The sequence below is a fragment of the Kitasatospora sp. P5_F3 genome (genome assembly GCF_054049135.1).
The window spans coordinates 1-48,055 of record NZ_JBFUMY010000066.1 but is presented as its reverse complement, the minus strand read 5'-3'; the positions used below and the strand labels follow the sequence as shown (position 1 = coordinate 48,055).

The following is a 48,055-nucleotide window of genomic DNA, read 5'->3' as shown; positions in this document are numbered from 1 at the left end:
AGCACGTACACGCCGACCGGGTACTCCTCGGTCTTGGTGAACAGCTCGATCTGCGCGATCGTCTGGTTCGCGAAGGAGTTCGACATCACGAACGACGGGTGACCCGTCGCGTTGCCCAGGTTCAGCAGCCGGCCCTCGGACAGCAGGATGATGGTGTGGCCGTCGGCGAAACGCCACTCGTGGACCTGGGGCTTGATCTCGGTCCGGACGATCCCCGGCAGCTTCGCCAGACCCGCGATGTCGATCTCGTTGTCGAAGTGACCGATGTTGCCGACGATCGCCTGGTGCTTCATCTGCTCCATGTGCCTGGCAAGGATGATGTCCTTGTTGCCCGTGGTGGTGATGAAGATGTCCGCGATCGAGACGACGTCCTCCAGGGTGGTGACCTGGTAGCCGTCCATCGCCGCCTGCAGCGCGCAGATCGGGTCGATCTCGGTGATGATCACGCGGGCGCCCTGGCCGCGCAGCGACTCCGCCGAGCCCTTGCCCACGTCGCCGTAGCCGCAGACCACGGCGACCTTGCCGCCGATCAGCACGTCGGTGGCACGGTTGATGCCGTCGATCAGCGAGTGCCGGCAGCCGTACTTGTTGTCGAACTTCGACTTGGTGACGGCGTCGTTGACGTTGATCGCCGGGAACAGCAGCTTCCCGTCACGGTGCATCTCGTACAGCCGGTGCACACCGGTGGTGGTCTCCTCGGTGACACCCTTGATCGTGGCCGCCATCTCCGACCAGGGGAGGGAGGAACGACCGAGCAGCTCCAGGACGAGTGCGTACTCCTCGTTGTCGGCCGTGGACGGGTCCGGCACCTGGCCGGCCTTCTCGAACTCGACGCCCTTGTGGATCAGGAGGGTCGCGTCGCCGCCGTCGTCCAGGATCATGTTCGGGGTCTGGCCGTTCGGCCAGGTCAGCGCCTGCTCGGTGCACCACCAGTACTCCTCCAGCGTCTCGCCCTTCCAGGCAAACACCGGAACACCGGCCGGGTTCTCCGGCGTTCCCTCCGGACCGACCGCGATGGCGGCGGCGGCGTGGTCCTGGGTGGAGAAGATGTTGCACGAAACCCAGCGGACGTCGGCACCCAGTGCGACCAGGGTCTCGATCAGGACAGCGGTCTGCACGGTCATGTGCAGCGAACCGGTGATCCGCGCACCGGCCAGCGGCTTGGTGGCCGCGAACTCCTTGCGGATCGACATCAGACCGGGCATCTCGTGCTCGGCGAGCTGGATCTCCTTGCGCCCGAAGGCGGCAAGCGAGAGGTCGGCGACCTTGAAGTCGTCGAAGGCGGGGCGCGACATGGGCAGGCTCCAAGCAGGGGTGAAAGGGCAGGACGGATCGACGGAACAGCCCAACGGGGCGTGGGTGATCCGGAGTTGACGGAAGATCGGCCGAGCTGGGCCGGAGCGGTCAGTGCTGCGGGGCGAGGCCGGCGAAGTCCTCGACCGTCAGGACGCCGGGCAGGTCCCGGGCGCGGGCCAGCACGAGGGTGCCGAGTGCGATGTCGAGCGAACCGAGGCCGAAGGGTGCGTAGACCGCGGTCCGTCCGGGGGTGCGCTTCCAGTCGCCGGTGAGCAGGTCGCCGACCGGGCGGACGTCCTCCTCGGCGACCACCCCGGCCTCCACGGCCAGGGCCAGCGAGGTCTTCTCCCGCAGCGAGTGCGAGACCTCGTCCACCACGTGGTCGGCACCGGCGAGCGCCTCGGGCGTCAGGTCGCGGAGCGACATGTGCAGGACGATCGCGTCGGCGGCGAGGCCGTCGAGGCGGTCCAGGTGCGGGGTGATCGCGGTGGTGGCCAGCAGGACCAGGTCGGCGTCCCGCAGGGCGTCGGCCGCCGAGTCGGCCACGGTGACCCGCAGGCCGTCGTGGTCGGCCGTGAGCTCCTGGACGAACTCCCCGGCCCGCTCGGCCGAGAGGTCGAAGACGGCCACCTCGTCCAGGCTCCAGCCGTCGGCGAGGAAGGTCTGCACCGTGGTGGCGGAGATGTATCCGGTGCCGAGCACCGCGAACTTCGTTGCCCGGCGGGCGCCTTCGGTGAGCGCGTCGGCGCCGACCAGGGCGGACAGGGCGGTCCGGAAGCCGCTGATCCTGGCCCCTTCGAGCAGGGCCACCGGGAATCCGGTGGTGGTGTCGTTGAGCACGATGGCGGCCGAGGCGCGGGGGAGGCCGAGCCGCAGGTTCTCCGGGAAGCTGGAGATCCACTTGATGCCCATCGCGGGCACCGGTTCCGGCACGTACGCCGGGAGGGCGATCACCCGCTCGCGCGCCTCGGGGTCGGGGCGCAGGAAGGAGCTGTCGGGGTTGACCAGCCGGCCCTGCGCGCTCTGGATGTAGACCTCCTCGACCAGGCGCTTGGCCTCGGCGTGCGCGCTACGGAGGACCTCGTCGACCAGTCGGCCGGGTACCACGGCCAGGTCGGGTGCGGTGCTGCTCACGGATTCTCATCTCCTGTGATCCTCGGTCTCCCCGGGCTACTTCCACAGGGAGAACTTCTTGGTGAGGGGGTCGAGTTCGTCGCGTCGGCCGAAGGCGGCCACCGCGTAGTACTCGATCTCCTCCTCGGTGGTGCCGGCCATCCTGACCAGCTGTTCGGCGAAGGTGTCCCCGGTCATCGCCGAGGTGAAGTCGTTCACCAGCAGCCCTGCTGCCAGCGCCTCGCCGCGGAACCGCCGCAGGCCGGCGGCCCGGCCCTCCAGCACGATCAGTGAGAGGCCCGAGACCGGTCCGTGCGAACTCCCGTCGGCGTCACGGAAGTCGAGGAACGACATCTTTCCGGCCAGCTCCGGACTGTTCGCCGCAGCGGCGGCCGCCAGGCCGAGCGTGCTGTGCGCGACGGCGTTCAGCGCGACCCCGGTGGGCAGTTTCGCCTTGAGGACCACGGCGAACTTCCAGTCGGTGTCGACGGCGGACGGCTCGGTGAACAGGTCGGACACGGGGACTCCTTCGTGGGCATGGGACTTGGGACGTGGAGCTGGTGCGCGGAGGTGGTGCGTTCAGGGCGCGAGGTAGAACTCGGCCTCGGCGAGCACGGCGGGGTTGAGCCGGTAGCCGGGCCGGCCCTGGAGCAGCCCGTCCGGTTCGATCCCGATCTCGGTCGAGCGGGTGAACTGCTCCTGGCAGGCGATCCGGAACCGCCGGACCACCTGGGCGATCGCGCTGGCGGACCGCCCGGTACGGGCGGCCAGCTCGGCCGCCGGGACGTACGGGACCTCCCGCTCCTCGGCCCGGGCCGCCCGCAGGTCCCCGGCCAGTTCGCGGAAGATGGCCAGCAGGGCGGGCGGGGTGCTCTCGTAGATCATCACGCCGTTGATCCACAGGCTCTCGCCGTAGACGGCGAGGTCGAGCTCGGTCCGCTGCTCCCGCCAACTCCGGTGACCCTGGCGGAAGATGCCGAGAGCCGGCAGAAAGTCGGGTACCCGGTACAGCGATCGGGCCCCGAGGTAGCCGGCCAGCACCGCCTGCAGCCCGGCCTGCGGCGGCACCTGGAGGGCGGCCACCACCGCCTGCAGCGGACGGGCCACCCGCTCGCGCAGCTCCCCGAGGTGCTGGGAGAGCCAGGCAGCGGTGGCGGCCTTGCCGTAGAGGGCGAAGTGCAGCATGCCCCCGTCGAGCAGCGCGATGTCGGCCTCCTGGTCGAGCCCGGCCGCGCGGAGCCGTTCGTGGAGCTCCGTCGCGGACCGGATCAGATCCGGCGACCTGAGCCGGAGCTGACTGGCCAGCAGCATCCCCCGCCAGCGGACGTGTGCGGTCAACAGCACGGCCGAGCCGGGGAGTTCGCCGGTCACCTGGTGGGCGAGCCGGCGGAAGATCTCGGGGTAGGGCGAGGACAGGTACCCCTGCCAGCCGAACGAGAAGAGGTCCACGGCCGCGTTGAGATCCCGCTCGGAGTGGGACCTCGCGTACGACAGCAGGCTCTCGCTCACCCGGACGTACCGGCGCAGCAGCGCGCGGTCGTCCGGGGTGAGCCCCTGCGGGCCCATCGTGGCGGAGTCCACGAAGGAGCTGTAGCCACCGCTTCGGACGTCGCCGAAGTGGAAGGCGAAGGCGGTGTCCGCCAGGACGGGGAGGTCCCCCGCCTCGGCGATCACGCCGTCCACGTACCGGCGCTGGGCGTCGGCCGTCCGGGCGGCGGCCTCGGTGTCACCGGCCGTCAGCCGGGCGATGACGAGGTCCGCGTACAGCCAGGCCGCATCGGCGTAGTAGGAGAATTCGCGGTACTTCTCCAGGCTGGCCTCGAAGGGATTCAGTGCGGCTTCGGGCCGGCCGGATTCGCACTCCGCGAGACCGCGTCGCCAGGTGATGAACGAGGTCTCCAGGAAGAGTCCGCTGCCACCACCGAGGCTGAGTTCGCGGGCCAGCCCGGAGAATGCCTCCGGGAATACCGAGTCGGCATATCCGGGCCAACCCTGACTGATGTGGTCGGCCACTTCAACGAGCTTTTCGAGGGATTTCTCCTCGGCGCCCTCGTAGAGCCGGGCGATCGCTTCCTTGATGCGCGGAAGAACTCGCCCGGTGTAGAGAATGGAGGTATCCGCGTATCGGTCGGCGACCTCTCGCAGGACGGCCGGCGGAAGGCCCGCGCCGGTCCGGACCGAACAGATCCCGGCCAGGCAGAGCAGCATGGCGAGATCGTGCTCGTCGGTCCGGTGCAGGATGCTCTCGGAGAGGTTCTCCAGCTCTGCCAGGGCCGGGACGAGCGTCGAATCGCCCGCCGTGGCGCAGTCCTGGAGATTGCGGCTGATCTCTGAGATCCCCTGCATGTCGGCCCTTCGGTACGCGGATCCGCCGCTTTCGGACTTTTCGCGGATCTCGGACAGTTCTGAAACTATTTCACGCAACTCCTGAGAGGATAGCGCCCGGCAGATGTTCCGGGGTAGCCGGAGCGAGGTCGTCGGCCGGGAGTTCCACGCCGATCGAGCGGAGCCAGGTCTCGCTGTAGATCGTACTGGCGTACTTGTCACCGCTGTCCGCACAGAGACACACCGCGAGCTCGATCTCCGGATGCATTTCCAGATATCGCACACAGGCCGCCACCACCGATCCGGCCGAGGCGCCGATATGCAGCCCGGCCGATCGCTGCACAAGTCGGCAGTAGTGCGCCGATTCGCTGATGCTGGCGATCTCCAGCTGGTCCACCAGGGAGCTGTCGAGGAAGGTGGACGGCCGGCTCGCGCCTATTCCGGAGAGGTGCCGTTTGCCGGGACTGCCGTGGAAGGCGATCGAGCCCTCGATGTCCACCGCGATCATCTTCGTGGCGGGTGAGGCCGAGCGGAAGAACTGGCTGAGTCCGGAGAACGTCCCGCCGGTGGAGATCGCCGCGAACACCGCATCGGGCGCGCGCGGCAGCTGGCGGAACATCTCCGGGCCGGTCATCCCGCGGTGAATCGCCGGATTCTCGGGGTTGTCGTACTGGTTGGTCCAGACATAGGAGCTGTCCTGCTCGCGCAGTTCGGCGATCCGGTCCAGCCGGGAGAGCAGATAGCCCCCGGACTCGTCCCGCTCGGTCACGGTGATGATCTCGGCGCCCAGATCATTGAGGCGTTCCAGGCACTCCGCCGCGATCAGCGGGTCGACCACCGCGGTGAAACTCACCCCGAGATAGCGGGCCAGCATCGCCAGGGCGATCCCCAGATTCCCGGAGGTGGACTCCAGGAGCCGCCCGCCGGGCTGCAGTTCACCCGACTCGACCAGGGCGCGGACCAGCCCGAAGGCGGTCCTGGCCTTGATCGAGCCGGCGACGTTGTGCCCCTCGAGCTTGAGGTGGATGACACGGGGCCGACCGCCGACGGTCAGCGTGACGGGCAGTACGGGCGTCGGTCCGAGAAGCGCCTCGAAGTGTTCGAGCCGCTGTTTCATCGACATCACGCCTGATCCCTTCCGTCCGGTCAGACCGAGGGGGTCGCGTAGACGATCCAGTTGTCGTGGGTGTGCGGGTAGGGGCGGAAGTCGCCGTGCGGCGGGTCGTCCCAGGAGACCCGCTCCAGTGCGAGGATCTCCCAGCCGTCGAAGAGCGCCCGGATCTCCTCCTCGCTGTAGTACTTGAAGAGGGTGTCCTTGTAGGCGAAGGTGTTCGGCGCGATCTCCTCGCCCTCGCCGTAGGTCTGGTCCTCGGGGGTGAAGGCGTTGGTCACGAAGATGCCGCCCTCGACCAGCAGCCGGCGGGCCTCGGTGACCAGCGAGCTCGGGTCCTCGATCTGGCCGAACACGTCGAAGCAGGTGACCGCGTCCACCGAGCCGTCGATGAGCGGGAGTTCGGTGGCGTCGGCGCGGAGCAGGAAGGAGCGCTGACGGATGATCCGCTTGGCGTTCTGCAGACCGGTCGGGGCGATGTCCACACCGAGCGCGGTGAAGCCGGCGTCGACCAGCGCGGCCAGGTTCCGGCCGTCGCCGCAGCCGAGGTCGACCACGGTGCGGACCTCGCGGGCGGAGAGCGCCTTGATGGCCTGGGGGATCACCGGGATCGGGTCCTCCTGCCACAGCGGGGCGTCGTCGGTCTGCTGCTGGTAGGCCGCCTCCCAGCCGTACTGGAGCTCCTTGTAGGAGACATCGGTGGTCATTGTTACCTCCAAGATCGGTGGTGCGCCGGGTGGTTCGCGGGTCGGGCTGCGTTCCCGCCCGCCCTCAGAGCCTGCGGGAGGTCCGCCAAGCGACGACCAGGCGTCGGCCAAGCGGCGGCCAACCGGCCCGGAACGCAACGGGGACCCCGGGCGAGGGGTCCCCTGCTGACGTCCGGTCAGCCGCGCACCAGCGCATCGGCCAGGACGGACCAGAACTGGTCGATCCGGCCCGGCAGTTCGGTCTCCGCTTCGGTGCGGCGGATCAGGTGGATGCCGACCACCATGGCCAGCAGCACCATGGCGACCGTCTCGGCCGGCAGGTCCGTGCCGGGCGCACCGTCAGGCCTGGCCCGCAGCACCGCGCCGGCCAGGTCCCGTTCGACCGTCTCGACCAGGCTCGGCTCCCCAGCGGCGGGCGGACGGTCCACCAGCAGTCGGAAGGCGGCCCGGATCCGGATGTTCCCGTGGTACTGCCGGGACAGCCCGAGCACCAGCTCCCGGAGCACCTCGAAGGCGGGCGCCTCGGATCCGCCGGACCCGTCCATCAGCAGCCGCCAGAACTCCTGGGCCTGACGCACCAGTTCCTCGGCCAGCTGCTCCTTGGTGCCGAAATGCCCGTAGAGTGCGCCCTTGGTCATGCCGGTTCTGGCGGCCACGGCCTGTACGGTCGCGTTGGCATAGCCCTGGAGGGCGAACTCCTCCGCCGCCGCATCCAGGATCAGTTCGCGAGTGCGTCGCGCGCGCTCCTGCTTCATGGCACCGCCTCCCCTCTCGCCGACTTCGGCTCGAAGATACCTTCTCACAGGTATGTTTTGAAATCGCGCGAAACCGGGCATTGGATTACATTCGATCCGTCGGGCCCTGCCGATGGACATCCGAGCTGACGGACAGTCACCACATCAGTCCTGCACAGGGCTTGGGAGGACGGCCGAAGGGCAGCGGCAGCTCAGCCGGCACTCCGGCCCGGGCCCGCCAGTTCGACGGCCGAGTAGGCGGCAGCCGCCGTCTCGAAGCGCAGCGCGGCGTGCCCGGCGGCGGCCGTGACGTCGCGCCAGTGGCGCTGGACCGGGTGCCCGTCGGCCTGCCCGGCCGCGCCGCAGGACCGGAACAGCCGGTCCACCGCGGCCACCGCCAGCTCGGCGGCGAGCGCGCAGTCCCGCTGGTTCTCGGCGATCGACAGCGGGGTCACCACGCCGTCGTCGGCCCGCGCGGCGGCGCCCTCCAGCAGCAGCCGGGCCGCCTGGATCTCGCCCGCCGAACGGGCCAGTACCTGCTGCCCGGCGACCGCCTGGCCGGTGGCCTGGCCGTCCACCCTGACCCGGCGGGCCGCCGTCTGCTCCCAGGCCCGCCGGGCCCCCTGAGCGGCGCCCAGGATCGGTGCGGCGAACTGGAGTTGGGCCACCAGGGGGAACGGCACCCGGTGGCAACGGGCCGCGTCGGGACGCGCTGCGCCGAGGTCGCTCTGGGTGAGCGTCAGCCGGTCCGGTACGAAGGCGTCCCGGACCACCACGGTGTGGGAGCCCGTCCCGCGCAGGCCCAGGGTGCGCCAGGTGTCCCGGATCCCGAACTGCTCCCGGGGCAGTGCGAAGATCCGGATCTCAGGACCCTCCACCCGGCTTGCCAGCAGCACCCACTGCGCGTGGTCGATGCCGCTCGCGTACGCCCACTCGCCGGAGAGCCGCCAGCCCCCGCCCACCCGCACCGCGGTGCCGGACGGCGGCACCACGGCGGCGGCGATCCGTACGTCGGGGGAGGCGCCCCACAGCTCACGCTGCCCGGCCTCCGGGAGGTAGGCGGCGAGCCGGCCGTGCGCGGCGTAGAGCGCGCCGCACCAGGCGGTGGCCGCGCAGCTCTCGGCCACGGTCGCGGTCTCGGTGACCAGGGCGCGGAAGGTGCCTGCGGTGCCGCCCCAGCGGCGGGGTACGAAGTGCCGGGCGAAGCCGGCCTCCGACAGCGCCGCGGCGAGCTCGGGGGTGAGCCGGCGGGCGTCCTCCACGGCGTGTCCCGAGCGGTGCGCCAGTGCGGCGACACCGGCCGGGGTGCCGGTCGGTGCGACGGGCGGAAGCGTGCTGACGGTCATGCGCGTGGTCCCCTCCTCGCGGGCCCTCCCCAGGCCCCGGCGGCCCCGCCGGATGTCACGCGGCGGGGTGAGCTAGAAAATATACCGGCCGGAAGGTATTCGGCAAGGGATTCCCGACGCAGCGGGGAGGCCCACGCAGAACGGCCCGCCCCCGTGGCAGGGGGCGGGCCGTTCCGGTACGGCGAGGATCAGTTCTCGTCGGTGGGGGCGGCGTCGCCCTCCCCGTTCTCGCCCTCGATCTCCTTCTGGAGGCCGAGGCGCTCGACGATCCACTGCTCGAACCCGACCGCGGCCTGGGTCCAGTTGGCGGTGGTCGTGACGAAGTACTCCAGGTTGACGCCGGTGCCGACGATCATCTGGGACTCACCGATGAGACGGACCACGCCGTCCTCGTGCGTGTGGGTGTAGACCTTCGGCCAGAGGGTCTCGCGGTTCCACTCGTCGATCAGGTCGAGGATCTCGGCCTTGTCCTCGAGCGGGTAGGACCGGTCGTAGAAGGCGCGGACCGCGAAGAGCTCCTTCTGCTCGCCACGGAACATGTAGTAGACGCGGAAGCCGTCCCACGGCGCGGTGAGGTCACCCTCGTCGTCCACGACGTGCTTGAGCTGCATCTGGTCCAGCAACTGGGTGACCAGCGCCTGGTCCGGCACCACGATCGGCGGCGGGCCGGAGGGGCCCGGCTGGCCGCCCTGCGGGGCGCCGAACGAGGGGATGGACGACGGGTCGATGCTCATCAGGGGGTCCTCTTCTCAGTGCACAAGGGTGGCTGGCAATGAGGGGCCGCCCTTCCAGGCTCCATCCTGCCTCATTCGCGGCCCGGGACACAGGGGTACCCGGGCCGCGGCGGCCGGGTCAGCGCTTGGTCAGCGAGGCGGCCGGCTGCTCGGCCCGGACGGTCAGCCGGTCGGCGTCCTCGTCCCGCTCCACCAGCACGGTGTCACCGTCGTGGACCTGCCCGGACAGGATCGCCCGGGCCAGCTGGTCGCCGATCGCGGACTGCACCAGCCGCCGCAGCGGCCGGGCCCCGTACGCCGGGTCGTACCCGGTCAGCGCGAGCCAGTCCCGGGCCGCCGGAGTGACGTCCAGGGTGAGCCGGCGGTCCTGCAGGCGGCCGGCCAGCAGGCCGATCTGGAGGTCGACGATCCGGCTCAGCTCGGCAGTGCCGAGCGGCTCGAAGACCACGATGTCGTCCAGCCGGTTCAGGAACTCGGGCTTGAAGGCGGAGCGGACGGTGTCCAGCACCAGCTTCTTCTTGGTCTCCTCCGGAGTGTTCGGGTCGACCAGGTACTGCGAGCCCAGGTTGGAGGTGAGGATCAGGATCGCGTTCCGGAAATCCACCGTGCGGCCCTGACCGTCCGTCAGGCGGCCGTCGTCCAGCACCTGGAGCAGCACGTCGAAGACCTCGGGGTGGGCCTTCTCCACCTCGTCCAGCAGCACCACGCTGTACGGCCGGCGGCGGACCGCCTCGGTGAGCTGGCCGCCCTCCTCGTAGCCGACGTAGCCGGGCGGGGCGCCGACCAGCCGGGAGACCGAGTGCTTCTCGCCGTACTCGCTCATGTCGATCCGGACCATGGCCCGCTCGTCGTCGAAGAGGAAGTCGGCCAGCGCCTTGGCGAGTTCGGTCTTGCCGACACCGGTCGGGCCGAGGAAGAGGAACGAACCGGTCGGCCGGTCCGGGTCGGCGATGCCGGAGCGGGTCCGCCGGACGGCGTCCGAGACCGCGGCCACCGCCTCCTGCTGGCCGATCAGGCGGCGGCCCAACTCCTCCTCCATCCGGAGCAGTTTGGCGCTCTCGCCCTCCAGCAGCCGGCCGGCCGGGATGCCCGTCCAGGAGGCCACCACGTCGGCCACGTCGTCCGGGCCGACCTCCTCCTTGACCATCGACTCGCTCGCGTCCCCAGTGGAATCGATCGGAGTCTGGGCGCGCTCCTGGGCCTCGGCGAGCTCCCGCTCGGCGGCCGGCACCTCGGCGTACATCAGCTTGGACGCGCGCTCGAAGTCACCGTCCCGCTGGGCGCGTTCGAGCGCACCGTGCAGGTCGTCCAGGCGCTCCTTGAGCTCGCCGACCCGGTTCAGCGACTTCTTCTCCTGCTCCCAGCGGGCGTTCAGCGAGCTCAGCTGCTCCTGCCGGTCGGCCAGATCGCGGCGCAGCCGCTCCAGCCGGTCCACCGAGGCCGGGTCGGACTCCTTCTCCAGGGCCAGCTCCTCCATCCGCAACCGGTCGACGGCGCGCTGGAGTTCGTCGATCTCGACCGGGGAGGAGTCGATCTCCATCCGGAGCCGGGAGGCTGCCTCGTCCACCAGGTCGATCGCCTTGTCGGGCAGGAACCGGGCGGTGATGTAGCGGTTGGACAGGGTGGCGGCGGCCACCAGCGCGGCGTCCGAGATCTGCACCTTGTGGTGCGCCTCGTACCGGCCCTTGAGGCCGCGCAGGATGGCGATGGTGTCCTCGACGCTCGGCTCGCCGACCAGCACCTGCTGGAAGCGGCGCTCCAGGGCCGGGTCCTTCTCGATCCGCTCGCGGTACTCGTCCAGCGTGGTGGCGCCGACCATCCGCAGCTCGCCGCGGGCCAGCATCGGCTTGAGCATGTTGCCCGCGTCCATCGAGGAGTCGCCGCCGGCGCCCGCGCCGACCATGGTGTGCAGCTCGTCGATGAAGGTGATCACCTGGCCGTCGCTGGACTTGATGTCGTTCAGCACGGCCTTCAGCCGCTCCTCGAACTCACCGCGGTACTTGGCCCCGGCGACCATCGCGGAGAGGTCCAGCGAGACCAGCCGCTTGCCGCGCAGCGAGACCGGCACGTCGCCCGCCACGATCCGCTGGGCCAGGCCCTCGACCACGGCGGTCTTGCCGACGCCGGGCTCACCGATCAGCACCGGGTTGTTCTTGGTCCGGCGGGAGAGCACCTGGATCACCCGGCGGATCTCCTGGTCCCGGCCGATCACCGGGTCGAGCTTGCCGTCCCGGGCGGCCTGGGTGAGGTCGGTGCCGTACTTCTCCAGCGCCTTGTACGTGCCCTCCGGGTCGGCCGAGGTCACCTTTGCACTGCCCCGGACGTCCTTGAAGGCAGCCAGCAGCGCCTTGGGCGTGGCGCCGTGCTGCTGGAGCAGGTCGGCCACCTGGCCGCCCTCGGCGGCCAGGCCGACCAGCAGGTGCTCGGTGGAGAGGTACTGGTCGTCCAGGTCATCGGCGCGCTTGCCGGCCTCGGTCAGCACGGCCATGGTGTCCCGGGCCAGCTGCGGCGCGGAGACGGTGGAGCCCTGCGCGCTGGGCAGGGCGGCGAGCTGCCGCCGGGCGGCGGCGAGCACGGCGGGGACGTCCGCGCCGACCGCTTCGAGCAGCGGGCGGGCGATGCCCTCCGGCTGCTCCAGCAGGGCCAGCAGGATGTGCACCGGCTTGACGTCCGGGTTGCCTGCGGCGCTGGCCTGTCGGATCGCGGCGGACAGGGCGTCCTGGGTCTTGCTGGTGAACTTGCTGGCGTCCACTGCGGGGGGCCTCCTCGTATGACAGCTGGACTGTTCGACAAGTTGAGTCTACCCCGCTCAACTTTGCAGAGCCAGGGTCTTTCAGTGTTTCCGGGTCAGTGCTTCCGGGTCAGGCCGAGCAGTTCGCGGGCCGGTCCGGCCGGGCGGTGACCGGCCGGCCAGACCGCGCGCAGCGGCCTGGCCAGGTCCACGTCCACCGGGACCGCCACAAGCCGGCCGGTGGCCAGCTCCTCGGTGACCGCCAGCTCGCTCAGGCAGACCGGCCCGGCGCCGGTCATCGCGGCCGCCTTCAGCGCGGTCGAGGAGGCCAGCTCCAGTCGGGGGGTGGTGGCGCCGCCGTACGGGGCCAGGGCCAGCTCCAGCACCTCCCGGGTGCCCGAGCCCGGCTCGCGGAGCACCAGCGGGGTGGCGGCCAGCTCGGCGCCGGTCAGCGGGGTGCGGCGGCGGGCCCAGGGGTGGCTGGGCGCGACCACCACCACCAGCCGGTCCGCCGCCACCACCGCGCCGCCCAGCCCGGGCGGGGTGGTCGGGCCCTCCACGAAGCCGAGGTCGGCGTCCCCGGCCAGCACGTGCGAGGCGACGTCCGCCGAGTTGGCGGTCCGCAGGATCACCGAGGTGTCGGGGCTGACCTGACGCAGCGCCAGCAGCCAGCCCGGCATCAGGTACTCGGCCACGGTCAGGCTGGCCACCACGGTCAGCCGGGCGTCCCGGCGCTCGCGCAGCGCGTCGATCCCGGCATCCAGCGCCTGCGCCGCCTCGACCACCTGTCGGGCCCACTCGACCACCACCCGGCCGGTCTCGGTCGGCCGTGAGCCGCGCGGCGAGCGCTCCAGCAGCGGGACCCCGATCTGCCGCTCCATGCCCTTGATCCGGGCGCTGGCGGCGGGCTGACTGACCCCCAGCTCGGCCGCCGCCCGGCCGACGCTGCCCAGTCTGGCAACCGCGAGCAGCAGTTCCAGGGCGCCGAGCTCGGGGACACGCGGGGAGAGGGGCATAGGGCCAGGCTATGTCCTCATAGGGCGGGACGCGCTACCGGCCGATCATGACGGCAGGCACGGTGGAGACATGGCCACCCTCACCGCATCCCGCACCGCCGCCTACGGCCTCGACCTCGGCCGGCTCGGCCCCAACTGGTACGCCGCCGTCATGGGTACCGCGATCGTCGGCAACGGCGCCGCCGCTCTCCCGGTTCAGCTGCCGGGCCTGATCGGCTTCGGTGAGGTGGTCTGGGCGTTCTCCTTCCTGGCGCTGGCGGCCCTGGTGACCGGCCGTGCGGTGCACCTCACCCGGCACCGGGCCACCGCCCGCGAGCAGCTGCTCGACGAGCCCGCCACCGCCGTCTTCTACGGCTGTCCGCCGATGGCCCTGATCGCGGTCGGCTACGGCACCCTGGTGCTCGGCTCCCGGCTGATCGGCACCGAGGCCGCGGTCGCGATCGACCTGGTTCTGTGGACCACCGGCACCCTCTACGCCGTCCTGGTGGCCGCCGGCATCCCGTACCTGATGATCACCCGGCACCGGGTCTCCGCCCTCAAGGCCAACCCCACCTGGCTGCTCCCCGTGGTCGCCCCGATGGTCGCCGCCGCGCTCGGCCCCGCGCTGATCCCGCACCTGCCCGCCGCCCTCGGCCCCGCCATGCTGTACGGCTGCTACGCGCTGTTCGGCGCCGGCCTGCTCGGCACCCTGCTGGTGCTGCCGGTGGTCTTCGCCGGCCTGGTGCACAGCAAGCTGCCCGCCCTGGTGCTGACCCCCTCGCTCTTCCTGGTGCTCGGCCCGCTCGGCCAGTCCACCACCGCCGTCAACCAGCTGGCCGACGCCGCGAAGTCGGTGGCCCCCGCGCTGGCCGGGCCCGCCCTGGGCTTCGCGATCCTGTACGGCGTGGCGACGACCGGCTTCGGGGTGCTCTGGCTCGGGGTGGCGATCACCGCCAACCTGCGGGCGCTGCGGGCCGAGATGCCGTTCGCGATGACCTGGTGGGCCTTCACCTTCCCGGTCGGCACCATGGTCACCGGCACCGCAGGACTCGCCAGGCACACCGGATTCGACGGCTTCACCGGCCTGGCCGTCGCCCTGTACCTGCTGCTGGTCGCCGCCTGGGCGGTCGCCCTGGTCCGCACCCTGAGCGGCCTGCTGGACGGCCGGCTGCTCGGCCCGGTGCGCGCCGCCTGACGGCTCGTCCGCCCGGTCCGACTGCAGGTTCCTGCACTTGCGGGAACATGCAGTCGGACGCCTCTTGTTCACCGGCTGTCACGCTGTGAGGGTGGAACCACGCCAAGGTCGTCCGGGCAACCGCAGCCCGCGAACAGCGACTTGCTCCGCTACGGGGGTGCCCCGGTACGTACGCGTGCCGGTGCAACGAAGTGGAGCCCCGGCCGGAGCGCCATGTGTGGTGATGGCCCCGGTCCGGAGTCGGCGAGGCGTTGCTGCTCCGCCTCGCTGGAAGCGCTCCGACCGGCGTGAGATCGACGGGTTCCCCGGGGCTTCGGGCTCCGGGGGACGCGTCGGATCATCCCTGAGAGATCATGGGCGGGACGGACCCATGGGTGATCGACGGCGAGGAGGTGCACCGCACGTGGCCTCCACCGAGGAACTCCCCGACGAGAGCGCCCGCGAGCTCTATCTGGCGATCCTGTCCAGCGGTGGCCGGCTGCCGTTCGGCGCGCTCGCCGACACCGACCGCGCCGCCCTCGAGCAACTGGTCCGCTCCGGGCTGGTGCTGCCCAACGCGCTCGACCGCACCTACGTGGCCGTCAGCCCGCGCTCGGTCGGCGAACGGCTCTGCACCGAACTGCGCTCGGCCGCGACCAGGCTGCTGCTCCGCGCCGAGGAACTGCCCGACGTGCTCGGCGGTCTCACCCGGGCGTACGAGTCCACCCCCCGGATCGCCCTCGAACCCGCCAGGCCCACCCTGATCGACGGCCAGCAGCAGATCCGGCAGCGGATCGCCGAACTGCTCTCCGAGTGCCGCACCGAACTGCTCACCGCCCAGCCCGGATCCCGGGAACCGGAGACCCTGGCGCTCGCCCGGCAGCAGGACCTGGCCCTGCGCCGACGCGGCATCCGGCTCCGCACCCTCTACCAGCCCAGCGCGCTGACCGAGCCCGCCACGGTCGACTACGCCGTCGCGCTCTCCGCGCAGGGCTCCGAGCTGCGCATCCTGGACGAGCCCTTCCAGCGGACGCTGATCATCGACCGCGCGGTGGCCGTGGTGCCCGCCGCGGACGACAACAGCCGGGCCGCCTTCATCTCCGACCCCACCGCGGTCGCCTTCCTGGCCGCCGTCTACCAGCGGGACTTCGGCCGGGCCGAGACCGTCGACTGGTGCCGCCTGGGCACCGAACCGCCGCTCCAGGCCGCAGCCCACCGGGTCGGCCGGATGCTCGCCGGCGGTCTGACCCAGCGCGCGGTGGCCACCCGGCTCGGGCTGAGCGAGCGGACGGTGGCCGGCCACATCGCCCGGCTGCGCGAGCAGTACCGCGCGCAGACCCTGTTCCAACTCGGCTGGCAGATGCGTGGGGGGCGACGTGACTGACGTACGGCTGCCGGACGAGGCCGAACGCGAGCTCTACCTGGACGTACTCGGCCAGGGCGGCCGGATCACGCCGGCGATGGCCGCCGAGGCCGACCAGGACGCGCTGGCCCGGCTGTTGGCGAACGGCCTGCTGGTGAGCAGTGCGCAGGGCTTCGGCTACACCGCCGTCAACCCGCGCACCGTCGCCGCCCGGATCAGCGCCGAACTCCGCTCCACCGGCACCCGGCTGCTGGTCGAGGCCGAAGAACTGCCCGGCCTGCTCGGTGAGTTGACCAAGGTGTACGAGAGCGCCCCGCGCCGCTCGGTCCGCTCCAGCGTGGTCGAGCACGTGCACGACGCCGCGGACATCGTCCACCGGATGCGGGAGTTGGAGGCCGGCGCCCGGGAGGAGATCCTGATCGCCCAGCCCGGCCGCCCGCTGCCACCCGCCCAGCTCGACCACGCGGTGGCCAGGGCACGCGGCTTCGCCGCTCGCGGCGGCACCGCCCGAGCCCTCTACGAACCGTCCGTCCGGACCGACCGGCCCACCGTCCGCTACGCCACTGCGATCGGCGAACTCGGCATGCGGGTACGGGTGTTGGGGGAGCCGTTCAAGCGGACGATGATCTTCGACCGGACGGTCGCGGTGGTCCCCGCCGCCGCCGACCACAGCAGCGCCGCCTTCGTCGAGGATCCGGCGGTGGTGGCGTTCCTGGTCGGTGGCTTCGAGCGCGACTGGGCCCGCGCCGAGCGCGTCAGGTGGAGCGACGCCGACACCTGCGCCGACGAACGCCCGGCCGACGAACAGATCGGCCGCCTGCTCGCGGCCGGTCTCACCCAGCGCACCATCGCCACCCGCCTGGGCCTCAGTGAGCGCACCGTCGCCGGACACATCTCCCGGCTCCGCGAACTGCACGACGCCGAGACCCTGTTCCAACTCGGCTGGCTGCTCCGTGGCGGCCGCGATGCCTGACCTCCCGCTGCCCGGCGAGGCCGAACGCGCGCTCTACGCCGAGGTGTTGGCGCAGGGCGGCCAGGTGCTGTTCCGCGACGTGCGGCCGGAGGATGCCGCAGCGGTGCTGTACCTGCTGGAGTCCGGCCTGTTGGTGCATCACACCGGGGACGCCACCCTCACCGCGGTCAACCCCCGCACGGTGGCGGAGCGGCTGGGCGCGGGTCTCCGCCGGTCGGGCGCCGAGGCACTCCGACGGGCCGACGAAGTGCCGGAGCTGCTCACCGAGTTGACGCGAGCCTATGATGCGGCGCTCCGGAAGGTCGACCACACCAGTACGGTGCTGCACGTCCAGGAAATGCAGGAGATCCGCTCGCGGATCGTGCAGCTCGAAGCCGACTGCCAGGACGAGTTCCTGGCCGCCCAGCCCGGCGGCGCCCGGTCGGCCGGGCTGCTGGCCAGCGGTGCCGAACGGTCGCGCCGCTTCCTCGAGGGCGGCGGATCCCTCCGGTCGCTCTACCAGCCCGAGGCACGCCTCGACCCGGTCACCGCCGAGTACGCCGCGACGGTGGCGGACTGGGGTGGGCAGACCCGCATCCTGGGCGAGCCGTACTCCCGGCTGGTCATCGTCGACCGCCGTACCGCCATCGTCCCGGCCGCGGCCGACGACAGCAGTGCGGCCTTCATCGAGGACCCGGCCGTGGTCGGGTTCCTGGTCAACCGCTTCGAGCGGGACTGGGAGCGGGCCGAGCGGGTCCAGTGGCGGTCGGCGCAGCAGTTCCCCACCCACGAGCAGGTCGGCCGGATGCTCACCCAGGGGCTGACTCAGAAGAAGATCGCCAGCCGGCTCGGGCTGAGCGAGCGCACCGTCGCCGGCCACATCTCCCGGCTGCGCGAACTCCACGACGCGGAGACGCTGTTCCAGCTGGGCTGGCAGATGCGGGGTGCCCGTGCTGCCGGGTGAGGCCGAAAGTGCCCTCTACGCCGAGGTATTGGCGCAGGGCGGCCGGGTGCTGTTCCGCGATGTTGCCCACCAGGACGCCCCCGCAGTGCTCCGGCTGCTGGAGATCGGCCTGCTGGTCCACCACACCGGGGACGCCACCCTCACCGCCGTCAACCCCCGCGCCATCGCCGAACGCCACGCCGCCGACCTCCGTTCGGCCGGCACCCGGATGCTGCTCCGGGCGGAGGAGATCCCGGTGCCGCTGGAGGAGTTGGCCCGCGCTTTCGACGCGGCGCCGCGCCGGGGCGGGCAGGCCGGCGGGGTGCTGCATGTCGAGGACATGGAGCAGATCCGCTCCCGGATCCTCCAGGTGGAGGAGGACAGTGTCGAGGAGACACTCGCCGCCCAGCCGGGCGGGGCCCGGCCCGCCGAGTTCCTGGCATTCTCGCGGGAACGGGCCCGCCGCTGTCTGGAACAGGGCCGTTCCCTCCGCACCATCTACCAACCCGGTGCACGACTGGACGGGCCGACCGTCGATTACGCGGCTGCCGTCACGGCCTACGGCCAGCGGATTCGGGTCCTGGACGAGCCGTTCACCCGGCTGCTCGTCTTCGACCGACGGGTCGCGGTCATCCCGGCAGCAGCCGACAACAGCAGCGCGGCATTCGTGGAGGACCCGGCCGTGGTGGCGTTCCTGGCCGACCGGTTCGAGCGGGACTGGGAACGCGCCGAACGGGTACGTTGGCAGGCGGTGGGTGACCAGGTGCACGAGCAGATCGGCCGGATGCTCACCCAGGGACTAACCCAGAAGAAGATCGCCAGCCGGCTCGGCCTGAGCGAGCGCACGGTGGCCGGGCACATCGCCCGGCTGCGTGAACTCCACGACGCCGAGACGCTGTTCCAGCTGGGCTGGCAGATGCGTGGGGCGGAGGATGTGTCAGCAGGCTGACCGCCCCACCGTCCGCTCAGCCGGTGGCGACGCCGGGGGCCCAGTAGCCGAAGCCGGAGACCGGGGGTTCCTGACGGGGGTTCGGGAAGGCGTCGGTCGGCGCGGTCCAGAAGCCCTCGCGGAGCGAGAGGGCCATGCCGGCCCAGTCCAGTGCGGTCTCCACGGTGTGCCGCAGGGCGTCCTGCGACCAGGTGTCGTCGAAGACCAGCGGCAGCACGGGGGCGACCTGCTCGATGGTGGCGATCAGCGGGTTGTGGGTGATCGCCTCGTCCACCAGCAGCACCACCGGCTTGCGCAGCGAGGAGGCCCAGCCGAGTTCGAGCGCGACCCCGGCCGAGAGCGGCGCGCCGACGTAGGCGAAGACCAGGTCGGCGGTCTGCAGCGCCCGGAAGTCGGAGGGCACCCGCGGCTCCGGCGCGCGGCCGGCCACCGTCCAGGCGTCGCTGTGGTGCGCGCTGTACACGGCGGCGCCGCTCTTCAGCAGCGTGGACCGCAGGGTGGTCAGCCTGGTCCGGCTGGCCAGCGTCACCACACTGTCGGCGGGTCCGGTCAGCCGCATGAGCGGCGCGGCCAGGAATACCCGAGCGCGCCGACCCTCGGGGGTCTGGACGGCGCGATTGCGCAGGTAGGGCTCACTCATGACGACTCCGGGGGAACGGCCGACCGGGGCGCTCAGGAACTCGGTTGGCGCTGCTGGCAAATAGGAGGTAGATCGTTTATTGCCCTGCGCATTACAACTGATGCGCTTGGAAAATTGACGGTTCATCGGCAAGTGTGGTGTTCGAGCCGAGACCATTGGGAGCGAACTGATCGTCCACCGGCTCGAACGGTGGCGTCCACAGGACAGAGGTGGCATCTCTCTGCCTGGCAGGGAGATGACGCACTTCCCGTCGGGGTTCTTCGTGACATGAGGGGCCATTCTGCGGCATCATGTGGACGATCCTGCGAGCATGCAAGATTTGTTCGTATCTACGGGGGCCAATAGGGAAGGGGTGGTCGCATGTCTCACGTGCGACGTATTGTTCGTGTCGCTGTGATGTCATTGGTCGTCGGCGCGGTCGCGCTGATTGGAACCAACACTGGCGTGACGGCGAGTCCCACCGCCGCCGCCGTCCCCGTCGTGGTCGCCCTCGACGACACCTCGTGGGCTTAGGGGATGCAGCCGTGAGAGTCTGACGGCTCTGGGCTGACCCTCAGGCGAAGTCGTCAGACTCTTCGGCGGGGCTCGGCTCCGTGCGGGCCAGTACGTACCCCAGCTGGAACAGCGACTCGACCCGGTAGTCCTCGCGCATCTCCGCGATGTGCCGCGCCAGGGTCCGCTCACTGATGCCCAGCTTCCGGGCGATGACCCGGTGGTTGGTCCCCTTGAGCAGCAGATCGATGATGGCCTGGCGAAGCCGGGAGATCACCTGCTGCGGGACGGCACGTGAGCCCTCGAAGTCCAGCCCCCTGGTCCAGTTCCGCTCGAAGACCTCTTCGATCAGGTAGTCCACCATGGCTTGGTCGTGCACGAAGGCGGCCATGTTCAGGTCACCGGCCACCGGGATCACCGCCGTCCGGCGATCTATGATGATCAGTCGGGTGTACGACTCGTCCAAGGTCCGGACCCGGGCGCCGTGTTCGGTGATCGCCGCGACGAACTCGCGGGTGGGCGTGTGGTACCGGGTGCTCGGGTGGTAGATCAGCCGCAGCGTGACGCCCCGCCGGAGCGCCTCCAGGTCGCGCTCGATGACGCCGGCCAGTGCCTCGGGCGGCCTGGGACCACCGGGTTGCGCGGTCAGGATCTCGCTGCCGCACCCCGCGACCAACCGCTCCAGCTGTTGGTTGATCAGGACCTTGCCCCGGATGTACTGGATCGTGCCGCCGGTCGGTTCCGGGGTGTGGAACGCCTCGGCAAGGTCCTGCAGATCCCCGGGCAGGGCTATCGCCCGGCTCAACAGGTCGAGGGCCCTGCGCTGCCAGGAGGTGCTGAGCGCGGTGGAGAGCTGCTTCGGGTCGATCGCGATGAGTACCGAGGAGTCGTCGGTGTCGGGTACCAGCAGCCCCAGTCGGAGCAGCTCGTCCAGGTGCTCCAGGTTCTCGCTGCCGTCGGCGGGACGGACCAGTCGGCCACCGTGGTTGAGCGCGGTGAGGTAGAGCGCCCGGGCGCCGTTCGAGAGCACACTCGGACTGTCGGAGGTGAGGCTCGGCTCGGCCGTCTCACTCATCAGCGACTCCTTGGGTACTCGACTGGTTCGTGCGATCGGGCACGTGTGCCAGGTGTGATCTTAGGAGGAAAACCCGGCGCGCCCATCGTTCTGTGTGGGAATCCCGGTGCGACCAGGTACGTACTCTCCCTGTACGGCGAGGCCGCCGGTACCCCCTGAACGAAGGGAAGACCGGCGGCCGATGTGCTGGTGTGGTTCGGAGCTACCGTTTCGGCCGCCAGACCACCAGGGCGCTGGACTGCTGCACCTGCTGGTAGGGCACCAGGTCCCGCCGGTACGAGGCGTGCACCGCCGCCTCTCGCTGCTGGAGCGCCGAGGCGGCACCCTCCAGGGAGTCGGCGAGCTCGCCGATCCGGGACTGCAGGGCGGCGACCTGGTTCTCCAGCTCGATGATCCGCTTGATGCCGGCCAGGTTGATGCCCTCGTCCTGGGAGAGCCGCTGGACCTCGCGGAGCTGCTGGATGTCGCGGGCGGAGTAGCGGCGGCCGCGGCCGGCCGTGCGGTCCGGGCAGACCAGGCCGAGGCGGTCGTACTGGCGGAGGGTCTGCGGGTGCAGGCCGGAGAGCTCGGCGGCGACCGAGATCACGTACACCGGGGTGTCCTCGGTCAGCACGTAGTGGGTCGCCGCCGGGCGGGAGCGGCCCAGGCCGGGGCCGCCGGGGAGGCCCTCGCCGAGGCCGGGCCCCGGGCCGATGGGGGTGTCGGGGGTCATCGGGTCATCACGCTCCCTCTGCCGCCTTGAAGAGGGCGGCTCGCGGGTCGTCGGAGGCGGTGGCCTCGCGGTACTGCTCCAGGGCCTCCAGGGCTTCGCCCTCGAGGTGCTTGGGGACCATGACCTCCACGGTGACCAGCAGGTCGCCGCGGGTGCCGTCGGTGCGGGTGGCGCCCTTGCCGCGGGCCCGCATGGTCAGGCCGTTGGCGCTCCCGGCCGGGAGCTTGAGCTTGACCGAAGGTCCGTTCAGCGTCGGCACCTCGATGGTGCCGCCCAGCGCGGCTTCAGGGAAGGTGATCGGCACGGTGACGGTCAGATTGTCGGCCTTCCGGCCGAACACCGGGTGGGTGTCGACGTGCACGGTGACGTACAGGTCGCCGGGCTGGCCGCCGCGCTCGCCCTGGGCGCCCTTGCCCTTGAGCCTGATCCGCTGCCCGTCCTGGACCCCGGCCGGGATCCGGACCTGCATGGTGCGGGCCGAGGAGGCCCGGCCGCTGCCGTGGCAGACCGTGCAGGGGTCGTCGACCAGCATGCCGCGGCCCTTGCAGTCCCGGCAGGGCTCGGAGAGCGCGAACGCGCCCTGGCCCCGGCTGACCGTGCCGGCCCCGACACAGGTCGGACAGACCCGGGGGGTGGTGCCGGCCTTGGCACCGGTGCCCGAACAGACCCGACAGGCGGCCTGACTGGTCATCCGGAGCGGGACGGTGGCGCCGTCCACCGCCTCCTCGAAGGCGAGCGTCACCTCGGTCTCGACGTCGGCACCCCGGCGCGGCTGCGGCTGCCGGCCGCCCCGGTTGAACAGGCCGCCGAAGATGTCGCCGACCCCGCCGCCGCCCTGCGGGCTGTTGCCGAACAGGTCGCCGAAGTCGAAGCTGCCGCCCTGCGGGCCGCCGGGGCGGTACCCGCCGTTCCCGAACAGGCTGCGGGCCTCGTCGTACTCCTTGCGGCGCTTGTCGTCCGACAGGACGTCGTACGCCTCGGAGATGTCCTTGAACCGGTCCTCCGCCTTGACGTCACCCTTGTTGGCGTCGGGGTGGAACTCGCGGGCGAGCTTCCGGTAGGTCTTCTTGATCTCGGCGGTGGTGTCCAGGACGACGGACGACTCCGCAGTGCTCGTTCGGTCAGCTCTCGGTGGCACCGTCGGCCTTGTCGGAGTCCGACGAGTCGGCATCCGGCGCGGCAGTGCTCTGGGTACCCGGCTGGGGCTCCGCCACGGCGACCATCGCCGGACGGATGATCCGCTCGCCGATCCGGTAACCCGGCTGGAGGATCTGCACACAGGTGTCCTCGGTGACGTCCGAGGAGTAGCTGTGCATCAGTGCCTCGTGCAGCGTCGGGTCGAAGGGCTCGCCCTCCTTGCCGAACTGCTGCAGGCCCAGCTTGGCGACCACGGTCTCCAGGTTGTCGGAGACCGACTTGAAGCCACCGGTGACCTCGCCGTGCTCGCGGGCCCGGCCGATGTCGTCCAGCACCGGGATCAGGGCCTCCAGGATGTTGGAGACCGCGATCTCACGGACCGTCAGACGATCCCGCTCGACCCGCTTGCGGTAGTTCTGGTACTCGGCCTGGAGACGCTGGAGGTCACCCGTGCGCTCGGTCAACTCCCGCTTCGCAGCGGAGAGTTCGTCGGCACCGGCGCCCGCGACAGCCTCCTCGGCGGCCTTCAGCACGGCTTCCTCGGCGGCGGAGTCGTCGCCGGGCTCGCCGCCCTGCGGCTTCTCCGTCATGCGGCACCACCCTTGGGCTTCTCGTCGTCGACGATCTCGGCGTCGACCACGTCGTCGTCCTTGGCGGCACCGGCGGCGTCACCGGCCGGGGCGGCACCCGCGGCGTCGTTCTGCGCGTACAGCGCGGCGCCGAGCTTCTGGGCGGTGGTGGACACCTTCTCGGTGGCCTCGCGGATCGCCGCGATGTCCTCGCCCTTCAGCTTCTCCTTGAGCTCGCCGATCGCGGTCTCGACCTCGGTCTTGACGTCCTCGGGGAGCTTCTCGGTGTTGTCCGCGATGAACTTCTCGGTCGAGTAGACCAGCTGCTCGCCCTGGTTGCGGGTCTCCACGGCCTCGCGGCGCTCGTGGTCCTCGGCCGCGTACTGCTCGGCCTCGCGCATCATCCGCTCGATGTCGTCCTTCGGCAGCGCGGAGCCGCCGGTGACGGTCATCCGCTGCTCCTTGCCGGTGCCGAGGTCCTTGGCACCGACGTGCATGATGCCGTTCGCGTCGATGTCGAAGGTGACCTCGATCTGGGGCAGGCCACGCGGGGCCGGCGGCAGACCGGTCAGCTCGAACATGCCGAGCTTCTTGTTGTACGCCGCGATCTCGCGCTCGCCCTGGTAGACCTGGATCTGCACGGACGGCTGGTTGTCCTCGGCCGTGGTGAAGATCTCGGAGCGCTTGGTCGGGATCGTGGTGTTGCGCTCGATCAGCTTGGTCATGATGCCGCCCTTGGTCTCGATACCCAGGGACAGCGGGGTGACGTCGAGCAGCAGGACGTCCTTGACCTCACCCTTCAGCACACCGGCCTGCAGCGCGGCGCCGATGGCGACGACCTCGTCCGGGTTGACGCCCTTGTTGGCGTCCTGACCGCCGGTCAGCTCCTTGACGAGCTCCGCGACGGCGGGCATCCGGGTGGAGCCACCGACCAGGACCACGTGGTCGATCTCGGACAGCGCGATGCCGGCGTCCTTGATGACGTTGTGGAACGGGGTCTTGCAGCGCTCCAGCAGGTCCGCGGTCAGCTGCTGGAACTGGGCCCGGGTGAGCTTCTCGTCCAGGTGCAGCGGGCCCTCGGCCGAGGCGGTGATGTAGGGCAGGTTGATCGAGGTCTCGGAGGACGAGGACAGCTCAATCTTGGCCTTCTCGGAGGCCTCGCGCAGGCGCTGGAGCGCCATCTTGTCCTTGGAGAGGTCCACGCCGTGACCGGACTGGAAGACCTTGACCAGGTGGTCGACGACCTTCTGGTCCCAGTCGTCGCCACCGAGGTGGTTGTCACCGTTGGTGGCCTTCACCTCGACGACCCCGTCGCCGATCTCCAGCAGGGAGACGTCGAAGGTGCCACCGCCGAGGTCGAAGACCAGGATGGTCTGGTCGTCCTTGTCGAGGCCGTAGGCCAGCGCGGCCGCGGTCGGCTCGTTGACGATGCGCAGGACGTTGAGGCCCGCGATCTCACCGGCCTCCTTGGTCGCCTGGCGCTCCGAGTCGGAGAAGTACGCCGGGACGGTGATGACCGCGTCGGTCACCGTCTCGCCCAGGTACGCCTCGGCGTCGCGCTTCAGCTTCTGCAGGATGAAGGCGCTGATCTGCTGGGGGTTGAAGTCCTTGCCGTCCAGGTTGATCTTCCAACCCGTGCCCATGTGGCGCTTCACCGAGCGGATCGTGCGATCCACGTTGGTGACCGCCTGGCGCTTGGCGACCTCGCCGACCAGGATCTCGCCGTTCTTGGCGAAGGCGACGACGGACGGCGTGGTCCGGGCGCCCTCGGCGTTGGTGATGACGGTGGGCTCACCGCCTTCGAGAACGCTGACGACCGAGTTCGTCGTGCCGAGGTCGATGCCGACCGCGCGTGCCATCGTTGGTACCTCCATGAAGAAGTTGAGCTTTACAGGCTCAAGGATGCATGACTCGGTCGTGTGCGTCAACAGCCATGAGTCCGGGTGGCTCAACTTTACTGCGCGCTTATCCGCAGGGCTGGTCCGGACGGGTGAGTCTGCCGTTAGTGACTGCCGCCATACCTTGAGCATCTTCTGCACGGGTGTTAACGCGCGGTAGTCTCCGGCGCGTCAGCTCTCAAAGTTACTGATGAGTACACTCAGGGGAGCCCGCTACACCCAGCCGCTGGAGACGGAGAGCCGATGCAGCTAGCAGCGATCGTCATCTCGCTGGTCACCACTGTGATCGGCACCGCGCTCGCCGCCCGCGCGGCCGCGTACATCTATCGGGTGGTGAAGACCGGTGCGCCGGACTCCACCCGTACCGCCAACCCGGTGCAGAGGACGAAGACGGTCGCCGTCGAGTTCCTCGGCCACACCCGGATGAACAAGTGGGGCGTCGTCGGCGTCGCGCACTGGTTCGTCGCAGTCGGCTTCTTCACCCTGGTCAGCACCCTGGTGACCGCCTTCGGCCAGCTCTTCGACGCCGAGTGGGTCATCCCGGTGATCGGGCACTGGCTGCCGTTCGAGATCTTCACCGAGCTGGTCGGCACGCTGACCACGCTGGGCATCGCCACCCTGATCGTGATCCGCCTGCTCAGCCTGCCGGGCCGGGCCGGGCGGAAGTCCCGGTTCGCCGGCTCGATCGCCTGGCAGGCGTTCTACGTCGAGTACACGATCCTCGGCATCGGCCTCTGCATCATGATCCTGCGCGGCCTGGAGGGCGCGCTGGCGGGCGTCGAGAGCTACGAGGCGGCGTACCTGATCTCGTACCCGCTGGTGGCGGCCTTCCGGGGCCTGTCGACCGCCACGCTGGAGAACCTGATCTACCTGTTCGCGATGCTGAAGATCTGCATCTCGTTCGCGTGGGCGGCCACCATCGGCATCAACCCCTCGATGGGTGTGGCCTGGCACCGCTTCCTGGCGTTCTTCAACATCTACTTCAAGCGCGAGGAGGACGGCGACGTCGCCCTCGGCGCGCTCCGTCCGATGACCAGCGGCGGGCAGCCGATCGACTTCGAGGACCCGGCCGAGGACGCCAACTTCGGTGTCTCCCAGGTCGAGCACTTCGCCTGGAAGGGCATCCTCGACTTCTCCACCTGTACCGAGTGCGGCCGCTGCCAGTCGCAGTGCCCGGCCTGGAACACCGGCAAGCCGCTCTCCCCGAAGCTGCTGATCATGAGCCTCCGGGAGCACGCCTTCGCCAAGGCGCCGTACCTGCTGGCCGGTGGCGGCAAGGACGCCGAGGGCAACGAGATCGGCACCCCCGAGCAGCTGGCCGACGTGCCGGCCGCCGCGCTGGCCGAGGCCGAGCGCCCGCTGATCGGCACCGCCGAGGAGAACGGGGTCATCGACCCCGACGTGCTCTGGTCCTGCACCACCTGCGGCGCCTGCGTCGAGCAGTGCCCGGTGGACATCGAGCACATCGACCACATCGTCGACATGCGCCGCTACCAGGTGATGATCGAGAGCTCCTTCCCGACCGAGGCCGGGACGATGCTCAAGAACCTGGAGAACAAGGGCAACCCGTGGGGCATGGCCACCAAGGCCCGGCTCGACTGGGTCAAGGAGCTCAAGAAGGAGACCGGCATCGAGGTGCCGGTGATCGGTGAGGACATCGACCCGGCCGAGGTCGAGTACCTCTACTGGGTCGGCTGCGCCGGGGCCCTGGAGGACCGGGCCAAGAAGACCACCAAGGCCTTCGCCGAGCTGCTGCACACCGCGGGCGTGAAGTTCGCCATCCTCGGCAAGGAGGAGACCTGCTCCGGCGACTCCCCGCGCCGCCTCGGCAACGAGTTCCTGTTCCAGATGCTCGGCGCGCAGAACGTCGAGACCCTGAACGCCGCGCTGGAGGACGCCCCGACCAAGCGGATCGTGGCCACCTGCCCGCACTGCTTCAACACCATCGCCAACGAGTACCCGCAGCTCGGCGGGCACTTCGAGGTGATCCACCACACCCAGCTGCTGCAGCACCTGATCGACGAGGGCAAGCTCCTCCCGGTCAACCCGGTCGAGGGTCTGATCACCTATCACGACCCCTGCTACCTGGGCCGCCACAACAAGGTCTACAGCCCGCCGCGCGAGATCATGGACAAGGTCCCCGGTCTGCGCCAGCAGGAGATGCACCGGCACAAGGAGCGCGGTTTCTGCTGCGGCGCCGGCGGTGCGCGGATGTGGATGGAGGAGCGGATCGGCAAGCGGATCAACACCGAGCGGGTGGACGAGGCGCTGTCGCTCAACCCGGACATCGTCTCCACCGCCTGCCCGTTCTGTCTGGTCATGCTCTCCGACTCGGTGAACGGCAAGAAGAACGAGGGCGCGGCCAAGGAGCACCTCAAGGTGGTCGACGTGGCCCAGCTGCTGCTCGATTCCGTGAAGGCGCTGCCGGCCGAACCGGAGCCGGTCGAGGCCGTGCGGGCCCGCACGGCAGGGCAGGTAAGTCGCCCCGGAACGGCCGGTGACGGCATTGGGGCAAGGGGAGAGGCGCGGACCATGACCGAGGCGATCATGCTGGTCGGTGGCAAGGGCACGAGGCTGCGCCCGTTGACCACCCACACCCCGAAGCCGATGCTGCCGGTGGCCGGTGTCCCGTTCATCGCGCACCAGCTGGCCAGGGCCGCCGCTGCCGGGGTGACCCGGGTGGTGCTGGCCACCTCGTACCTGGCCGAGGTCTTCGAGGACCACTTCCAGGACGGCAGCCCGTACGGCATCGAGCTGGTCTACCTGACCGAGGAGGTGCCGCTGGGCACCGGCGGTGCGATCCGCAACGCCGCCTCCGGCCTGACCTGCGGCCCGGACGAGCCGGTGCTGGTCTTCAACGGCGACATCCTCTCCGGCCTCGACATCGCCTCGCTCCGGGACGGCCACGTCGCCGCCGGGGCGGACGTCACGCTGCACCTGACCCGGGTCGAGGACCCGCGCGCCTTCGGCCTGGTGCCGACCGACGCGCACGGGCGGGTGCTGGAGTTCCTGGAGAAGCCGGAGACTCCCGAGCAGATCGTCACCGACCAGATCAACGCCGGCTGCTACGTCTTCACCCGCTCGGTGATCGACCGCATCCCGGCCGGCCGCGAGGTCTCGGTCGAGCGCGAGACCTTCCCCGAGCTGCTGGAGACCGGCGCGCTGGTCCGCGGCGTGGTCGACACCTCGTACTGGCTCGACCTCGGCACTCCCGGCGCCTTCGTTCGCGGCTCGGCCGACCTGGTGCTCGGCCTGGTCGACTCCCCGGCGGTGCCCGGACCGACCGGCGAGGCGCTGCTGCTGCCGGGCGCCACGGTGGACCCGGCCGCCGTACTCAGCTCAGGCACCGTGGTCTCCGAGGGCGCGGTGGTCGAGGCCGGCGCGATCGTCGAGGGCAGCGTGATCCTGCCCGGCGCGGTGATCGGCCCGGACGCGTACGTGAAGGACTCGATCGTCGGCGCGTTCGCCACCGTGGGGGCGCGCAGCTCGCTGGACGGCGCGGTGATCGGCGACGGCGCCACCGTCGAGTCCGACAACGAACTGCCCAGCGGCATCCGGATCGCCTGCGGCGTCCTGCTCCCGGTCGGTGCCGTCCGCACCACCGCGGGCCCGGGCGGCTGCCCGGCGGGGGAGACCTCGGCGGCTCTCGTGCACGCCCGCTCGGTCGCCGCGCGCTGAGCTCGCCCGGCCCTGCTTGTGACGGGGTCACAGCAATGCTGCAATCCCGCGCCGAAGCCATGATCAACCGACGCCGGGTCAGCTCGAACGGGTACCTTCGAGTCGTGGCTGGCAACGGATACGACAACGGCGAGGGCGCCGCCGACCCCCGACAGGGGTGGGCAGCGGCGCCCGGTGGGCAGGACCCGCAGCAGTACCCCGGGGGCGGGCCGGTGGGGGAGCCGGAGTACTTCACCGCACCCCACCCGGGCTACGACCCCGGGGCTCCGGGGGCTCCCAGTGGGTACGACCCCGACCAGCCCGGACACACCCGGGCCTTCACGGTCGAGGACGAGCAGTACTACTCCAGCACCCCCGAGTACCCCGGTGGGCAGGACAACGTCGCGGTGTACCGGGCCGGCGGCCAGTCCACCCCGCACCAGGGCGGCCCCCGGCTGCCCTGGAAGGAGCTGCTGACCGGCATCTACCGGGCCCCGTCCGCGACCTTCGACCGGATGCGCGACCACCAGGTCTGGCTGCCCGCGCTCACCGTCTCGCTGGCCTACGGTGTGCTCGCGGTGCTCGGCATCGGCCTGACCAAGGACGAGGTGGTCAACTCCACCTTCACCGTCGCGCTGACCGCGATCGCCGGTGCGGCGGTCGGCTTCACGCTGGCCGGGGCGATGCTCGGCGCGGTCACCTACGGGCTGGCCCGCCAGCTCGGCGGCGACGGCCCCTGGCAGTCCACCGTCGGCCTGGCCGTCATCATCGGCTGGACCAGCGACGTCCCCCGGCTGCTGCTGGCCCTCTTCCTGCCCGCCGACAACATCGTGGTGCAGGTGCTCGGCTGGGCCACCTGGCTGATCTGCGCCGTGCTGCTGACCACCATGGTGCGCCGGGTGCACGACCTGCCCTGGGGCAAGGCGGCCGGCGCCGCCGCCCTGCAACTGCTCGCCCTGCTGGTGCTGATCAAGCTCCCCACGCTCGGCTGAACCATCTCTTCGTACGGAGCTCCCGCATGACCACCCTCCCCACCACCCACGTCAGCTTCCCCGCCGGGGCGGTGACCGGCGAGTCGCCCGTGCTCGCCGTCCACCCGCTCGCCGACGGCCGGTACGCGGTGGTCACCGAGGCGACCCCGTTCCACCCGCTCGACCACACCTGGCCCGACCAGCCCGCCGACCTCGGCACCCTCACCGTGGACTCCGTCGCGCACCCGGTGGTCGACTGCCTGACCGGCGCGTACGGCCCGGCCGGGGAGTTCCAGGTCGGCGCCGACATCCCGGTCCGGCGGGGCGACGAGGAGTGGTCCTGGCTGGTGCTGCACGTGCTGGCCGCCGACCCGGGCGCGGTGGTCGGCCGGACCGCCGCGCTGGCCGTGGACGCCGAGCGCCGGTCGCTGCTCTCCGCCGCGCACAGCGGCTGCCACCTGCTCGCGCTGGCCCTGAACGCCGCGCTCGCGCCGCGCTGGCGCAAGGACCCGGGCCGCTCCGACGCCTTCGGCAGCCCCGACTTCGACAGCCTGGCGATGGCCTCCTCGGTGATGGACACCGAGGCCAGCACCGACACCTACCGGCTCGGCAAGTCGCTCCGCAAGAAGGGCTTCACCGCCGAGGCCACCGAGGAGTACCCGGCCCTGGCCGACGCCCTCCCCGCCCTCACCGAGGCGGTCAACGCCCAGCTCGCCGCCTGGGTCGCCGCCGACGCCCCGGTCCGGATCGAGGTGCCGGGCCCCGAGCTCACCGCCCGCCGGCAGTGGCACTGTGAACTCCCGGCCGGCTCCGCCGCCATCGCCTGCGGCGGCACCCACCTGCACCACCTCGGCGAACTGGCCGAGCTCCGCACCGAGTTGACCCTCTCCGAGGACGGCAGCGAGCTGGTCGCGGTGACCCGCCCGAAGCGGGCCTGACCCAAGCCGGCCCGGGCATGCGAAGGGGGCCGGTCCGCCGGACCGGCCCCCTTCGTCTCGCTCGCTACACGTCCGAGCGGTGGAAGTTCAGGTGCGAACGCGAAGCCGTCGGGCCGCGCTGGCCCATGTACCGCGAGCCGTACCGCTCCGAGCCGTACGGGAACTCGGCCGGCGAGGACAGCCGGAACAGGCAGAGCTGACCGATCTTCATCCCCGGGTACAGCTTGATCGGCAGCGTCGCCACGTTCGACAGCTCCAGCGTGACGTGACCGCTGAACCCCGGGTCGATGAACCCCGCCGTCGAGTGCGTCAGCAGGCCCAGCCGCCCCAGGCTCGACTTCCCCTCCAACCGTGAGGCGATGTCGTCCGGCAGCGTGACCGTCTCGTAGGTCGACGCCAGCACGAACTCACCCGGGTGCAGGATGAACGCCTCGTCACCCTCCGGCTCGACCAGCCGGGTCAGGTCCGACTGCTCCTGCGACGGGTCGATGAACGGGTACCGGTGGTTCTCGAACACCCGGAAGAAACGGTCCAGCCGGACGTCGATACTCGACGGCTGAACCATCGCAGGGTCGAACGGGTCGATCGTGACCCGGCCCTTGTCGATCTCGCTTCGAATGTCCTTGTCAGAGAGCAGCACGCCCCCGAGGGTACGTGCATGACCATGCCCCGGACGAATCCCGTCCGGGGCATGGTCGCGGTTCATCCGCTGCTCAGGCCAGGAACTCCGCCGCCTCCAGCCGCAGCGCCCGCGACAACTGCGCTCCCGACAACTCACTCACATCCGCCGGCACCGAGCTCCGCAACCGCCCGCACTGCGGACACCGGATCAACCGCCCCGGCCCCAGCCGCGCCGCCCCGAGAGTCTGCATCGGAAACGTCGAAGTACTGAACAGGTGTCCCTCGGCACAACGGACGACGGTACGCTGCTCCATCACGATCCCCTTCCCAAACCTGATGACGCCACCACGCCCCAGGGGCCACAAACACCCTGAGCCAGCGTCACATTAGGGGATCTACCGGACATTCACCGCCCCAACTCGCCGCCCCTCGCCACCCGGCCCAGGTCAACCTGTGGATGGGGTAGAGTGTCAGACGATCGAGCAGTCACTGACGGCTCGTCAGTGCGGGCGTAGTTTAATGGTAGAACATGAGCTTCCCAAGCTTATAGCGCGAGTTCGATTCTCGTCGCCCGCTCCAGCAGTAAAGGCCCAGCTCAGGGGCATGATCCCCGAGCCGGGCCTTTCGTGTTTCCCGAGTCGTTTTCGACCCCGTGCCCCCTGCGTGCCCATCCGGGCCACCAGTAGACGCCCCAGGCGCATGAGCATGTTGCAAGCGGTGACCCCGTGCGGAGTCGCCGCTCGTAGCGGGCCTCCCGCCGACACGATCAGCGCGCCACCAGGTCTTTCACCAGGACGACGCTGTCGTAGTTGGTGACGTCCCACCGCCACGTGCCCGCCAGCACGTAGCCGCGTCGGCGGTACCAGCCGACCAGCTCGGTCGCCTGGGACGACGTGTCGATCACAACCTGTCCGGAACCCGACGCGGCAATCCGTTCCTCCGCGAGCGTCAGCAGCTGCTGCCCCAGCCCGGTGCCCCGCTGCGACGGCTCCACCGCCAGCTGCCAGAACGACCCCGCGCCCGCCGGAGCCGGGTACCCCTCTGGGGCCGGGAACGGAGCCGCCACCGTCACCGTCGCCACGATGGCGCCCCCTTGGAACGCCACCCAGCACTCACCCTTGCCCAGGCGGTAGGCCGTGTCCTGCGCGGACTGGTACGAGGCGAAGAACACCCGCCCGGCGGCGGCGTGATCGGCGTAGGCGCGATGCAGCAGGCGGGTCAGCTCCTCCACCGAGTCTCCCTCGGCGAAGCGCCGCACGGTGCCGAGGTCAGAAGAGTGGTGCCGGGCTGTCGGATCAGTCGATCGAAGAGTCACGGCAACAGTGTCGGCCAGACGCTGACCTACGGCCTACAAAGGCTCAACTCAGGGACGTGATCCCCGAGTCGGGCCTGTCGTGTCTCAGGGCTGGTTGGTCGAGGAGGCCGGGGGCTCTCAGCCGGTTCTGAGTGGCCTCTGAGCGGGTCGGTGTTTCGTAACTCTCGTCGGCCGGAACAGCCGGCCGAAAACGAAGAGAAGGATGTGACTGGCATGGCGAAGATCCTCGACCTGCAGAAGCTGGACTCGGCCGATGGCGTCGAGCGCCTCGATGACGACGCGATCAGCCTGAGCAGCTGCGACAGCCACAGCTGCTGACATTCCGCCTGACGAGTCGCCGCCCGGAGCGCTGTGTGAACCGGGCGGCGACTTGTTCCGTCTCCGTGCCCGATCGGCAACCGGCAGACCAGAAGCCACAGTTCAGAACGGAGCCCTACGCCATGCTCTCCTGGGAAGCTCTCCAGCACTACGTCTCGGTCCACCCGCGCTGGTACGAGATCTCCGCCCGCCACGTGCCGACCGACGAGCACCTGGCGGTCTTCCGCGCCGCCGCGGGCGACGGCTGGCAGACCTCGCGCCGGGGTACCTGGTTCATGGCCGCCCCGCCCGGCGTCACCACTCCGCGCCAGGGGTGGAAGTTGCACGTCACGGCTCTGGAGGGCGAGAGCACCGAGATCCTCCGCCTCGCACTGCCGGTGCTCTGCGCGTCCAAGGTGCCGTTCAAGTTCCAGATCGACCCGCACTCGGCGGACCGGGGGAGCGGCAAGGGATTCTCCCGGACCGCCAGCGGCAAGTTCGTCACCGTCTACCCGGTGGACGAGGACCAGTTCCGGGCGGTGGGCGCCGAGTTGGCCGCCGCACTGGAGGGCCGGACCGGGCCCTACGTCCTCACCGACCGGCGTTGGCCCGGTTCGAAGGCCGTCTACTACCGGTACGGCGGTTTCGCAGCGATCAAGCAGCTGCGCCCCGACGGTGTCTCCGATCTGCAGATCGCCCGACCGGACGGCACCCTGGTGCCGGACTACCGCCGCCCCTGGTACGAGAAGCCGGACTGGGTGCAGGACCCCTTCCCGCCCGAACCCGAGGAGGACGGCGGGCTGCTCGGCGGGCGGTACCTTCCCCAGAGCGCCCTGATGTTCAACAACCGGGGCGGGGTCTACCGGGCCACCGACACCGTGACCGGCGCCGAGGTGGTGCTCAAGGAGGCCCGGCCCGGCGTCACCAGCGGGCGCCCCGGGGTGCCGTGCGACGAACTCCTGGCCAAGGAGCACCGTTTGCTCACCGAGTTGGCCGACACCGGGCTCTTCGTCCGGCCGTTGGCCTTGCTGCACGAGTGGGAGCACACCTTTCTGGTCGAGGAGAAGGTCGAGGGCAACCACTTCGGCCGGCACTGCATCATGAACAACCCGCTCGTCACGGGCGAGTTGGGCCCGGACGCGGTCAAGGCGTACTACCTGATGCTGCGTCCGCTCTGGCGGCAGATCGCCACCGCCGTGGACCTGGCGCACCAGCGCGGCATCCTGCTCGGTGACCTCTCCTACACGAACGTCATCGTCCAGCCCGGGGGCGAGTCGATCAGGATCATCGACCTGGAGACGGCCGTCCAGGAGGGGGAGGACGTCCATCTCGGGGTGCACACCGTCGGGTTGGCGAGCCCTCGGATGGTCGCCACCGGACGGTACGACCGCGCGCACGACTGGCACACCGTCGGAGCGATCATCCTCAGCTCGCTGATGGTGGTGAACAACACCATCGGCTTCCACCGACCGGCCCTGCCGCGTTTCCTGCGCGAGCTGGCCGCGGATCTCGCGCTCCCCGCCGACCTGGTCGAGCTGATCGAGGACCTGATGGACGAGACGGCCGAGGAGGGTGCGCTGAGCGGCGCCGAGGTGGTCAAGCGGATCGACGCGCTGCCCTTCGACGAGTCATGGCTCGCACCGGTGCCGCTCGCACTGCCCGCCATCGGGCGCGGTACCGGTGCCGAGGTGGTGCCCGGCCTCGATGACGCGGGGCTCGGCGAGGTGCTGGACGGCATCGCCCGGTACGCGGAGACCACGGCCGACCAGCAGCGGACGGACCGGCTCTTCCCGGCGCACCCGATGGTCTTCGAGACCAACCCGATCTCGGTGGCCTACGGGGCGGCGGGGGTGCTGCACGGACTGCACGCGTTGCGCGGCTCGGTGCCGCCGAGGCTGCTCTCCTGGGCGCTCGCCCGGGACGTCAACTCCGAGAAGTATCCGCCCGGTCTCTTCCTTGGGCAGAGCGGTATCGCCTGGGTGCTGGACGAGCTCGGCCGGCCGGAGGCTGCCGCGGCCCTGATGGAGCGCGCCCGGGCCCACCCGTTGCGCTTCGCCACCCACAACCTGCTGTACGGCGCGGCCGGTTACGGTCTGGCCGCACTGCGGATCCGGCACCGTCAGGGCGACGCCCGGTACCTGGCGGACGCCGTCGCGGCCGGGGAGGCGCTGGCCGCCTCGGCGGTGCGGGACGAACACGGGGTGCGCTGGCCGGAGCCGGACGCGGCGGACGGGGAGGACGGATCGGGCGTGGTCAGGGTCGGTTACGGGTACGGCGGCAGCGGGCCCTCGCTATTCCTGCTCCACCTGCACCTCGCCACCGGTGACCGGCGCTGGCGCGAACTCGGCCGGGAGGCTCTGGAGTTCGAGCTCGCCCAGCGTGAGCTGACCGGGGGCCGGTGGGCCTTCCGGCGGACCGGGCGGTCCGGGGAGGAGCTGGCGCACGACCGGGTGCTGCGGACCTACTGGGACGAGGGCACGGCCGGGGTGGCGACGGTGGCACTGCGCTGGCTGGCGGTCTTCCCGGACCCGGAGCTGGCCGAGCTCGTCCCTCAACTGGTGGAGAGCGTCGTGGCGAAGTACGCCGTCCTGCCGCAGTTCTTCCACGGCCTGGCCGGGATTGGCCAGTTGCTGCTCGACGCGGGTGAATTCCTGGGCGAGGAACGGTGGTTCGCCGAGGCCGGGCGCACTGCGGCGGGAGTACTGCTGAGCCGGATCGACCGGCCCGAGGGGGTGGTCTTCCCAGGTGAGCAGGCGCTGCGCGAGACGGTGGACCTGGCCACCGGCTCGATCGGCGTCGGGCTCTTCCTCGACCGGCTGCGCCGGGCCCGTCCGCACGGCCGGACCAACAACGTCTTCACCCTCGACGAGCTGCTGCCATGAGCCTGCCGGGCCGTCGGCTGGCCGTGCTCGGTGCCAATCCGGCCTTCCGGCGGATGTGGATCGGGCAGTTCACCTCCGATCTCGGCAGCTCGGTCGTCACCGTGGCGATGCCGCTCATGGTGATCGCCGTCACCGGATCCGCCGAGGCGGCGGGTCTGCTCGGCACGGTCGGCTTCCTGACCACCTGGCTGGCCGCGATGCCGGCCGGGCAGGTGGCCGACCGGGTCCGTCCACGCCGCCTGATGCTGGCCTGTGACGCGATCCGCCTGGCCCTCACCGTCCTTGTGACGGTGGCGGTCTGGCTGGGGACGGCGCCGCTCTGGCTGCTGGTACCGGTCATGGTCGTGCAGGGTTCGGCCGCGATGGCCTTCAACCCGGCGGCGGCCAAGATGCTCCGGGCCGTCGTGCCCGCCGCCGGGCTCCCGGAAGCGGTGGCGGCCAACCAGGTCCGCGGCTACTCCGCGAGCATCCTGGGCCCGGTGCTCGGCGGCCTGCTCTTCTCGCTCGGCCGGGCGGTGCCGTTCGCGGCGAACGCGCTCTCGTACGCCGTGTCGTTCGCCGCGGTCCACGGTCTGCCGCCGGGGCCCGTGCCGGGCGCCGCGGAAGGCACCGGAGAGGCGGGGACGTCCGGACGGCGTTCCTGGACGGGGGTGTGGCGCGGGTTGTCCGTGCTGCGGAACACCCCGTTCCTGCGCGCCACCGTCGGGTACGGCGTGGTGACGAACCTCGCTGTCTCGATGCTGCTGTTCGTCCTGCTGCTGCGCCCGGAGGCGGGTGGTGGCGGCGTCGGCCTGTCGTTGAGCGTGGCGGCGGCGGCCGGGCTGACGGGGTCGATGCTGGCCCCTTGGGCGCTGCGGCGGTCGGGGCTGTACCAGCTGCTGCTGGCCGTCTGCCTCGTCCGGCTGCTGGCCGTCACGGCCGCAGCCCTGGTGGGCGGGCCGGTCGCGCTCGGTGTCGGCTTGGCCGTGGTGCTGTTCGCCGGGCCGGTGGCGGGCGCGGCGATCAGCACCACGACACTGTTGACGGTGGATCAGGACGTGTACGGGCGGGTGAGCGGTGCCGCTTCCTTCGTCGGCGGTTCGCTCCAGCCGTTGGCCCCGCTCGGGGCGGGGCTGATCGTGCAGCAGGGCGGGGCGGGGAGCGCGCTCACGGTGGTCGCCGTGCTGTTCCTGGTGGGCGGGACGGTGGTCGCGTTCGGGAGCAGCGCCCTGCGCGGTGTCGGCGTGGCGGGCCCTGCTCCCGAACAGGAAGGCTCAGGTCAGCAGCAGGGCCGGGTCGTGGGCCAGGACGCGCTGGGTGAGGCGGGACAGTTCGGGGCCGGGATCGGTGCCCAGCTGGTCACGGAGCAGCCGGCGGGCCGCGCCGAGGATCTGCAGGGCCTCGGCCGGTCGGCCGCAACGGTAGAGGGCCAGGGCCCGTAACGCCCAACCGGATTCGCGGAGCGGGTACTCGGTGGTGAGTGCCCGGCTCTCCACCAGCGAGACCCGGTGGTCGCCGAGGGCCAACCGGGCCGAGACCCGCCGCTCCGAGGCGATCGAGCGCAGTTCCTCCAGCCTGCCGATCTCGGCGGCCAGGAAGGGTGCGTCCATGAGGTCCGCGTAGGCGGGTCCGTTCCACAGGCCGAGCGCGCGGTCGGCGAGTTCCAGGGCGCGGCCCGGTGACCCGGTGGAGTCGGCGGCGAACACCAACTCGGCGAACTCCCGGGCGTCCACCGCCGCCGCGCCGATCGCGAGCGCGTAACCGGACGGCCCGCGCAGCAGTACGGCGGGGGGTTCACCGGCCCGTCGGCCGGGCTCCAACACCCGGCGCAGGTCGGAGACATAGGTTTGGACGGCCTGCCGTGGCTTCTCGGGCGGGTTGTCCCCCCAGACCGCGTCGATCAGCTGTTCCTCGGGGACGAGAGCGCCCTCGGCGAGGATCAGTGCCGCGAGCAGGGCTCGGGGGCGTGGGCCGCCGAGGCGGACGGGACGGTCGTGCACGGTCGCGGACAGCGGGCCCAGAACGCTGAGCCTCGGATGCTCGGCTGTGGACGCCGGACAGTTCAGGGTCATGCCCTCAGACTGGTCCCGCCGGGGTGGAGGGCCCATGGGAGCACGCCCCCGGATTCCCGCCCGGCCGAGCGGCCCGCCCTGCGATCCCACCGAATATGGGGGCCGTCCCCCATACCGTGGGTCCGGGCGCGCTGACAGGGTGATTCTCATGACCGAGACGGTGGCCTGGTGGGCCAAGGGAGTTTCGCTTGCCGAGCGGATGAAGGGCGGTCGGCCGCGGTACGAGCAGGCGACCGCGCTGGTCAGCGCCTGGCTCGCCGACTACCCGTCAAGCTCGGACTTCCGGCAGCGCCTCGCCGAACTGGGGCTGACGGAAGGCGACTTGCACGCGCTGGCTGCCGAACCGGCCGACCTGCTGGCCGACCGTCTCGAACGCCCGGCCTGGGTGGGTACCGTCGAACACGCCGTCACCGCCGCCCCGTTGACCGCTCCGGTCGCTCCGGTGTCCGGATGGCACCAGGGCTTCGCCACCGTCCTCGCCCCGTTCGTCGAGCGGGCGGCCGCCCGGCTGCCCGCGCCGGCCGACGCCCAACTGCGGCGCTGCTTCAGCACCCAACTGAGCACCGCGCTGGTCGCCCTGGCCCGCCGCTCGCTGGTGCTGGAGCTGAACGTCGACCGTGTCACCGGACGCCTCACGGGCGAGACCTCGCAGCAGCGGTTCGCCGACTTCGTCCGCCGCAGCTCCACCCGGGCGGGCCTGCGGGCCCTGCTCGTCGAGTACCCCGTGCTGGCCCGGCTGCTCGCGCAGCACTGCGAGCGCAGCGTCGAGGTATGGGCCGAACTGCTCGCCCGGTACGAGGCGGACCGTCCCGCGCTGGTCGAGACGCTGCTTGCGGGTACGGATCCGGGCCCGCTGGTCGAGGTCCGGACCGGGAGCGGGGACGCGCACGAGGGCGGTCGCACGGTGGCGCTGCTGCGCTTCGCGAACGGCGCCACGGTGGTGTACAAGCCCCGCCCGCTCGCGGTTCACCGGCACTTCAACGAGGTGGCCCAGTGGTACGGCGCCCGGCTGCCCGGGCTCGGCCCTCGCACCCTGGTGGTCCTGGAACGGCCCGGGTACGGCTGGGTCGAGTACGTGACGCCCGCGCCCTGCACCAGCCGGGAGCAGGTACGGCAGTTCTACCAGCGGCTCGGCGCGCTGCTCGCCCTCTTCCACGGCCTGGGCGGCACCGACCTGCACCTCGAGAACCTGATCGCCTGTGCCGACCAACCGGTGCCGATCGATCTGGAGACGCTGCTCCAGCCCACGATGGCCGGCACCACCAACGACGACCCGGCGCTCGCCGCGCTGGAGGCGTCCGTGCGAAGGACGGCGCTGCTGCCCGCACTCCTGACCGGCGAGCAGGGCACGCTGGACGTGTCCGCGCTCGGCGGTGACCGTGGCGTGCCGCTGCCGGACGAGATCCCCGGCTGGGACGCGCCGGCCACCGACGAGATGCGGCTGATCCGTACCACCGGGGTGTTCCGGGGCGCGGCCAACCGGCCGCAGCTGGATGGCGCCGATGCCGATCCTGCCGCGTACACCGAGGACCTGGTCGCGGGCTTTCGGCTCGGCTACGACGTCCTTGCCACCCATCGGTCCGAACTCTGCGGCCCGGACGGCCTGTTGGCCCGCTTCGCGGCGGACGAGAGCCGGGTGGTGCTGCGGGCCACACGCTGGTACGCCGCACTGCTGGAGGAGTCCACCCACCCGGACGTGCTGCGCGACGCGCTCGATCGGGACCGCCTGTTCGACGCGTTGTGGCGGGAGTCCGCGGCCGATCAGGTGCTGCGGCCACTGGTGGCGGCCGAACTCGCCTGCCTCTGGGAGGGCGACGTGCCGTTGCTGCGTACGCTGCCGGGGGCGGACCAGCTGACGATCGGTCACCTGACGGTGCGGGGCCTGATCCGCGAGACCGGCCTGGCCCGGGCCGAGCGCCACCTCCTCGGGCTGGGCCGGGCGGACCGACTCGACCAGGAGTGGGTGATCCGGGCGACGTTGGCCACCCGGGGCACCCTGGCTCCCCGAGGAACCGGTGCCGTCCGGCCGCTGCCGCCGCCAGGCCCGACCGCCGCCGTCCTGCCCGACCAGCAGCGGCTGCTGGCCGCCGCCTGCGGCATCGCCGACCAACTCGTGGTGGCCGCGCAGAGCAACGGACGGCGGGTCAACTGGCTGGGTCTGGAGCCGCTGGACGGCCGGGTCTGGGCCGTCCTGCCGCAGGGCGCCGGACTGCCGTACGGCTACTGCGGTACGGCGCTCTTCCTCGCGCAACTCGCCGCGCTGACCGGCGTCGAGCGGTACGCCGCAGTCGCCCGCCGGGCGATCACCCCGGTGCCGACCGTGCTCGCCGCCCTGGCCGAACAGCCCGCCGCCCTGTCCACCGTGGGCCCCGGTTATGCCGGACTCGGCGGTATCGCGTACGCCCTCAGCCGCCTGGCTCCGCTCCTCGGGGACCCCGACCTCGACAACTGGCTCTCCAGAGCGGTCGACCTCACCGCCGCCGCCGCGGCCGCCCCGCCCGGACGGACCGACCCGGCGTTTCCGGCGGACCGGCGCGATGGTGAACGGGCCGCCACCGGCACCTGGCCGCACGGGAGTTCACCGGCCGATCCCACGGTGATCGACGGTCGGGCGGGCTGCCTGGCCGCGATGCTCGCGGTCCACGAGGCCACGGGTTCACCCCGGGCCGCCACCACCGCGCGGCTCTGCGCCGACCAGCTCGCGGCGCGGCCGGTCGCCGGCCTGCCCGACGGCGGCCTCGACACCGGTGCGGCCGGGATCGGTTGGGCGCTGCTGCGGTACGGCGGGACCGGCGGCGCCCGGTACACGGCGGCCGGCCTGGCGGCCCTGGCCACGGCCGGTGCGCGGCACGCGGAGGCCCCGTTCGGCCGGGGGTGGAGCGACGGGCCGTTCGGTACCGCGCTGGCCCTCGCAGACAGCTGGGCCGACCTCACCGGCAGGCCCGCCGCTTCGGCCGCCCGCCGCACCGCCGCTCCGGCCGCCCGCACCGTTGCTCCCGCCGGTCGGCTCACCGCCGTGCCGACCGACCTCCCCGCGCCGACCGCGGCCAGGTCAGCCGCCCCCGACTGGGCCGCCGCACTGGTGGCGCGGGCGGTGGCCACGCCCCCCGCCCGGGACGACCACAGCCTCTGCCACGGCGAGACCGGGGCACTGGAGCTGATGCTCGTGGCCACCGCCACGGGTCAGGCCGACCCGGCCGTGCTGTTCGCCAGGACCGGAGCCCTACTGGCGGCGATCGACCGCAGCGGCATCCGCTGCGGGACCCCGGACGCCGTGGTCAGCCCCGGGCTGCTCAACGGCCTCGCGGGGATCGGCTACGGGCTGCTTCGGCTCGGCTTCGGCCCACAAGTCCCCTCTGTCCTGCTGATGCGCCGGCCTGCCCGCTGACCGCGCCGTCCGGGGCGCTCGCTCGTACGAAGCCCGCACCCGCCTCTCCCATCCAGGAGGAACCGATGAACAACGAGTCACTGCTCGGCAGTTGGAGAAACCCCGCCCTGCGCGACGAGTCCCTGGCCGGTCGGCACCCGTCGGGCGAGATCCGGCTGCCGGGCCGGTCCCCGGTCGGCAGTCGTGCCCGCCTGTTGGCTGGTCTGACCGCCGCCAGCGGCGACGACAGCACCAGCATCGAGACGCTCTACACCGTGAGCTACGGCTGACGGCGGCCCGGCCGAGCGCGTGGCGCCGGTCGGCCGGCCGCCTGCGGGCAGGCCGTATTGGCAGGTCGTATCGACGCCGTTAGCATCCGCGTATGCTCGTCACTTCGCCGACGGTCCTCGGACGCCACGACCAACTGGCTTTGCTCGACGAGAGCTTGGCCGCGGCCCGGGCCGGTCGGGGCCGCGCGGTGTTCCTGCTCGGGGAGGCCGGCCTCGGCAAGTCCCGGCTGGCCGCGGAGTGCGCCTACCGCGCGTTCACCTGCGGCCTGACGGTGCTCCGGGGCCGGGCCGGCGCGAGCGGCGGCGTCACCATGCCCTACCGGCCGATCGCCGAGGCGCTGCTCTCGCTGTTTCGCCTCAGCGGACCTCCGCAGGGCCCGGAACTGGCTCCGTACCGCTCCGCCCTCGCGGGTCTGTTACCCGAATGGCGCGAGGGCGGGGCTCCGGCAGAGGCGGCCTCGGTGATCGAGACGGCCGAGGCGGTGCTGCGCCTGTTGGCAGTCACCACACGGGATCTGACGTCCAGTCAGGGCAGTGGCTGTCTGCTCGTCCTGGAGGACCTGCACGACGCCGATGCCGAGACCCTGGCCGTGGTCGACTATCTCTGCGACCACCTGTCGGGCCTGCCGGTCTGTCTGCTGGTGACGCTGCGGCCGGAGGAGGGCCCGGCCGGGGAGTTGGCCCGGGCGCTCGGCCGCCGCCGAGCGGCGCTGCTCTCCGAGCTCGGGCCGCTGACCGACCAGGAAGTGGTGGACCTGGCGGAGGCCGCCCTCGCGGCCGCCTCCGGTCGCCCGCCCGGGGCCGGGACGCTGCCGCCGGAGGTGGCCGACCGGCTGGCCCGGGACGCTGGGGGCAACCCGTTCGTGGTCGAGGAACTGCTCAGCGGGATGGTCACGGCCGGCGCGCTGCACCGGGGGCCGGACGGCGACTGGCTGCTCCGGGGCGATCTGGCCATCGACGTCCCACGGAGCGTGGTGCACAGCGTCACCCAGCGGGCGGCCCGGCTCGGTCCGGCGGGCCGGACCCTGCTGGAGACCGCCGCCGTACTCGGCCGCCGGTTCTCCCTGTCCGTCCTGCGAGATGTCACCGGGCTGGACGACAGGGAACTGCTGGCCCACCTCCGCGCCGGGATCGAGTCCCAACTCGTCTCCCCGAGCGGCCCGGTGGCCGACTGGTACGAGTTCCGCCACGCCCTGACGGCCGAAGCGCTGCTCGCCGGGCTGCTGCCCTCCGAACGGGCGGCCATCGCGGTCCGGGCGGCCGACGTCATCGAGCTGGCCCACCCCGGGCTCCCCGGAGCGTGGGGTCCCCGGGTCGCTGTGCTTCGCTTGGCCGCGGGTGACAGTACGGCTGCCGCCCGGCGGTACGCGGAGGCGGGCCGGGCCGCACTCGGCGCGGGCGCGGTGGACTCGGCGATCCACCTCCTGGAACGGGCCGAGAGCCTGCTCACCAGCCCGGAGCAGGCGGCCGACCGCGCACCGGTGGTCGAGCGACTCGTGTACACCCTGGTGGACTCCGGGCAGTTGGACCGGGCGCTGGCCCTGGTGGAGTCGCTGCCGGAGACGGGCTCGGGCGCGCTGTCCGTCGACCGGCTCGCCGCCCTGCACTCCCGCCTCGCCTGGGCCGCCGTCACCACCGCCCGCCACCCGGAGGCGGCCGCGCAGGTCCACCGCGTGCGCGGGCTGCTGGGCCGCTTCGACAGCACCGCGCTCACCCCGGCGGTGCAGGTGGTCGAGGCTCACCTCATCATGGCCGACCAGGGGACCGGCGGGGTCGAACGGAGGGCCCGGGCCGAGGCGCTGGCCCGGCAGGCGGCGGAGGCCGCCGAACGCCTCGGAACACCCGAGATCGCCTGCCAGGCATGGGAGTTGCTCGCCGTACTGGCCAGGCGCCAGGGCTTCGCCGAGGCGGACTCCTGCCTGGAGCGTGGCCTGGCGCTGGCGACCGAGCACGGGCTGACCACCTGGCAGATCGGCACCATGCTGCGGCTGGGCGCCAACGACTTCATGTGCACTGGCTCCTCCGTCCGCCTGGAGCGCGCCTACCGGGCAGCGGTGGGGCACGGTGCCCTGGCACTGATGCACGGCGCCGAGGCCACGCTCGCGATGCAGTCCGTGCTGCGCGGCGAGTACGCCGCCGCCCGCGAGCTGACGGACCGTTGCCTGGCGCCCACCGCCCGGCTGCGCAACGCCGACAACCATCGCTACGTGCTGCTCACCCGGGCCGCGCTGGCGGCCCACCAGGGGCGGCGACGCGAACTCGACCAGGAGCTCGCCGAGTTCCGCCGCTGGGGCGGCGAGCAGTCGCTCCAGCAGCCGCTGGTCTACGGCAGCCGGGCGGTCTGCGCGCTCCTGGAGGAGGACCACGAACGGGCACTGGCCGAGCTGGACGAGGCGCTGGTCTGGGAGGAGCGGCACCCGTCGCTCTTCTACCTGAACGGCCGGTACGGGCTGCGCCCACTGCTGCTCGCCCTCGCCGGGCGGTCCGGCCCCGAGGAGCATCGCGCGGTGACGGCCGAACCGGCGGCGGGGCTGCCTTGGAACCGGCAGTTCGAGCGGCTGGCCCTGGCCGTCCACCTGGGCCGCAGCGGGCGGGCGGGCGAGGCGCGGGCCGCCGTGGACGAGGCCCGGGAGGCGGCCCGGCTGTTCCCGATGGCCGGGCGTCTGGGCCTGCGGTTGGCCGCTCAGGCCGCGCTGGCCGACGGCTGGGGCGAGCCGGTCGAGTGGCTGCGGGAGGCGGAGGAGTACTTCCACCAGGCGGCCGTCCCGGTGGTCGCCAGCACCTGCCGGGACCTGCTGCGCCGAGCGGGTGCGCCGGTCGGGCAGCGGCGCGGTGGCACCGCCCGGATACCGGTGGACCTGCGACGGCAGGGGGTGACCGCCCGGGAGTACGAGGTGCTCCTGCTCCTCGGCACCCGGCCGGGCAACCAGGAGATCGCCGGACGGCTGTTCATCTCCGCCCGCACGGTGGAGAAGCACGTGGCCAGTCTGCTGGCCAAGACCGGCTGTCGGCACCGAGCGGCGCTGTGCGACTACGCGACCGAAACGGCCGGAGCAGCATGACGAAAGGGCTTGGGGCAGCGCCCCAGGCCCTTTGGCCACGTCAGTCCATCGGCTGGCTGAAGGCGCCGGACTGGACGTCGCGCATGGCCTGCTCCAGCTCGCGGTGACTGTTCATCACGAACGGCCCGTACCAGGCGACCGGCTCCCGGATCGGCTGACCGCCCATGATGATCACGTCCAGGTTGGGGTGCAGAGCCCTCCTGCCCCTCGATGCCGTCGATCGAGTCAAGCCCTCTCCGAAGCAGGTATGTCACGCCTGCCCGCTGCAGGGCATCCAGTTCGAGAGCAGCATCCGGCGGACCTCGAGATACGGCGCGAGGATTGGATCGCATCCTCCGGGTCGGCAATTCGACGGCGTGCCAGATCCGTGCCAGATGCACCGGCGAACAACGGTGAAGAGGGGCCTGCAAGTCGTCCCCTGCAGGTGATGGAGGCCTGTATCAGTGCAGGTCAGAGGTCCTTTGTGGGTCCGAAAGCCCAAAGATTCCCAAGCTTATGGCGCGAGTTCGATTCTCGTCGCCCGCTCAGAAGGAAAGCCCCAGGTCAATGACCTGGGGCTTTCTTGTTGTCCGGGCCGGCCGGGCGTTGCTCGGCATACGCAAAGACACTCCACCGCCGCTCGTACGGTACTAGCCTCGACGGCAGGCGCACGAGCAGTGGGGTGGAAGGGCGGGCAGTGGCCGAGCAGGAGCACGGGCTACCGAGGCGGGACGACGGTCATGGTGGCGGTACCGCTGCACAAGGGGCCGATTCGAGTGCGGCTCCGGTCGCGGCTCGCCTGCACGAACGTGGGGAGGAGATCCGTTCGGCGACCGAGGCGATCGACTCCCTCGGCCGGCCGGCCGGCGCCGATGGCACGGAGATCGGTGGACTGCTGCTCTACGTCGGACGGGCCGGCCTCGGTAAGACTGCCGTGCTCACCGAGGTGCGTCGGTTGGCGAAGCGGGAGGACTGCACGGTGCTCTTCGCCCGTGGCGGCGAGCAGCAGCGCAACGAGCCCTTCCACGTGGTGCGTCAGCTGCTGCAGCCGGTGGTGGCGGGGCTGAGCGAGGAGCAGCAGCGGCAGGTCTTCGGGCGGTGGTTCGACATTGTCGGGCCCGCCGTAGGACTGCTTCCGCCGACTGGGCAGCTCGACCCGCAGGGTGTCAGGGACGGCCTCGATTTCGTGCTCACCCAGATCGTCCGGCATCGGGCACCGCTTGCTGTGATCGTCGATGACCTGCACTGGGCAGACCTGGAGTCGCTCCAGTGGCTGGCGGCCTTCGCGGTCCGTGCGCGGGAGTTGCCGGTGCTCCTGGTCTTCGCGTGCCGCGACGAATTCCCCGACGAGGCGCTGGGTTTCCACCGGAGCATCGTCGGCCGGGCCGACCGGCGCCATGAGTTGCGCCCGCTTCAGCCGGCCTCGGTCGCGGACCTGGTCCGCGCCTCACTGGGGGACGCGGCGGAGGAGGGCTTCTGCCGCCATGTGTGGGCGGTCACCGGAGGCAACCCGTACGAGACTGCCGCCCTGCTGCGCGAGGTGCACGACCAGCACCTCGACCCGGTCGAGGAGAACTCCGGCCAACTGCGTGAACTCGCCGCCGAGGCACGGGGGATGACGCTCCGGCACTGGCTGGACAAGCTGGGCCCGAGCACCCTGCGGTTCGCCTGGGCGGCGTCGATGCTCGGCACCCACATCCAACCGGAGCTGGCGGCCGGCATCTGTGCCCAGGGCCCGGATGCGGCCGCGGAGTCGATCAGGGAACTGCGCAGGCTCCGGGTGCTGACCAGTACCTCGGACGGTCGGCTGGAGTTCGTCCACCCGCTGATCGCGACCTCGGTCTACCAGTCCATGCCGGCCGGCACCCGGACCGGCATGCACGGTGTCGCGGCAGCGGAGATCGAGAACGCCGGCCTGGGCCTGCTGGCCGCCTCCCGGCACCTGCTGGAGACCCTTCCGGACGGCGACGACGAGACGGTGCACAAGCTGCGGGCGGCAGCCGCCGAGCATCTGGCCATCGGCGCGCCCGAAGCGGCGCAGCGGTGTCTGCAACGGGCGATGAGTGAGCCGCCGGACGCGGAGGACCGGGGCCAGGTGCTCTACGAGCTCGGCTGTTCGGCCCTGCTCACCAATCCGCTCACCACGGTGAACCAACTGCGCCTGGCTCTGGAAGAGCCCCACGGGCTGAGCCCGGACCTCCGGGTGGACGCGACGTTCCGGCTCGCCCAGGCGCTGGCCCACAGCAACCAGCTGGGCCAGGCCGCCAAGGTGTGTGCCGAGGAGGCGGCCCGTACGGAGCCCGGAAGCGGCCGACTGCGGCTCGAGGTCGCGCACTTCATGTTCGCGGCCTTCCAGGCGGAGGACGACGACGGCCCGGGCCGCTCCCGCCGGCTGGAGGAGTTCGGGCGGGGGCTCACCGGGGGCAGCAGTGCGAGCAGCGCCGTGTCGGTGCTGCGCTGCTGGGACCTCACCCTGCGAGGTGTGGACTGCACCGAGGCAATCGCCTTGGCGGAGTCGGCCCTTGAGGACGGCAGGCTGCCGCGGGATCTCGGCTGGACGAACACGACCTGGGGCTTCGAGCTGCCGGGCGTCCTCGGTATCTCCTATCTGTACGCCGACCGGATCGACCGCGCGGAGGCGCTGTTCGGCGAGGCGATCTGGGCGTACCAGGTGGCGGGGTGGAGCGGCGGCCACCTGGGGTTCGCGTACTTCCTTATGGGGCTTCTCCGGTTCCGGTGCGGCAGGCTCGTCGAGGCGGAGGACCTCCTGCGTCGCGCCCTGCGGACGGCCGAGCGGATCGCCCCGGGCATCCCGTTGCAGTGGTTCGCCGTGGGTGTGCTGGCCGACACCCTGCTTGCGCGCGGTAAAGCCGACGAGGCCTGGGAGCTCACGAAGAAGTACTCGTACGGCCCGCCCTACCCCACGGTGATGGTGCTGCCCGACGCCCCGACGCTCTACGGCAGGATCCTGTTGGCCCAGGGCGACAGGGCAGCCGCGGCCGCAGCTCTGGAAACGGCCGGAGCCACCCTGGACGCGCGGGGCTGGCGCAACCCGGTGTGGGCGCCCTGGGTCGGACACCTCGCACTGGCGGTCGCCGACCAGGAGCCGGACCGGGCTCGGCGACTGGCGGAGGAGGCCGTGCGCCGCGCCGAGGAGTTCGGTGCGGACTCGGCGATCGGCAGTGCCCTGCGGCTGTGCGCTGCGGTCCATGACGGGCCGCGCGCCGTGACGATGCTCGAGGAAGCCGTACGGCGTCTGGAACACTCCCCGGCGGGCTATGAACACGCCCTCGCCCTGGTCGACCTCGGGATGGCGCTGGTCGAGGCCGGGCGGACCGTCGAGGCGGACAGGTTTCTCACCCTTGGACTGGAGTTGGCTGCGGGCTGCGGAGCCGAGGGCTTGGCGGACCGGGCCCGCACTGCCCGCTCCGCGCTCCGACCACCCGAAACACCTGAGTAGGCCCCGCTGTTGGGTTGGTGTCAGCGGTTGGTGGTGACGGATTCGATGACGCCGTGCCAGGTTCGGCGGTAGCCCTCGCGGAGTGGGCCGCCGGCGAGGTCGAGGATAGCTGTGGCGGTTTGGATGAGGGGGGTGGGGTTGTTGGTCCGGGACAGGTGGGCGTGGGCTT

34 protein-coding genes, 1 tRNA gene and 2 pseudogenes are annotated in these 48,055 nt (G+C 71.4%); 16 read left to right on the top strand and 21 right to left on the bottom strand.

What is annotated here, in order from left to right:
* The 11 genes from ahcY to ACXJMZ_RS29405 all read right to left on the bottom strand — a co-directional run.
* The coding region (gene ahcY, locus ACXJMZ_RS29455) for an adenosylhomocysteinase (RefSeq protein ID WP_457033081.1) at positions 1 to 1,295 on the bottom strand (1,295 nt) is incomplete at its 3' end.
* A gap of 109 nt (positions 1,296 to 1,404) precedes the next feature.
* Positions 1,405 to 2,430, bottom strand: coding sequence for a 2,3-diaminopropionate biosynthesis protein SbnB (locus ACXJMZ_RS29450; RefSeq protein WP_457033080.1), 1,026 nt, complete (start codon positions 2,428 to 2,430; stop codon positions 1,405 to 1,407).
* 36 nt (positions 2,431 to 2,466) lie between these two features.
* Positions 2,467 to 2,928, bottom strand: a complete 462-nt coding sequence (locus ACXJMZ_RS29445) for a DUF2000 domain-containing protein (RefSeq protein WP_457033079.1) — start codon at positions 2,926 to 2,928, stop codon at positions 2,467 to 2,469.
* 60 nt (positions 2,929 to 2,988) lie between these two features.
* Positions 2,989 to 4,755 (bottom strand): hypothetical protein, encoded by a 1,767-nt coding sequence (locus ACXJMZ_RS29440; RefSeq protein ID WP_457033078.1) that lies wholly within the window; start codon positions 4,753 to 4,755, stop codon positions 2,989 to 2,991.
* A 70-nt stretch (positions 4,756 to 4,825) separates the two neighbouring features.
* Positions 4,826 to 5,857 (bottom strand): pyridoxal-phosphate dependent enzyme, encoded by a 1,032-nt coding sequence (locus tag ACXJMZ_RS29435; RefSeq protein ID WP_457033077.1) that lies wholly within the window; start codon positions 5,855 to 5,857, stop codon positions 4,826 to 4,828.
* A gap of 23 nt (positions 5,858 to 5,880) precedes the next feature.
* Positions 5,881 to 6,552: a class I SAM-dependent methyltransferase gene (locus ACXJMZ_RS29430; protein WP_082598205.1), complete on the bottom strand. Its 672-nt coding sequence runs from the start codon at positions 6,550 to 6,552 to the stop codon at positions 5,881 to 5,883.
* A 176-nt stretch (positions 6,553 to 6,728) separates the two neighbouring features.
* The gene (locus tag ACXJMZ_RS29425; RefSeq protein WP_457033076.1) at positions 6,729 to 7,307 is read right to left on the bottom strand and encodes a TetR family transcriptional regulator; all 579 of its coding nucleotides are present in this window, start codon (positions 7,305 to 7,307) and stop codon (positions 6,729 to 6,731) included.
* Positions 7,308 to 7,498: 191 nt separating this feature from the next.
* Positions 7,499 to 8,632 carry an acyl-CoA dehydrogenase family protein gene (locus ACXJMZ_RS29420; protein WP_457033075.1) on the bottom strand — a complete coding sequence of 378 codons (1,134 nt, stop codon included), beginning with the start codon at positions 8,630 to 8,632 and terminating at the stop codon, positions 7,499 to 7,501.
* Positions 8,633 to 8,820: 188 nt separating this feature from the next.
* Positions 8,821 to 9,366: a YbjN domain-containing protein gene (locus ACXJMZ_RS29415; protein WP_457033074.1), complete on the bottom strand. Its 546-nt coding sequence runs from the start codon at positions 9,364 to 9,366 to the stop codon at positions 8,821 to 8,823.
* A gap of 118 nt (positions 9,367 to 9,484) precedes the next feature.
* Entirely contained in the window at positions 9,485 to 12,118 is a 2,634-nt protein-coding gene (gene clpB / locus ACXJMZ_RS29410) for an ATP-dependent chaperone ClpB (protein ID WP_457033073.1), read from the bottom strand.
* 95 nt (positions 12,119 to 12,213) lie between these two features.
* Positions 12,214 to 13,113: a LysR family transcriptional regulator gene (locus ACXJMZ_RS29405; protein WP_457033072.1), complete on the bottom strand. Its 900-nt coding sequence runs from the start codon at positions 13,111 to 13,113 to the stop codon at positions 12,214 to 12,216.
* 70 nt (positions 13,114 to 13,183) lie between these two features.
* Here ACXJMZ_RS29405 and ACXJMZ_RS29400 point away from each other — a divergent pair, with 70 nt between their 5' ends.
* From ACXJMZ_RS29400 to ACXJMZ_RS29380, 5 genes are all read left to right on the top strand, one after another.
* Positions 13,184 to 14,287: a TDT family transporter gene (locus ACXJMZ_RS29400; RefSeq protein WP_457033071.1), complete on the top strand. Its 1,104-nt coding sequence runs from the start codon at positions 13,184 to 13,186 to the stop codon at positions 14,285 to 14,287.
* A 403-nt stretch (positions 14,288 to 14,690) separates the two neighbouring features.
* Positions 14,691 to 15,650, top strand: coding sequence for a LuxR C-terminal-related transcriptional regulator (locus ACXJMZ_RS29395; RefSeq protein WP_457033070.1), 960 nt, complete (start codon positions 14,691 to 14,693; stop codon positions 15,648 to 15,650).
* The gene (locus tag ACXJMZ_RS29390) at positions 15,643 to 16,602 is read left to right on the top strand and encodes a LuxR C-terminal-related transcriptional regulator (protein ID WP_457033069.1); all 960 of its coding nucleotides are present in this window, start codon (positions 15,643 to 15,645) and stop codon (positions 16,600 to 16,602) included. Before ACXJMZ_RS29395 ends, ACXJMZ_RS29390 begins: the two co-directional genes overlap by 8 nt.
* Positions 16,595 to 17,545 carry a LuxR C-terminal-related transcriptional regulator gene (locus ACXJMZ_RS29385; RefSeq protein WP_457033068.1) on the top strand — a complete coding sequence of 317 codons (951 nt, stop codon included), beginning with the start codon at positions 16,595 to 16,597 and terminating at the stop codon, positions 17,543 to 17,545. The genes ACXJMZ_RS29390 and ACXJMZ_RS29385 overlap by 8 nt, the downstream gene beginning before the upstream one ends.
* A complete protein-coding gene (locus tag ACXJMZ_RS29380; protein ID WP_457033067.1) occupies positions 17,526 to 18,473 on the top strand; it encodes a LuxR C-terminal-related transcriptional regulator in 948 nt (315 codons plus the stop codon). The genes ACXJMZ_RS29385 and ACXJMZ_RS29380 overlap by 20 nt, the downstream gene beginning before the upstream one ends.
* Positions 18,474 to 18,489: 16 nt before the next feature.
* Here the strand turns inward: ACXJMZ_RS29380 and ACXJMZ_RS29375 are convergent, their stop codons facing one another.
* The 6 genes from ACXJMZ_RS29375 to dnaK all read right to left on the bottom strand — a co-directional run bounded on the left by ACXJMZ_RS29375 (position 18,490) and on the right by dnaK (position 24,957).
* Positions 18,490 to 19,113, bottom strand: a complete 624-nt coding sequence (locus tag ACXJMZ_RS29375; RefSeq protein WP_457033066.1) for a hypothetical protein — start codon at positions 19,111 to 19,113, stop codon at positions 18,490 to 18,492.
* Positions 19,114 to 19,666: 553 nt separating this feature from the next.
* Complete coding sequence (locus ACXJMZ_RS29370) at positions 19,667 to 20,680, bottom strand: helix-turn-helix domain-containing protein (RefSeq protein WP_457033065.1); 1,014 nt, start codon at positions 20,678 to 20,680, stop codon at positions 19,667 to 19,669.
* A gap of 202 nt (positions 20,681 to 20,882) precedes the next feature.
* Positions 20,883 to 21,392 carry a heat shock protein transcriptional repressor HspR gene (locus ACXJMZ_RS29365; RefSeq protein WP_457033064.1) on the bottom strand — a complete coding sequence of 170 codons (510 nt, stop codon included), beginning with the start codon at positions 21,390 to 21,392 and terminating at the stop codon, positions 20,883 to 20,885.
* 7 nt (positions 21,393 to 21,399) lie between these two features.
* The gene (gene dnaJ, locus ACXJMZ_RS29360; RefSeq protein WP_457033063.1) at positions 21,400 to 22,530 is read right to left on the bottom strand and encodes a molecular chaperone DnaJ; all 1,131 of its coding nucleotides are present in this window, start codon (positions 22,528 to 22,530) and stop codon (positions 21,400 to 21,402) included.
* Positions 22,514 to 23,119 carry a nucleotide exchange factor GrpE gene (gene grpE, locus ACXJMZ_RS29355; protein ID WP_457033062.1) on the bottom strand — a complete coding sequence of 202 codons (606 nt, stop codon included), beginning with the start codon at positions 23,117 to 23,119 and terminating at the stop codon, positions 22,514 to 22,516. The genes dnaJ and grpE overlap by 17 nt, the downstream gene beginning before the upstream one ends.
* Positions 23,116 to 24,957 carry a molecular chaperone DnaK gene (gene dnaK, locus ACXJMZ_RS29350; RefSeq protein ID WP_057230226.1) on the bottom strand — a complete coding sequence of 614 codons (1,842 nt, stop codon included), beginning with the start codon at positions 24,955 to 24,957 and terminating at the stop codon, positions 23,116 to 23,118. The genes grpE and dnaK overlap by 4 nt, the downstream gene beginning before the upstream one ends.
* A 282-nt stretch (positions 24,958 to 25,239) precedes the next feature.
* On the opposite strand from dnaK, the pseudogene ACXJMZ_RS29345 reads away from it, so the two are divergent.
* The 4 genes and pseudogenes from ACXJMZ_RS29345 to ACXJMZ_RS29330 all read left to right on the top strand — a co-directional run.
* Positions 25,240 to 27,444 (top strand): annotated as a pseudogene (locus ACXJMZ_RS29345) ((Fe-S)-binding protein); the annotation flags it as partial.
* Positions 27,445 to 27,528: 84 nt separating this feature from the next.
* Entirely contained in the window at positions 27,529 to 28,674 is a 1,146-nt protein-coding gene (gene manB, locus ACXJMZ_RS29340) for a mannose-1-phosphate guanylyltransferase (RefSeq protein ID WP_457033084.1), read from the top strand.
* A 104-nt stretch (positions 28,675 to 28,778) separates the two neighbouring features.
* Positions 28,779 to 29,645 (top strand): Yip1 family protein, encoded by an 867-nt coding sequence (locus tag ACXJMZ_RS29335; RefSeq protein WP_457033061.1) that lies wholly within the window; start codon positions 28,779 to 28,781, stop codon positions 29,643 to 29,645.
* A gap of 26 nt (positions 29,646 to 29,671) precedes the next feature.
* Positions 29,672 to 30,562 carry an alanyl-tRNA editing protein gene (locus ACXJMZ_RS29330; protein WP_057230230.1) on the top strand — a complete coding sequence of 297 codons (891 nt, stop codon included), beginning with the start codon at positions 29,672 to 29,674 and terminating at the stop codon, positions 30,560 to 30,562.
* Positions 30,563 to 30,626: 64 nt separating this feature from the next.
* Here the strand turns inward: ACXJMZ_RS29330 and dcd are convergent, their stop codons facing one another.
* Complete coding sequence (gene dcd / locus ACXJMZ_RS29325) at positions 30,627 to 31,202, bottom strand: dCTP deaminase (RefSeq protein ID WP_457033060.1); 576 nt, start codon at positions 31,200 to 31,202, stop codon at positions 30,627 to 30,629.
* A gap of 486 nt (positions 31,203 to 31,688) precedes the next feature.
* Here dcd and ACXJMZ_RS29320 point away from each other — a divergent pair.
* A tRNA-Gly gene (locus ACXJMZ_RS29320) sits at positions 31,689 to 31,762 on the top strand.
* A gap of 187 nt (positions 31,763 to 31,949) precedes the next feature.
* Here ACXJMZ_RS29320 and ACXJMZ_RS29315 read toward each other — a convergent pair.
* Positions 31,950 to 32,441, bottom strand: a complete 492-nt coding sequence (locus tag ACXJMZ_RS29315; protein WP_457033059.1) for a GNAT family N-acetyltransferase — start codon at positions 32,439 to 32,441, stop codon at positions 31,950 to 31,952.
* A 497-nt stretch (positions 32,442 to 32,938) separates the two neighbouring features.
* Between ACXJMZ_RS29315 and lanKC the strand changes: the two genes are divergently transcribed.
* Both lanKC and ACXJMZ_RS29305 read left to right on the top strand, forming a co-directional pair.
* Entirely contained in the window at positions 32,939 to 35,677 is a 2,739-nt protein-coding gene (lanKC, locus tag ACXJMZ_RS29310; RefSeq protein WP_457033058.1) for a class III lanthionine synthetase LanKC, read from the top strand.
* Positions 35,674 to 36,765, top strand: a pseudogene (locus ACXJMZ_RS29305) (MFS transporter); the annotation flags it as partial. The gene lanKC and the pseudogene ACXJMZ_RS29305, both read left to right, overlap by 4 nt.
* 165 nt (positions 36,766 to 36,930) lie before the next feature.
* Here ACXJMZ_RS29305 and ACXJMZ_RS29300 read toward each other — a convergent pair.
* Positions 36,931 to 37,728 carry an AfsR/SARP family transcriptional regulator gene (locus ACXJMZ_RS29300; protein ID WP_457033057.1) on the bottom strand — a complete coding sequence of 266 codons (798 nt, stop codon included), beginning with the start codon at positions 37,726 to 37,728 and terminating at the stop codon, positions 36,931 to 36,933.
* Positions 37,729 to 37,876: 148 nt separating this feature from the next.
* Here ACXJMZ_RS29300 and ACXJMZ_RS29295 point away from each other — a divergent pair, with 148 nt between their 5' ends.
* The 3 genes from ACXJMZ_RS29295 to ACXJMZ_RS29285 all read left to right on the top strand — a co-directional run bounded on the left by ACXJMZ_RS29295 (position 37,877) and on the right by ACXJMZ_RS29285 (position 44,447).
* A complete protein-coding gene (locus tag ACXJMZ_RS29295) occupies positions 37,877 to 41,116 on the top strand; it encodes a type 2 lanthipeptide synthetase LanM family protein (protein ID WP_457033056.1) in 3,240 nt (1,079 codons plus the stop codon).
* A 65-nt stretch (positions 41,117 to 41,181) separates the two neighbouring features.
* Entirely contained in the window at positions 41,182 to 41,385 is a 204-nt protein-coding gene (locus tag ACXJMZ_RS29290) for a hypothetical protein (protein WP_457033055.1), read from the top strand.
* Between the two features lie 92 nt (positions 41,386 to 41,477).
* Entirely contained in the window at positions 41,478 to 44,447 is a 2,970-nt protein-coding gene (locus tag ACXJMZ_RS29285) for a helix-turn-helix transcriptional regulator (protein WP_457033054.1), read from the top strand.
* A 40-nt stretch (positions 44,448 to 44,487) separates the two neighbouring features.
* On the opposite strand, the gene ACXJMZ_RS29280 is transcribed toward ACXJMZ_RS29285, so the two are convergent.
* Complete coding sequence (locus tag ACXJMZ_RS29280) at positions 44,488 to 44,622, bottom strand: pirin-like C-terminal cupin domain-containing protein (RefSeq protein WP_457033083.1); 135 nt, start codon at positions 44,620 to 44,622, stop codon at positions 44,488 to 44,490.
* Between the two features lie 603 nt (positions 44,623 to 45,225).
* Here ACXJMZ_RS29280 and ACXJMZ_RS29275 point away from each other — a divergent pair.
* The gene (locus ACXJMZ_RS29275) at positions 45,226 to 47,886 is read left to right on the top strand and encodes an ATP-binding protein (protein ID WP_457033082.1); all 2,661 of its coding nucleotides are present in this window, start codon (positions 45,226 to 45,228) and stop codon (positions 47,884 to 47,886) included.
* Positions 47,887 to 48,055 lie beyond the last annotated feature (169 nt).

Coding starts and splice junctions, on each gene's coding strand:
- ACXJMZ_RS29440 (WP_457033078.1), bottom strand. CDS start 4,755: ATGCAGGGGATCTCAGAGATCAGCCGCAATCTCCAGGACTGCGCCACG.
- ACXJMZ_RS29435 (WP_457033077.1), bottom strand. CDS start 5,857: ATGTCGATGAAACAGCGGCTCGAACACTTCGAGGCGCTTCTCGGACCG.
- ACXJMZ_RS29430 (WP_082598205.1), bottom strand. CDS start 6,552: ATGACCACCGATGTCTCCTACAAGGAGCTCCAGTACGGCTGGGAGGCG.
- ACXJMZ_RS29425 (WP_457033076.1), bottom strand. CDS start 7,307: ATGAAGCAGGAGCGCGCGCGACGCACTCGCGAACTGATCCTGGATGCG.
- ACXJMZ_RS29420 (WP_457033075.1), bottom strand. CDS start 8,632: ATGACCGTCAGCACGCTTCCGCCCGTCGCACCGACCGGCACCCCGGCC.
- ACXJMZ_RS29415 (WP_457033074.1), bottom strand. CDS start 9,366: ATGAGCATCGACCCGTCGTCCATCCCCTCGTTCGGCGCCCCGCAGGGC.
- ACXJMZ_RS29405 (WP_457033072.1), bottom strand. CDS start 13,113: ATGCCCCTCTCCCCGCGTGTCCCCGAGCTCGGCGCCCTGGAACTGCTG.
- ACXJMZ_RS29400 (WP_457033071.1), top strand. CDS start 13,184: ATGGCCACCCTCACCGCATCCCGCACCGCCGCCTACGGCCTCGACCTC.
- ACXJMZ_RS29385 (WP_457033068.1), top strand. CDS start 16,595: ATGCCTGACCTCCCGCTGCCCGGCGAGGCCGAACGCGCGCTCTACGCC.
- ACXJMZ_RS29375 (WP_457033066.1), bottom strand. CDS start 19,113: ATGAGTGAGCCCTACCTGCGCAATCGCGCCGTCCAGACCCCCGAGGGT.
- ACXJMZ_RS29370 (WP_457033065.1), bottom strand. CDS start 20,680: ATGAGTGAGACGGCCGAGCCGAGCCTCACCTCCGACAGTCCGAGTGTG.
- ACXJMZ_RS29365 (WP_457033064.1), bottom strand. CDS start 21,392: ATGACCCCCGACACCCCCATCGGCCCGGGGCCCGGCCTCGGCGAGGGC.
- grpE (WP_457033062.1), bottom strand. CDS start 23,119: ATGACGGAGAAGCCGCAGGGCGGCGAGCCCGGCGACGACTCCGCCGCC.
- dnaK (WP_057230226.1), bottom strand. CDS start 24,957: ATGGCACGCGCGGTCGGCATCGACCTCGGCACGACGAACTCGGTCGTC.
- manB (WP_457033084.1), top strand. CDS start 27,529: ATGACCGAGGCGATCATGCTGGTCGGTGGCAAGGGCACGAGGCTGCGC.
- ACXJMZ_RS29330 (WP_057230230.1), top strand. CDS start 29,672: ATGACCACCCTCCCCACCACCCACGTCAGCTTCCCCGCCGGGGCGGTG.
- lanKC (WP_457033058.1), top strand. CDS start 32,939: ATGCTCTCCTGGGAAGCTCTCCAGCACTACGTCTCGGTCCACCCGCGC.
- ACXJMZ_RS29300 (WP_457033057.1), bottom strand. CDS start 37,728: ATGACCCTGAACTGTCCGGCGTCCACAGCCGAGCATCCGAGGCTCAGC.
- ACXJMZ_RS29295 (WP_457033056.1), top strand. CDS start 37,877: ATGACCGAGACGGTGGCCTGGTGGGCCAAGGGAGTTTCGCTTGCCGAG.
- ACXJMZ_RS29290 (WP_457033055.1), top strand. CDS start 41,182: ATGAACAACGAGTCACTGCTCGGCAGTTGGAGAAACCCCGCCCTGCGC.
- ACXJMZ_RS29285 (WP_457033054.1), top strand. CDS start 41,478: ATGCTCGTCACTTCGCCGACGGTCCTCGGACGCCACGACCAACTGGCT.